Annotated in this window: 43 protein-coding genes (2 of these 43 running past the window's edge); 37 read left to right on the top strand and 6 right to left on the bottom strand. The window is 65.9% G+C overall.

The window, feature by feature from the left end; translation table 11 throughout:
• From HGI30_RS07980 to HGI30_RS08145, 34 genes are all read left to right on the top strand, one after another.
• A protein-coding gene (locus tag HGI30_RS07980; protein WP_168907139.1) for a carbohydrate-binding protein crosses the window boundary here: on the top strand, positions 1 to 1,292 show its 3' portion. It extends 406 nt beyond the left edge of the window; only the last 1,292 of its 1,698 coding nucleotides appear in the window; the start codon falls outside the window, past its left edge; its stop codon occupies positions 1,290 to 1,292.
• 234 nt (positions 1,293 to 1,526) lie between these two features.
• Complete coding sequence (locus HGI30_RS07985) at positions 1,527 to 2,906, top strand: ABC transporter substrate-binding protein (protein ID WP_168907140.1); 1,380 nt, start codon at positions 1,527 to 1,529, stop codon at positions 2,904 to 2,906.
• An 86-nt stretch (positions 2,907 to 2,992) separates the two neighbouring features.
• The gene (locus tag HGI30_RS07990; RefSeq protein ID WP_168907141.1) at positions 2,993 to 3,886 is read left to right on the top strand and encodes a carbohydrate ABC transporter permease; all 894 of its coding nucleotides are present in this window, start codon (positions 2,993 to 2,995) and stop codon (positions 3,884 to 3,886) included.
• A 9-nt stretch (positions 3,887 to 3,895) separates the two neighbouring features.
• The gene (locus HGI30_RS07995) at positions 3,896 to 4,714 is read left to right on the top strand and encodes a carbohydrate ABC transporter permease (RefSeq protein ID WP_168907142.1); all 819 of its coding nucleotides are present in this window, start codon (positions 3,896 to 3,898) and stop codon (positions 4,712 to 4,714) included.
• A 61-nt stretch (positions 4,715 to 4,775) separates the two neighbouring features.
• Positions 4,776 to 5,999 carry an enolase C-terminal domain-like protein gene (locus HGI30_RS08000; RefSeq protein WP_168907143.1) on the top strand — a complete coding sequence of 408 codons (1,224 nt, stop codon included), beginning with the start codon at positions 4,776 to 4,778 and terminating at the stop codon, positions 5,997 to 5,999.
• A gap of 55 nt (positions 6,000 to 6,054) precedes the next feature.
• Positions 6,055 to 6,921, top strand: a complete 867-nt coding sequence (locus HGI30_RS08005) for an NAD-dependent epimerase/dehydratase family protein (RefSeq protein WP_168907144.1) — start codon at positions 6,055 to 6,057, stop codon at positions 6,919 to 6,921.
• Positions 6,922 to 7,155: 234 nt separating this feature from the next.
• Positions 7,156 to 8,049 (top strand): class I SAM-dependent methyltransferase, encoded by an 894-nt coding sequence (locus HGI30_RS08010; RefSeq protein ID WP_168907145.1) that lies wholly within the window; start codon positions 7,156 to 7,158, stop codon positions 8,047 to 8,049.
• A 191-nt stretch (positions 8,050 to 8,240) separates the two neighbouring features.
• Positions 8,241 to 8,777 (top strand): hypothetical protein, encoded by a 537-nt coding sequence (locus tag HGI30_RS08015; protein ID WP_168907146.1) that lies wholly within the window; start codon positions 8,241 to 8,243, stop codon positions 8,775 to 8,777.
• A gap of 176 nt (positions 8,778 to 8,953) precedes the next feature.
• Positions 8,954 to 10,078 (top strand): ABC transporter ATP-binding protein, encoded by a 1,125-nt coding sequence (locus HGI30_RS08020; RefSeq protein ID WP_407945014.1) that lies wholly within the window; start codon positions 8,954 to 8,956, stop codon positions 10,076 to 10,078.
• The gene (locus tag HGI30_RS08025) at positions 10,075 to 13,020 is read left to right on the top strand and encodes an extracellular solute-binding protein (RefSeq protein ID WP_168907147.1); all 2,946 of its coding nucleotides are present in this window, start codon (positions 10,075 to 10,077) and stop codon (positions 13,018 to 13,020) included. Before HGI30_RS08020 ends, HGI30_RS08025 begins: the two co-directional genes overlap by 4 nt.
• Positions 13,017 to 14,006: a carbohydrate ABC transporter permease gene (locus tag HGI30_RS08030; RefSeq protein WP_168907148.1), complete on the top strand. Its 990-nt coding sequence runs from the start codon at positions 13,017 to 13,019 to the stop codon at positions 14,004 to 14,006. The genes HGI30_RS08025 and HGI30_RS08030 overlap by 4 nt, the downstream gene beginning before the upstream one ends.
• On the top strand, positions 14,007 to 14,900 hold the full coding sequence (locus HGI30_RS08035; protein ID WP_235680363.1) for a carbohydrate ABC transporter permease: 894 nt from the start codon (positions 14,007 to 14,009) through the stop codon (positions 14,898 to 14,900).
• 25 nt (positions 14,901 to 14,925) lie between these two features.
• Positions 14,926 to 16,938, top strand: coding sequence for a YIP1 family protein (locus HGI30_RS08040; RefSeq protein WP_168907149.1), 2,013 nt, complete (start codon positions 14,926 to 14,928; stop codon positions 16,936 to 16,938).
• 13 nt (positions 16,939 to 16,951) lie between these two features.
• Entirely contained in the window at positions 16,952 to 19,159 is a 2,208-nt protein-coding gene (locus HGI30_RS08045; RefSeq protein ID WP_168907150.1) for a DUF5696 domain-containing protein, read from the top strand.
• Positions 19,156 to 20,052 carry a carbohydrate ABC transporter permease gene (locus HGI30_RS08050; protein WP_168907151.1) on the top strand — a complete coding sequence of 299 codons (897 nt, stop codon included), beginning with the start codon at positions 19,156 to 19,158 and terminating at the stop codon, positions 20,050 to 20,052. The genes HGI30_RS08045 and HGI30_RS08050 overlap by 4 nt, the downstream gene beginning before the upstream one ends.
• Positions 20,049 to 21,026 carry a carbohydrate ABC transporter permease gene (locus HGI30_RS08055; RefSeq protein ID WP_168907152.1) on the top strand — a complete coding sequence of 326 codons (978 nt, stop codon included), beginning with the start codon at positions 20,049 to 20,051 and terminating at the stop codon, positions 21,024 to 21,026. The genes HGI30_RS08050 and HGI30_RS08055 overlap by 4 nt, the downstream gene beginning before the upstream one ends.
• A gap of 146 nt (positions 21,027 to 21,172) precedes the next feature.
• Positions 21,173 to 22,546, top strand: coding sequence for an ABC transporter substrate-binding protein (locus HGI30_RS08060; protein ID WP_168907153.1), 1,374 nt, complete (start codon positions 21,173 to 21,175; stop codon positions 22,544 to 22,546).
• Between the two features lie 224 nt (positions 22,547 to 22,770).
• Positions 22,771 to 24,303 carry an extracellular solute-binding protein gene (locus HGI30_RS08065; protein WP_168907154.1) on the top strand — a complete coding sequence of 511 codons (1,533 nt, stop codon included), beginning with the start codon at positions 22,771 to 22,773 and terminating at the stop codon, positions 24,301 to 24,303.
• Between the two features lie 6 nt (positions 24,304 to 24,309).
• The gene (locus tag HGI30_RS08070) at positions 24,310 to 25,947 is read left to right on the top strand and encodes a response regulator (RefSeq protein ID WP_168907155.1); all 1,638 of its coding nucleotides are present in this window, start codon (positions 24,310 to 24,312) and stop codon (positions 25,945 to 25,947) included.
• Positions 25,940 to 27,811 (top strand): cache domain-containing sensor histidine kinase, encoded by a 1,872-nt coding sequence (locus HGI30_RS08075; RefSeq protein ID WP_168907156.1) that lies wholly within the window; start codon positions 25,940 to 25,942, stop codon positions 27,809 to 27,811. The genes HGI30_RS08070 and HGI30_RS08075 overlap by 8 nt, the downstream gene beginning before the upstream one ends.
• Positions 27,812 to 27,849: 38 nt before the next feature.
• Positions 27,850 to 29,166, top strand: coding sequence for a family 43 glycosylhydrolase (locus tag HGI30_RS08080; RefSeq protein ID WP_168907157.1), 1,317 nt, complete (start codon positions 27,850 to 27,852; stop codon positions 29,164 to 29,166).
• A 188-nt stretch (positions 29,167 to 29,354) separates the two neighbouring features.
• Positions 29,355 to 31,088 carry a DUF3863 domain-containing protein gene (locus HGI30_RS08085; RefSeq protein WP_168907158.1) on the top strand — a complete coding sequence of 578 codons (1,734 nt, stop codon included), beginning with the start codon at positions 29,355 to 29,357 and terminating at the stop codon, positions 31,086 to 31,088.
• Entirely contained in the window at positions 31,064 to 31,276 is a 213-nt protein-coding gene (locus HGI30_RS08090; RefSeq protein ID WP_168907159.1) for a hypothetical protein, read from the top strand. The genes HGI30_RS08085 and HGI30_RS08090 overlap by 25 nt, the downstream gene beginning before the upstream one ends.
• Positions 31,277 to 31,280: 4 nt before the next feature.
• Positions 31,281 to 32,351 (top strand): GDSL-type esterase/lipase family protein, encoded by a 1,071-nt coding sequence (locus HGI30_RS08095; RefSeq protein WP_168907160.1) that lies wholly within the window; start codon positions 31,281 to 31,283, stop codon positions 32,349 to 32,351.
• A gap of 256 nt (positions 32,352 to 32,607) precedes the next feature.
• Positions 32,608 to 34,347: a cache domain-containing sensor histidine kinase gene (locus tag HGI30_RS08100; RefSeq protein ID WP_168907161.1), complete on the top strand. Its 1,740-nt coding sequence runs from the start codon at positions 32,608 to 32,610 to the stop codon at positions 34,345 to 34,347.
• On the top strand, positions 34,344 to 35,717 hold the full coding sequence (locus tag HGI30_RS08105) for a response regulator transcription factor (RefSeq protein WP_168907162.1): 1,374 nt from the start codon (positions 34,344 to 34,346) through the stop codon (positions 35,715 to 35,717). The genes HGI30_RS08100 and HGI30_RS08105 overlap by 4 nt, the downstream gene beginning before the upstream one ends.
• A gap of 213 nt (positions 35,718 to 35,930) precedes the next feature.
• On the top strand, positions 35,931 to 37,700 hold the full coding sequence (locus HGI30_RS08110; protein WP_168907163.1) for a type 2 periplasmic-binding domain-containing protein: 1,770 nt from the start codon (positions 35,931 to 35,933) through the stop codon (positions 37,698 to 37,700).
• A gap of 25 nt (positions 37,701 to 37,725) precedes the next feature.
• Positions 37,726 to 38,625: an ABC transporter permease gene (locus tag HGI30_RS08115; protein WP_168907164.1), complete on the top strand. Its 900-nt coding sequence runs from the start codon at positions 37,726 to 37,728 to the stop codon at positions 38,623 to 38,625.
• A 19-nt stretch (positions 38,626 to 38,644) separates the two neighbouring features.
• Positions 38,645 to 39,517 carry a carbohydrate ABC transporter permease gene (locus HGI30_RS08120; protein WP_168907165.1) on the top strand — a complete coding sequence of 291 codons (873 nt, stop codon included), beginning with the start codon at positions 38,645 to 38,647 and terminating at the stop codon, positions 39,515 to 39,517.
• A 10-nt stretch (positions 39,518 to 39,527) separates the two neighbouring features.
• Positions 39,528 to 41,231, top strand: coding sequence for an amylo-alpha-1,6-glucosidase (locus HGI30_RS08125; RefSeq protein WP_168907166.1), 1,704 nt, complete (start codon positions 39,528 to 39,530; stop codon positions 41,229 to 41,231).
• A gap of 323 nt (positions 41,232 to 41,554) precedes the next feature.
• Positions 41,555 to 42,847, top strand: a complete 1,293-nt coding sequence (locus tag HGI30_RS08130) for a glycosyl hydrolase family 28 protein (RefSeq protein ID WP_168907167.1) — start codon at positions 41,555 to 41,557, stop codon at positions 42,845 to 42,847.
• Between the two features lie 5 nt (positions 42,848 to 42,852).
• Positions 42,853 to 43,626, top strand: coding sequence for a ChbG/HpnK family deacetylase (locus HGI30_RS08135; RefSeq protein ID WP_168907168.1), 774 nt, complete (start codon positions 42,853 to 42,855; stop codon positions 43,624 to 43,626).
• Positions 43,627 to 43,805: 179 nt separating this feature from the next.
• Positions 43,806 to 46,445 carry a PA14 domain-containing protein gene (locus HGI30_RS08140; protein ID WP_168907169.1) on the top strand — a complete coding sequence of 880 codons (2,640 nt, stop codon included), beginning with the start codon at positions 43,806 to 43,808 and terminating at the stop codon, positions 46,443 to 46,445.
• Positions 46,446 to 46,686: 241 nt separating this feature from the next.
• Complete coding sequence (locus tag HGI30_RS08145; RefSeq protein WP_168907170.1) at positions 46,687 to 46,869, top strand: hypothetical protein; 183 nt, start codon at positions 46,687 to 46,689, stop codon at positions 46,867 to 46,869.
• A 73-nt stretch (positions 46,870 to 46,942) separates the two neighbouring features.
• Here HGI30_RS08145 and HGI30_RS08150 read toward each other — a convergent pair whose 3' ends face one another.
• On the bottom strand, positions 46,943 to 47,980 hold the full coding sequence (locus HGI30_RS08150) for a protein kinase domain-containing protein (protein ID WP_168907171.1): 1,038 nt from the start codon (positions 47,978 to 47,980) through the stop codon (positions 46,943 to 46,945).
• A 109-nt stretch (positions 47,981 to 48,089) separates the two neighbouring features.
• Between HGI30_RS08150 and HGI30_RS08155 the strand changes: the two genes are divergently transcribed.
• Both HGI30_RS08155 and HGI30_RS08160 read left to right on the top strand, forming a co-directional pair.
• Complete coding sequence (locus HGI30_RS08155; RefSeq protein WP_168907172.1) at positions 48,090 to 49,220, top strand: serine hydrolase domain-containing protein; 1,131 nt, start codon at positions 48,090 to 48,092, stop codon at positions 49,218 to 49,220.
• 306 nt (positions 49,221 to 49,526) lie between these two features.
• On the top strand, positions 49,527 to 50,426 hold the full coding sequence (locus HGI30_RS08160) for an AraC family transcriptional regulator (protein ID WP_168907173.1): 900 nt from the start codon (positions 49,527 to 49,529) through the stop codon (positions 50,424 to 50,426).
• 146 nt (positions 50,427 to 50,572) lie between these two features.
• On the opposite strand, the gene HGI30_RS08165 is transcribed toward HGI30_RS08160, so the two are convergent.
• From HGI30_RS08165 to HGI30_RS08185, 5 genes are all read right to left on the bottom strand, one after another.
• Positions 50,573 to 51,964 (bottom strand): aldehyde dehydrogenase, encoded by a 1,392-nt coding sequence (locus tag HGI30_RS08165; protein WP_168907174.1) that lies wholly within the window; start codon positions 51,962 to 51,964, stop codon positions 50,573 to 50,575.
• Positions 51,961 to 52,347 (bottom strand): ArsR/SmtB family transcription factor, encoded by a 387-nt coding sequence (locus HGI30_RS08170; RefSeq protein WP_168907175.1) that lies wholly within the window; start codon positions 52,345 to 52,347, stop codon positions 51,961 to 51,963. The genes HGI30_RS08165 and HGI30_RS08170 overlap by 4 nt, the downstream gene beginning before the upstream one ends.
• A gap of 1,245 nt (positions 52,348 to 53,592) precedes the next feature.
• On the bottom strand, positions 53,593 to 54,612 hold the full coding sequence (locus HGI30_RS08175; RefSeq protein ID WP_168907176.1) for a FecCD family ABC transporter permease: 1,020 nt from the start codon (positions 54,610 to 54,612) through the stop codon (positions 53,593 to 53,595).
• Complete coding sequence (locus tag HGI30_RS08180; protein WP_168907177.1) at positions 54,609 to 55,625, bottom strand: FecCD family ABC transporter permease; 1,017 nt, start codon at positions 55,623 to 55,625, stop codon at positions 54,609 to 54,611. Before HGI30_RS08180 ends, HGI30_RS08175 begins: the two co-directional genes overlap by 4 nt.
• Before the next feature lie 103 nt (positions 55,626 to 55,728).
• Positions 55,729 to 56,685, bottom strand: coding sequence for an iron-hydroxamate ABC transporter substrate-binding protein (locus HGI30_RS08185; RefSeq protein ID WP_168907178.1), 957 nt, complete (start codon positions 56,683 to 56,685; stop codon positions 55,729 to 55,731).
• 206 nt (positions 56,686 to 56,891) lie between these two features.
• Here HGI30_RS08185 and HGI30_RS08190 point away from each other — a divergent pair, with 206 nt between their 5' ends.
• A protein-coding gene (locus HGI30_RS08190; protein WP_235680364.1) for an NAD(P)/FAD-dependent oxidoreductase crosses the window boundary here: on the top strand, positions 56,892 to 57,671 show its 5' portion. The gene runs 294 nt beyond the window's last position; 780 of the gene's 1,074 nt are visible here — the first part of the coding sequence; the start codon lies at positions 56,892 to 56,894; its stop codon lies beyond the right edge, outside the window.

Below are 57,671 nucleotides of genomic sequence, written 5' to 3' on the forward strand. Positions count from 1 at the left end.
CCGGAGCAACGGGCGTCCACACGCTCTACCTGAAGTTCACGGGCGGAGCCGGCAACTTGTTCAACGTGCTCTGGTTCAAGTTCAACGCGGGGGGCGGCAGCGCCGGCGGCGACGTCGTCGGCAAGATCTTCGCGGGCTACCAGGGCTGGTTCAACGCCTCCGGCGACGGCTCTCCGAACAACGGCTGGATCCACTGGTCCAAAACCAGCAGCGCTCCGTCGACAAGCGGCAACACGAACTTCGAGCTGTACCCGGACATGAGGGAGTACGCCAACAAGTACGCGACCGCCCTCGGCAATCTGAACAACGGCCAGCCGGCGACGCTGTTCTCCTCCTACGACCAGCAGACGGTCAGCAAGCACTTCGAATGGATGCAGGCGTACGGCATCGACGGCGCGGCGCTGCAGCGGTTCGGCGCGGACGAGAGCGACGCCCCGAACGGCTGGAAGACGAACCGCGACAGCGTCGCCGTCAAGGTGAAGAACGCCGCCGAGGCGTACGGCCGCAAGTTTTATGTCATGTACGACATCACCGGCATGAACCCGTCCAACTGGGTGAACGCGGTCAAGCATGACTGGACGGCCAACGTCGTCGGCGGCATGGGATTGACCGGGTCCAGCGCCTACGCGCGCCAGAACGGCAAGATCGTCGTCAACATCTGGGGCATGGGCTTCACCGACCGTCCGGGCACGGCGGCCGAAGCGGCCGGCCTCATCAGCTGGTTCAAGCAGCAGGGCGCCTACGTCATCGGCGGCGTGCCCGCTTTCTGGAGGACCGGGGTGGAGGATTCGAAGCCGGGCTTCCTCGACGTCTACAAGTCGCTCGACATGATTTCCCCCTGGTTCGTCGGCCGCTTCGGCACCCTCACGGACGTCGATCACTGGAAGACGAACTTCTGGCAGCCGGACAAGACGTTCACGCAGCAGAACGGCATCGCGTACCAGCCGGTCCTGTGGCCGGGCTTCTCCTGGTCGAACCTGAAGCCGGGCGCGCCGCAGAACCAGATTCCGCGCCTGCACGGCGACTTCATGTGGAAGCAGGCGTACAGCATGAAGTCGGTCGGCATCGATACGGGCTATGTCGCGATGTTCGACGAGTACGACGAGGGCACGGCCATCGCCAAAGCGGCGGAGAACAGCTCCATGATTCCGTCCGCCCCGTATTTCCTGACGCTGAATGCCGACGGAGTCGCCGTCTCGTCCGACTTCTACCTCCGCCTGACGGGAGATATCGGACGCATGTTCAAGGGCCAGATCGCCGCCACGGCAGCGCATCCGACCTCCCATCAGTGACGCGCACGGCCCCGATTCGCCGCCTGGCGGATCGGGGCTTTTTCCATATGGAGTAAGGCTTTCCGGCCGCAGGAAGGACGTCCCGGGACCCGCTGGAGCGACAAGCCAAGAACGGCCTGCAAAAGCCAACACCGCCTCCTACTTCGTCCGCGCGGGCTGCGGTACGATGGCAGGGAAAGGTGGAGCCGACGCAAGAGAAGCGCATTCATCACGACCTGGAAAAGGGGATTGCACATGAGGAGAAAGAGAATCGCACTGACGGCCGCGCTGGCGGCGACGGCGCTGCTCGCGAGCGCCTGCTCGGGAGGCGGCGACGAGGGCTCGGCCGGCGAGTCCGGCAAGCAGCTGACGATGTGGACGTGGAAGGTGGCCTATACGCCGGGCTTCGAGGCCGCCGCCAAGCTCTATGAGGAGAAGACGGGCATCCAGGTGAAGATCGAGACGTTCACGCCGGACGACACGTACCGCCAGAAATTCCAGGCGGCGGCGAACTCCAAGAACCTGCCGGATGTCGTGCACTGGTGGGCGACGGCCGGCGACTCGATCGAGGGCTCGGTGCTGGAGCTGTCGGGCGAAGTGAAGGAAGACGTCATGGGCAAGTTCGTCGGCACGGCGATGGACCCGATCCGCATCACGCAGAGCCAGGTCGACTCCTGGGCGTCGGACAAGAACGCCACGACCGTGCAGAAGTCGCTCCAGGCCGGCCAGTTCTACGGGCTGCCGCTCGACATCGGGGGCTTCTTCACCTTCTACGGCAACAAGAAGCTGCTGGAGGAAGCCGGCGTGAAGGCGGAGGCGCCGAAGACGTGGGAGGAGTTCGTCTCGATGATGGAGGCGGTCAAGGCGAAAGGCTCGGCGTCCGGCCTCGTGTTCGGAGCGAAGCTGCCGGACCTGTGGGAAAACTGGGCCGGCTCCGCGCTGACGATCATGCACGGCGGCCCGCAGGCGTACACCGACCTGCTGGAGCGCAAGACGCGCCTGAGCGATCCCGGCAACCTGCCGGTCGTGCAGGCGATGGAGACGCTCGCGCAGAAGGACCTGCTCCTGCCGGGCATCCTGTCCACCGACATCGACGGCGCCGACCAGGCGTTCGCGGCCGGCAAGGCGGCGTTCGACCTCGGCGGCTCGTTCACGATGTCGACGCTGCTCGCCATGGGCATGAGCCCGGACGACATCATCACGTTCCCGGTGCCGCCGCTGTCCGGCTCCAAAATCTCGTCGTGGACGACCGATCCGTTCACGCTGACCCAGCTGTCGGTCAACAAGGACTCCAAGAGCCGCGACGACGCGCTCGACTTCATCCAGTTCATGACGACCGACCCGGCCGCGGCCGTCGCCTTCGCGAACGGCGCCTACACGGTGCCGGCCGTCGACCTCGGCGCGGACTCCGCCAACCTGGACGCCAACCTGAAGTCCATCTCCGATGCGTTCGCGAAGGAGCCGGGACCTTACTCCGAGGCGGCTCCGGCGATCAACTCGCTGCGCGGCAAGCACAAGGAATGGGAAGTGTACGCCCAGTCGATGCAGTCGGTCATCGAGAAGAAGATGACGGCGGAGCAAGCGGCCAAGAAGTTCGACGAGACGCTGGAGAAGCTCGAGGCGAGCGGCAACTGAGGCCATCCGCAACCTGTCCCACCGGCCGGCCGGCGCGCGATCGCGCCGGCCGGCCGTCATTCCAACAAGCCTGAAGGTGATGACATATGGCAACGTCCAAAAACAAATGGGTGCCCTACCTGTTCCTGCTGCCGGGAGTGCTGCTGTTCCTCGGCGTCGGCGTCTACTCGGTCGGATTCTCGATCCTGCTGAGCTTCTACAACTGGTCGGGCATCGACTTCTCCACGGCCCGCTTCGAAGGGCTGGCGAACTTCCGGCAGTTCCTGCTCGGAGACGACCCGATCGTGACGCAGAACTTCTACAAGGCGCTGCTGCACAACGCGCTGATCGCCGTCTTCCAGGTCGCGATCGTCGTGCCCGTGGCGCTGGTGCTGGCGTTCACGCTGCAGAATACGAAGATGGCGGCGCTGTACCGCACGATCTACTTCCTGCCGATGATCGCCTCCGGCGTGGCGATCTTCTACGTCTGGAAAGGCCTGTTCGAGCCTGCCGGCGCGCTCAACGCGCTGTTCGCCTGGCTCGGCATGGACTTCCTCGTCGTGCCGGGCGGCATGCTCGGCACCTCGTCCACCTCGCTCGCCGGCATCATCCTGACGACGATCTGGGGCGGCCTGCCGGGCACGCTCATCCTGTACTACGCCGGCCTGACGTCGATCGACCCGACGCTGTACGAGGCGGCGAGCGTCGACGGCGCGAGCAAGGCGACGCTCATTTGGAGGATCACCTGGCCGCTGCTCAAGCCGATCACGCTGATCGCCGTCATCCAGATGGTCAACGGCGCGTTCCAGACGTTCGAGAACGTCTTCATCATGACCGGAGGAGGACCGGGCGGCAGCTCCGAGGTCATCGGCACGCTCGTCTACCGCACCGCCTTCCTCGACAACGACTACGGCCTGGCCAGCGCGATCGGATGGGTGAGCTTCCTCGTGACGGGAGTCATCGCCATCTTCAGCATCCGCTCGTTCCAGGCGGACATCTAGGAGGACCGGATGATCAAGTATCTCAAGCATCTGCTGCTCGTCGTCTACGGCGCCACCTGCGTCTATCCGTTCCTGTGGATGATCGGCACGTCGCTCAAGTCGACTGCGGATTCGCTCGCGAATCCGCAGTCGCCGTTTCCCGTAGCGGCGCCGCTCTGGTCGAACTTCGGCATCGTGTGGAACAAGCTGAACTTCTATCAGTTCTTCGTCAACAGCGTCGTCGTCAGCCTGTTCGTCATCGTCGGCGTCGTCCTCATCTATACGATGATGGGCTACGCGTTCGCCAAGTTCCGGTTCGCCGGCAAAAAGACGATCTACTACATGTTCATCGCGCTGCTGCTCGTGCCGGGCGTGACGACGCTCATCCCGCTGTACATCAACATGACGAACCTCGGCCTGCAGAACTCCTACATCGGCATCATCCTGCCGATGATCAACGGCGCCGCTCCGTTCGCGATCTTCCTGTTCACGAGCTATTTCCGCACGATCTCGCACGAGCTGTACGAGAGCGCCGTGCTCGACGGCTGCGGCAGCTTCAAGATCTACTGGCGCATCTACCTGCCGCTGGCGCTGCCGGCGATCGGCACGATCGCCATCCTGAACTTCATCGGCAGCTGGAACAACATCCTCTGGCCGATGATTATCGTCGACAAGCAGAGCCTGTTCACGCTGCCGATGGGCCTCATGTACTTGGACTCCTCTTCGTTCAAGAAGTGGAACGAGCTGATGGCCGGCGCGCTGATTACGGTTATCCCGATCCTGCTTGCCTTCCCGTTCCTGCAGAAGATGTACGTGAAGGGCATGACAGTCGGCTCGGTCAAGATGTAGCGGCGCGACGACGCGCAAGCACAGCCGGACGGCCCCGGCCGATCCGAAGGAGGACGCGAACATGGCGAAAATCAAGGACATCCGCTGCATCCGCACGCGGGCGAACGCCTGCTGGACGATCGTGAAGGTCGTCACCGACCAGGACGGACTCCACGGCATCGGCTCGGCGTCGGATATGTACAATCCCGAGGCGGTCGTGCAGGTCGTCGAGCAGCTGCTGAAGCCGCTGCTGGTCGGCAAGGACGCCTCGAACATCGAGGACCTGTGGAACACGATGACGCTCAGCGCCTATTGGCGCAGCGGCGGCATCCTCCAGACGGCCGTCGCCGGCATCGACATGGCGCTGTGGGACATCAAGGGCAAGGAGGCGGGGCTGCCGGTGTACCAGCTGCTCGGCGGCGCCGCCCGCGCGGCCGTGCCGTGCTACGGCCATGCCGGCGGCCGGGATCGGGCGGAGCTGGCCGAGGACGTCCACCGCTTCCGCGAAGAGGGCTACACGGTCATCCGCGTCCAGATGGGCGGCTACGGCGGAGGCGGCTTCGTCGACGCTTCGCAGGCGCGGCTGCCGGATGGCGCCTGGTCCAAGGACCGCGTGTTCGACGAGCAGGCGTACGTCTCGTCGATCACGGCGATGTTCGACGGGCTGCGGGCCGAGTTCGGGCCGGACGTGAACTTTACCCATGATGTGCACGAGCATCTGTCTCCGGTCCAGGCGATCCAGCTCGCGCGCAACCTCGAGCCGCATCGGCTGTTCTTCCTGGAGGACGCGCTGCCGCCGGAGCAGCTCGGCTGGTACCGCCAGCTGCGGGCGGCCAGCTCCACGCCGCAGGCGGTGGGCGAGCAGTTCACGCACGTGCAGGAATGGCTGCCGCTGCTGTCCGAGCGGCTGATCGACTTCATCCGCATGCGCGTGTCCAAGGCGGGCGGCATCAGCGCCTGCCGCAAGATCGCCGCCGTCGCCGAGGCGTTCGGCGTCCGCACCGCCTGGCAGGAGGGCGGGGAGAACGACCCCGTCAACCAGGCGGCCGCCGTGCACCTGGACATGGCGATCTGGAATTTCGGCATCCAGGAAGTGAACCATTTCCGGCCGGAGGAGCAGGAGGCATTCCCCGGCCTGATCGAGCGCAAGGGCGGCTATCTGTATGCGAGCGGCAAGCCCGGGCTCGGCCTCGACATCGACGAGGCCAAGGCGGCGGCGCTGCTGAGCCGGGACTGGGACCGCTCGTCGTACCACCATCCATACGAGCTCGACCGCAAGGCCGACGGCACGCTGGTGCGGCCGTAACCCATCTCCATCACGAACCGGGCAGCGAGGGCTGCTTGAAAAGGAGCGAACGGACATGAACACCATCGCGGTCACAGGCGGGAGCGGCAAGCTGGGCACGGAGGCCGTACGCCAGCTGCAGGAAGCGGGCTACGAGGTCTTCTCGCTCGACAGCCGTGTCTCGGAGCGGCTGCGCTGCCGCCAGCTGCAGGTGGACCTGGCCGATCTCGGCCAAGTCGCCAGCGCGCTGCGCGGCGCGGACGCCATTCTTCATCTGGCCGCCATACCCGCGCCGGTCGGGCATGCGCATAGCCATATTTTCACCAACAACGTCGTCGGCGGCTTCAATATCCTGGAGGCGGCGTCGCTGCTCGGCATCCGGCGCGTCGTGCTCGGCTCGAGCACGTCCTGCTACGGCTTCGCCTGGGCGGAGCGGCCGCTGGCGCCGTCCTACCTGCCGGTCGACGAGGAGCATCCGCATCTGGCGCAGGAGGGCTACGGCCTGTCCAAGACGCTGAACGAGCTGACGGCGGCGATGTTCAGCCGGCGCAGCGGGCTGGAGACGGTGTCGCTGCGCTTCTCGCTGATCGCCGCTCCGGACGAGTACCTGAAGCTGCGCGAGGCGCTGCGCCGGCCGGAGGCGTTCGCCAAGATTCTGTGGAGCTACGTCGACCTGCGCGACGCCGCTGCCGCCTGCGTGCTGGCGCTGGAGGCCGAGGGCATCGGCGGGGCGGACGTGCTGAACATCACCGGCGACGATACGCTGAGCGAGCGGGAGACGCCGGATTTGGTGAAGGCGTATGTTCCGGAGGTGGACTCGTTCAAGCGGGAGCTGTCCGGGGGCGAGCCGCTGTTCGACAACCGGCGGGCCAAGCAGGTGCTGGGATGGAAGCCTGAATTCAGCTGGAGGGACGGATTCCCGGACCTGCAGCCTCGGGGATGACGGGGAACGGCTGAAGCCGATGGGAGCGTGGAGCTCCCGTCGGCTTCTTTGATTTGGAACGACAAGCAAGGCCTATCATCCGGCAGGCTCGTCCTGCCCGAGCGGCTGACGCCGACGGAGAGGGAGGGGGGAGGCGAGGAGAAGCGGGAAGAGCGGTTGCATGCCGAACGAAAAACGACTATTATAGATATCAGATGTCTATAATAGTCGAATTTAAAGAGGAGATGGAAGAAGATGAATGAGCTCAACGATGCCGGCGTGTGGGAGCAGGCCTGGAGGGAAAGAGGCGAACGCGTCAGGGAGAAGCAGGCGAAGGCGGGCATCCTGCCGTCGCGGGCGTTCGACGACAAGGCGGACACGTTCAACGAGTCCTCCTTCAGCGAGGAGGGGCGAAGAAGGTCGCAGCGCATCCTCGGCTGGCTGGAAGGACAAGGCGTCGACTTCGCCGGGCTGTCCGTTCTCGATGTCGGAGCGGCTTCCGGCGTGTTCACGGTGCCGATGATCGAGCGCGGAGCCGTCGTCACGGCGGTGGAGTCGTCTCCGCCTCAGGTCCGCCTCCTCAAGGAGAACGCGGCGCGCGCCGGAGGCGCGGCGCTGCAGGTCGCCGCCGAGCCGTTCGAGGAGATCGACGTGCGGGAGCGGGGCTGGGAGGGCGCCTTCGACCTCGTCTTCGTCTCGATGTGCCCGGTCCTGCACGATTGGAGCGCGGTGGAGAAGATTCTGTCCTGCGCGAAGGAATACGCCTACATCAGCTTGCCCGCGAGCAACGGCGGGCATAGCTTGGCCGAGGAGATCTGGCCGCTCGTCACGGGCCAGCCTCTGCATGGCGGCCTGCATGCGGAGATGGGCTTCCTCCAGCATCTGCTCTACCTCAAGGGCTACGCCTACCATTCGCTCGTCACGCGGGAATCCAAGCTCGTCGAGATGACGAGGGAAGAAGCGATGACAGAAATGAAGACCTTGCTGAAATGGCGCGGCATCGCGGTGGACGAGGGCATGGAGCGGACGATCGCCGACCACCTGGAGCAGGCCTATCCGTCCGGGCCCGTATCGGTCCGGCAAGGCGGCCGCTTCGGCAAGGTGCTCGTGCAGCTGGGGGACGAGCGCATGCGGGAGCAGGCGCGATAGCCCGGGGCGGACATCGAGGGGGTCCCAAGTCACGCCAAGGCTCGAAAGGCCAAGTCCAGGGCCAGTCTTCCAAGCCGTTCCGCGAGCCTGACTCCGCCTCCTCCATCTGTACGGGGGAGGCGCATCCATGTTAAGCTTGCAGAAATATCCATTATTCTCAATGCCAGACGGCATGCGAGGAGGAATAGGCCTTGTCCCTTTTTCTAACGATCGGCGGCATGCTGCTGCTGCTTGTCGGCGCCATGGGCTTGATTTCCGGCGATTGGCTGCTGATCGCCGCCGGCCTGTTCGGCGGCTTGGTGCTGCTTGCCCTGTCGAGGATCATCGACCTGCTGGAGGACATCAGCCGCCAGCGGAGCGGCGCCCCGTTCGCGGCCGGCCAGCTGGCCAAGCTCATGCGCCGCTCGCCCGCCCGCTCGGTGGAGTCGGAGCTGTTCGACGTGCATCTCAACCCTCGCGGAGGGCGTGAATACCCGCTGCTCCACCTGGGCGGAGAGGCATACCTGAGGGCACGCGTGTTTTTGTCTTACCTCCGTCAGGACGGCGACCAGTATACGTTCGAGCTTCCCGGGCAGGAGCCGGTCACGCTTAGTCGGACTTCCGGCTACGCCGAGGGAGCCGACCTGTTCGAGTTTCAGGAGCAGGTGTTCGTCAAGTTGAGGGCGATCGGCATGAGGGCGGTCGTAGACGGGCAAAAAGTCAAGCTGGAAAGGGAACCGGTCCGTTGACCGGCCCGCTCGTATCTTCACGGCAGAAAGCCGCGATCCGCTCCTGCGGATCGCGGCTTTTTTCGATCGCCAAAATCCCCCTGCAAAAGCCAATCCCGCCTTATTCTTCCTCCCGCCGTCTTGCGTTACGATGACTGCAGAAGATCGACAGACCAGTCAAGCGCGAGGTGAAGCGAGTGGGAAGCATCATGTTCCATCATGTGTACAAGCAGTACAAAGGCGAGCCGCGTCCGGCCGTGGACGACTTTCACCTGACGATCGAGGAGGGCGAGTTCCTCGTCCTCGTCGGGCCGTCCGGCTGCGGCAAGTCGACGACGCTGCGCATGCTGGCCGGTCTCGAGGAGATCAGCCGCGGCGAGCTCTACCTCGACGGCAAGTTCATCAACTACCTCTCCCCCAAGGACCGGGACATCGCGATGGTGTTCCAGAACTACGCCCTCTATCCGAACCTCTCCGTCTTCGACAACATCGCGCTCGGCCTCAAGCTGCGCAAGACCGCCCGGCATGAGATCGACCTGCGCGTGAACCGCGTCGCCAAGATTCTGGAAATCTCCCATCTGCTCGAGCGCAAGCCGAGCCAGCTGTCCGGCGGCCAGAAGCAGCGCGTCGCCCTCGGCCGCGCGATCGCGCGGGAGCCGCAAGTGTTCCTCATGGACGAGCCGCTGTCCAACCTCGACGCCAAGCTGCGGGCGCAGACCCGCGCCGAGCTCATCAAGCTGCAGGCCGAGCTGAAGCGGACGACCGTCTACGTCACCCACGACCAGGTCGAGGCGATGACGATGGGCAGCCGCATCGTCGTCATGAAGGACGGCGTCATCCAGCAGGTCGCGACGCCTCGCCGCCTCTACGACGAGCCGGCCAACCGGTTCGTCGCCGGCTTCATCGGCTCGCCGCAGATGAACTTCATCTCCGGCGGCATCCACAGCGAGGACGGACGGCTGTACTTCGCCAACCGGCGCATGAAGCTGGAGCTGCCGCCGCAGGCGGCGCAGCGCCTCGGCGCCTCCAGCGGCAAGACGCTGCGCAGCGTCACGCTCGGCGTGCGGCCCGAGCATGTCCGGCTGGCCTCCGCCGCGAGCGCCGGGCAAGCAGGCTGGACGGGCGCGTCCGTGCAGATGACGGAGGAGACCGGAGCCGACAGCTACGTCTACCTGGCGGCGGGCGAGACGAGGCTCATTGCCCGGACCGATTCCGAAAGCGCATACATGCCGGAGGAGAACGTGGCGTTCGCCTTCCAGATGGACAAGACGCATCTGTTCGACGAAGCGACGGAGCGCTCGCTGCTGGGGGACGCGCCATGAAGCGGTCCCGCGTCGCCGTCCGGCTGCTGCTCGGTGCGGCCGTGCTCGCCGGAGCGGTCGCCGGCTTCTCCAGCGGCGAGCCGCAGCGCTTCGCGCAGACGGTGGAGGCGTCGGAGCTGCTCGGCCCGATGCCGCAGGGCGACGGGCAGCCGCTCCCTTACGCCCGGCTGATGATGAGCCATCCCGAGGCGGAGCGGGAGGCCGCCGGCTCGCCCTCGATCGCCCTCGATCCGCTCGCGTACACCGGCCAGGCTCCCGAGGCGAAGCTGAGCCGCGAGGACGGGCGCGACGGGCCGGCGCTGCTCTGGAGCAGCGAGGCGGGCTGGGCGGAGTGGACGTTCGAGGCGCCGCGCTCCGGGTGGTACGAGCTGCATCTGGACTACAAGCCGCTGCCCGGCGGCCGCTCCTCGGTCGTGCGCGGGGCGATGATCGACGGGGCCTATCCGTTCGCGGAGTCGCGGGCGCTCGAGCTCGAGCGGCAGTGGAGGGACGCCAAGTATCCGTACGACCGCAACGAGATCGGCATGCAGGTGCGGCCAGCCCAGACGGAGCTGACGGCATGGTCGGTCAAAGCCGCCAGCGATTATGCCGCCTCTCCGCGCCCGCTGCTGTACCGGCTGGAGCAGGGCAGGCATACGCTGCGCCTCGTCGGCGAACGCGAGCCGGTCGCGCTGCGGGGCATCTCCTTCGAGCCGCAGCAGGCGATTCCGTCCTATGCGGACTACGCCGCCGCCCAGCCGGCGTACGCGCCGGGCGACCCCTGGCACGAGGTGAAGGAAGCCGAGGCGTTCCGGCGCAAGTCGAGCCTCTCGATCCAGACCGACCACTGGGCGGAGCCGAACATTTCCCCCGATCCCAAGGGCCGCATCGCCTACAACGTGCTGGGCGGCAACCGCTGGCGGCTGCCGGGCGAATGGGTCGAGTGGCAGCTGGACGCTCCCGCCGACGGCTGGTACGAGCTGGACCTCAAGGCGTTCCAGAACTACCGGGCCGGCTTCAAGGCGTACCGCATGATCGAGCTCGACGGCCAGGTGCCGTTCCGCGAATGGCTGAGCCAGGAGATCGGCTTCCGCAAGGAGTTCGCGGTGACGCCCCTTGCCGGCAGCGACGGCAAGCCCTACCGGATCTACCTCCGCCAAGGCGCGCATACGCTGCGCCTGACCGCCGACTCCTCCCCGCTGCAGCCGGTCGTGCTGGCGCTGCGCGAGACGCTGGCCGAGCTGTCGGAGTTCGACCGCCGCATCCGCCTCCTGACGGGCAACTACAGCAAGAACGCCTCGGACGCCAACATCGACGCGCAGCGCACCTGGGACATGAGCAAGTACGATCCCGGAGCCAAAGGCAGGCTCGACGCCATCGCGCAGCGGCTGACGTCCATCCGCGACTATCTGAACGGAGTGAACGGCCGCGACTCCGACCTGTCGCAGGCGATCCTCTCGTCGCTCGCGATGCTGGACAAGATGCGGGCCGACGTCAACGAGATTCCGAGCCGGGTGAACGACTTCTCGACGATCCAGGCCAACATCGGGGCGTGGATGACGACGCTGACCCAGCAGCCGCTGCTGCTCGACTACCTCGTGCTGCGGACGCCGGACACGGACACCGGACTCAAGGCCGCGACGGCGCTCTCGCGGGTGCCGTACGCGCTCAAGGACTTCGGCCGCTCGTTCACGATGGAGTACGAGGTCGGAGGCAAGACCAAGGAGGGCGCGCTGACGATCTGGGTGCAGCGCGGGCGCGACTACGTCGACCTGCTGCGCGAGATGGTCGAGCAGGACTTCACGCCGCGCACGGGCATCCCGGTCAACATCAACCTCATGACCAGTCCGAACCAGCTCATCCTGGGGAACGCCGCCGGCGAGGTGCCGGACGTCGCGCTCGGGCTCGGCGAGGCGACTCCGGCCGATTATGCGATGAGGGATGCGGTGGAGGACCTGTCCGGCTATCCGGGCTTCGGCGACGTGATGAAGCGGTTCATCCCCGGCGCGGCGCGGGCGCTGAGCTACGAGGGCGGCATCTACGGCCTGCCGGAGGTGCAGAACTTCCAGCTGCTGTTCTACCGCACGGACATCCTGGAGCGGCTCGGCCTCGAGCCGCCGGACACATGGGAGGACGTGTTCGACCTGCTGCCGACGCTGCAGGAGAACGGCATGACGATGAGCGTGCCCAAGGGCGACTTCGCCACCTTCTTCCTGGAGAACGGAGCCGAGCCGTACGCGAGCGACGGCCTGCGGGCCGAGCTCGACAGCGAGCAGGGCCAGCGGGCGTTCCGCCAGTGGACCGAGATGTTCACGAAATACAACCTGCCGATCGACATCCCGGCGTTCTTCCAGCATTTCCGCGACGGCGACATCCCGATCGGGATCGCCGACTTCAATACCTACGTGCAGCTGCTCGTCGCCGCGCCGGACATCACCGGCCACTGGGCGACGGCGCCGCTGCCGGGCATCGCGCAAGAGAGCGGCGAGGTCGTCCGCTGGTCGCCGCAGGGGCTGTCGACCGCCGTCATCCTGCAGAAGAGCGGACGCAAGGACGCCGCCTGGCAGTTCCTGACGTGGTGGACGTCGGATGAGGTGCAGGCGCAATACGCGGCCGACATGGAATCGTTCTACGGCCTGGAGTATCGCTGGAACACGGCCAACGTGAACGCGATGCGGTCGCTGCCGTGGCCGGCCGCCGACCTGCGGTCGATCCGGGAGCAGGCCCGCTGGACCCGCAACCTGCCGAACGTGCCGGGCTATTACTTCCTCGGCCGGGAGATGGAGTTCGCGTGGAACCGGACCGTGTTCGACGGCATGCCGGCCAAGGAGTCGCTCGAGCAGGCGCAGCTGTCGCTGCAGCGCGAGATGGACCGCCGGCAGCGGGACTTCGGGATCGGCGGGCGCAGCCTGGACGTGCCGCAGGTCGATCGGCCATTCGAGTGGGGAGGGGACGGATCATGAGCATCGAGACGGGCCTCGCGCCCGGCCGCCGGGCCGGCGCGGCAAGCGGGAAGCGGCCGTCGCCGGTCCTGCAAAAATGGAAGCGCTTCTGGAGGGACATCCGCCGCGACGCGTTCTGCTATCTGTTCCTTGCCCCATTCCTCATCTGCTTCGCGATCTTCATCGTCATTCCGGTCGTGCTGGCGGCGACGCTCGGCTTCACCTCCTACGACGGGTTCGGCCGGCTGCACTTCATCGGCTTCGCCAATTACCTCGCGCTGTTCACCCAGGACATCGTCTTCCTGACGAAGGCTCTGCCCAATACGTTCCTGTTCGCGCTGCTCGTCGGTCCCGGAGGCTATGCGCTCTCGTTCCTGTTCGCCTGGCTCATCCACCAGCTGCCGCTGCGGGTGCGGGACTACTACACGCTCGTGTTCTACGCGCCGTCGATGGCGGGAGCGGTCGCCCTGTCGGTCGTCTGGATCGCGGCGTTCAGCGGCGACCGGGTCGGCTATGTCAACCACTTCCTGCTGACGATGGGCTGGATCGAGTCGCCGGTCGTCTGGCTGCAGGACCCGGACTCGCTGATGAAGATCATGATCCTCGTCTCGCTCTGGATGAGCTTCAGCGTCGGCTTCCTCGCCATGCTGGCCGGCTTGCAGACGGTCAACCGCGAGCTGTACGAGGCCGGGCGGATCGACGGCATCTCGAGCCGCCTGCAGGAGGTGTTCTACATCACGATCCCGTCGATGAAGCCGCAGATGCTGTTCAGCGCCGTCATGACGATCGTGTCCACGCTCAAGGCGGGCAGCATCTCGACGCAGCTGACCGGCATGGCGGTCACGCCCCAGTACGCCGGGCATCTCCTCATCAACCATGTCGACGACTACGCCTTCATCCGCTTCGAGCTCGGCTACGCCTCGGCGCTGTCCGTCATCCTGCTGCTGCTCAGCTACTTCGTCATGCGGTTCGCCTATCGCCTGTTCCACGAAAAGGAGGAGCTGTAAGTGAATCTCCGTCCGCAGCTTCGCCCGCTTGCGCGGCCGCTTCGCCGGCTCCGGTCCGCATCGCCGTTCCAGGTCGCCTTGATCGCGGCGTTCACCGCCCTGGCGGCGTTCATGTCGCTGCCGATCGTGTTCATCTTCAACCATGCGTTCAAGCCGCAGAACGAGCTGTTCCTGTTTCCGCCGCGCTTTTTCGTCCAGAATCCGACGTGGCGCAACTTCGAGGCGCTGTTCCTGCACGCCTCGAACGCGACGGTGCCGTTCACGCGCTACCTGTTCAACAGCATCGTCGTGCTCGGCCTGACGCTGACCTCCGTCATCGTCATCAGCACGATGGCCGCCTACGCGCTGGCCAAGCATCGGTTCCACTTCAAGGCGCTCATCCTGTCCCTCATCACGCTGTCGCTCATGTTCGCGCCGGAGACGGTGTCGATCCCGCGCTACCTGATCGTCAGCGGCCTCGGCCTGAACAACACCTACTTCGGCCACGTGCTGCCGGCGCTTGCGTCCCCGGTCGCGGTGTTCATGCTCGTCGGCTTCATCTCGCAGATTCCGGGCGACCTGCTCGAGGCGGCGCGGATCGACGGGGCCGGACATCTCGGCATCTTCGCCCGGATCGTGCTGCCGCTGTCCGCGCCGGCCGTGGCGACGATCTCGATCCTCACGTTCCAGGCGGCGTGGGGCGATGTGGAGACGTCGACGCTGTTCATGCAAAAGGAGGCGATGCGGACGCTCGCCTTTTACGTGAACAGCCTGCTCAGCGGGCTGCAGAACAACGTGGCCGGCCAGAACATGGCCGCAGCCGCCGGCCTGCTCCTCTTCCTCCCGAACCTCATCATCTTCCTGCTCTTCCAGCGCAAGGTGCTGGAGAGCATGGTCCACTCCGGGATCAAATGACTCCATCAGCAAAGGAAGTCGGACTATGACGAAATGGATGGCTTGCCTGCTCGCGTCCGTGCTGCTGCTCGCCGCCGCCTCGCCGGCCGCCGCCGCGCTTCCGTACCGGACGTTCTACTACGACGCCAACCAGTCGGACTGGTTCCGCATCCAGCCGGTCTATGAGCCGGCCGGGGCGTACTCGGCGCAGCTCGAGGAGCCGTCCGACCTGATGCCCGGCCCGGACGGCAGCATCTATGTCGCGGACAAAAAAGCCGACCGCGTCGTCGTGCTCGCCCCGGACGGAGCCGTCAGGAGGATCGTCGGCGAGGCGGACGGACCGGGCCGCCTCAGCTCGCCGGAGGGGCTGTTCGCCGCCGCAGACGGACGGCTGTACGTCGCCGACTCCGGCAATCAGCGGATCGCGGTGTTCGGACCGGACGGATCGTTCCAGCGGGAGTACCGCAAGCCGAAGTCGCCGCTGCTCGGCGCCGAGGCGTTCGTCCCCACGAAGCTCGCCGTCGATCGGCGCGGCGTCCTGTACATCGCGCTGAACTCCTCCTACCAAGGCCTCGTGCGGATCGATCCGCAGGGCGAGTTCATGGGGTACTTCGGCGCGAACAAGGCGGACACGTCGATGCTGAACTGGCTCAAGAAGCTTGTCCTGAACAAGGAGCAGCTGGCCAAGGAGAAGGCCGCGCTGCCGAAGCCGATCGCCAACATCGCGATCGACGGGGACGGCTTCCTTTATACGGCTACCGCGGGCGGCGAAGGCAAGGGCGCTCTGCGCAAGCTCAATGCGGGCGGCGTGGACGCCTTCAAGAACAAGACGCTCGTGAACGGCCACGGCATCGTGGACGCCGCGATCGACGGGGACGGCTTCCTGTACGCCGTCGACCTCGACTCGGGCTTCATCAGCGTCTACGACCGCTCCGCCGAAGCGCTCTTCGCCTTCGGCCGCGTGGACAAGGAGACGCAGCAGTACGGCATCGTCGGCTACCCGACGGCGATCGGCGTCGACGCGGACCGCGCGGTGTGGATCGCCGATGCCGCCACCGGCTCGGTGCACAAGTTCGTCCGCACGGCGTTCGGGCGCCAGGCGCTGACGGCGATGGCGCTCTACCAGGACGGCCGCTACGAGGAGAGCAAGCCGTACTGGGAGGACGTCTACGCGCGCAACGACATGTTCGGCGCCACCTTCCAGGGACTGGGCAAGGTTTACCTGCATGAGGGCGACGACGCCAAGGCGCTGTCGTTCATGCGGACGGCGTTCGATACGGACGGCTACTCCAAGGCGTTCTGGCAGCTGCGGCTGGAATGGCTGCAAAGCCGCTTCGTGCCGCTGCTCGGAGGGCTCGCCGCGCTGGCGCTGCTGCTGCGCTTCGGCGGCAGGCTCGTCCGTCGCCGTCTTCGCCGCCGCCCGCTGCCGGAGCGCGGATCGCGCCTCCTGGGCCATCTGCGTACCTACGGCACCGTCATGCTGCATCCGTACGAGGCGTTCTACCGGCTCAAGGAAGCGCGCGTGCCGGCATGGCTCACGGCGGCGCTGCTCGGCGCCGCGATCGCCGCCAAGACGGCGAACGTCTACGGGACCGGATTCCTGTTCGATCCGGTCGACCGCGCGGACATCAACCTCCTCCGGGAGCTCGGCCTGTTCCTCCTCCCGTGGGCGACCTGGGTCGTCGCCAACTATCTCGTCTGCAGCGTGCGGGACGGGGAGGGCCGGTTCCGGGAGGTCGTGCAGGGCAGCGTCTACGCGCTGGCGCCGTATGTGTTCCTGTCGGTCCCGAGGCTCGTCTTCTCCAACGTCGCCACGCTCGACGAGCAGGTGCTCGTCTCGTTTACCTCGGGGCTGATGCTGCTGTGGCTCGGCGTCCTGTTCTTCGTCATGACGCAGGTCATCCACAACTTCGACTTCGTGGAGACGATCCGGGGCTCGGCGGTGACCGTATTCGCGATCGGCACGATCTGGCTGTTCGGCTTCATCGTGTTCGGACTGAGCTACAACCTGCTGGACTTCATCCAGGAGCTGTACAAGGAGGCGAGCTTCCATCGTTAACGTGCTGAAACGAATGTCCCGCCGCACGAAGCTCGCGGCCGCGGCCGTCCTGGCCGCGCTCGCGGCTGCGGCGCTGCTGCTCGCCGGATCGGGCTCCCGCCCGACGGCCGCCGAGACGTACGCGCGTCTCGGCCTTGATCCCGCTCCTGCGGCCCGGGCCGCGCTCGCCAAGGGCGAGGCGTGGCAGCCGGCCGCGGACGGGCGGGGGTACGCGCTGGCCGCCGAGAACGGCTCCTTCCGCCTGCGCATCCGGCCCCGGGACGGCTCGATCGAGGTCGAGGACCGGCGGTCGGGCTACCGCTGGTCGAGCAGCCCGTCCCGGGAGGAGCTGGCGCGGGAGAAGGTCAAGGGCCTGCCGCTCGCCAACCTGCAGTCCCCGTTCGTGCTGACGCTCGTCCGCACCGAGGGCAAGGACCAGACGATCCGGGAGTCGCTGAACAGCCTCAGCAAGGGCATGCGGCTCGAGCTGCTTCGCACCGCCGACGGCGTCGAGGCCCGCTACTTCTTTCCGGACCGGAAGATCGGCTTCGCCGTCCGCTACGCGCTGACCGAAGCCGGCCTGAAGGCGTCCGTTCCGGCGGCCGGCCTCGTCGAGCAAGGCGGCTATGCCGTATTCTCGCTCGACCTGCTGCCCTTCTTCGGCGCGGCGGAGGCGGGCGAGGACGGCTACCTGTTCGTGCCGGACGGCCCGGGCGGCTTGATCCGGTTCGACGCGGAGCGCGCCGGCCGGTCCAAGGGCTACGCCCATCAGGTGTACGGAGCCGAGCTGGCCCGGACGGACTCCTGGACCCGCGACGCCCAGCTGCGCGAGGACATCGCCTATCCGGCGTTCGGGCTGAAGCGGGGCGGGCATGCGTTCCTGGCCGTGCTGTCCGAGGGCGAGGGGGCGGCCGTCATCGCCGCGGTGCCGCCCGGCGTCAAGTCGTCCCGGTACAGCGTGCACGCGAGCCAGCTGTACCGGGAGGAATATCTGTACCGGATGAGCCGGTTGGCCGCGCCGACCAAGGCCGTGCAGAAGCAGCGGCTGGACGTCGACCGGGAGGTGGAGTACCGCTTCCTGAACGGCGGCGATGCCGATTATGCCGGCATGGCGGCGTCCTACCGGGACTGGCTGATCGCGGAGGGCCGGCTCGGAGAGCCGCTGCGGCCGGCGGAGCATGTGCCGCTGCAGCTGCAGATCATGGGCGGCAACTACGAGAAGGCGTTCGGCCGCATCCGCTACGTCGCCGCCACCACGTTCCGCCAGGCCGCCGAGATGGTGCGCTCCTTGCGGGTGAAAGGGGTCGCCTCCGCTCGGATCGTCTACTACGGCTGGCAGAACCGGGGCGACTACGACACGGAGAAGCGGTTTCCGATCGAGTCCGCGCTGGGAGGGGAGGACGCCGCCCGCTCCTTCCTGGCGGAGATGAAGGCGCTCGGCGCGAAGGTGGATTTCTACGAAGACTTCCTTTGGGTGGACGAAGCCTCGGGCGCGAGCGGCAAAACCGACGCCGTACGGGGAATCGACGGCACGGCGTTCACCGACGACGGCTGGTTCCTCGCCAAGCCCGCCTTCTCGGCGGCCGCGGCGGCGGATACGGTCGACCGGCTGCGCGAGCTCGGCGCGAGCGGCATCGTGTACGGCGGCTTGGGCGATACGGTGTTCAACGATTACGAGCCGGACGGCATCCGGCCGCGCGCGTTCACGGCCGAGGTGTACGGCGGCGTGCTCGACTACACGCGCCGCCAGCTCGGCTCGGCGTCCGTCAAGCGTGGCAACGCCTACGTGCTCGGCCATGTCGACGCCATCCTGGAGCTGCCCTCCGACTCGAGCCGCGATTTCATGATCGACGAGACGGTGCCGTTCTACCCGATCGCGCTGCACGGCTACGTCCCGTATGCGTTCGGCCCGGCCAACCTGCGCGACGACGACACCCGGGAGTTCCTGCGGGCGATCGAGTACGGCGCCCTGCCCTCGTTTTTCGTCACGCACGACGACTCCCGCAAGCTGAAGGAGACGCCGTCGGACTTCCTCTACAGCAGCCGCTTCGACAAGTGGGAGGAGCGGATCGCGCAGGAGTACGCGCGGTTCGACGAGCTGGCCGGCGTGCTCGCGCTGCGCATCGTCGGCCATGAGAAGCTCGGTCCGGAGCGGTACGCGACGACCTACGAGGACGGCACGAGAGTCGTCGTCGACTACGCGGCAGGCGATTATGCCATCGAGAAAGGAGGAGGAGCATGAGCGAAGCCGCGCTTCGAAAAAAGCTGGCCCTGAAGCATGCCGCCCGGCGCTACGGCATCGGCCTGCTGTTCCTGCTGCCTTGGGCGGTCGGCTTCTGCGCGTTCGTCGCGGTGCCGGTCGGCTGGTCGATGTTCCTGTCGCTGCACAAGGTCGCGGTCGTGCCGGGCGGGTTCAAGTACGACTGGACCGGCTTCGGCAATTACCGGGACGCCTTCGTCAAGGACAATGTCTTTCCGATCGAGCTCATCACCTACTTCCAGCAGATGCTGCTGATGGTGCCGGTCATCGTCATCTTCGCGCTGCTCATCTCGCTGCTGCTCAACCAGCGCTTTCCGGGCCGCTTCGTCTATCGCGCGCTGTTCTTCCTGCCCGTCATCTTCGCGACCGGACAGGTGCTGTCGGAGCTGTTCGTCCAGGGGGCGGGCGACGTCCCGTTCCTCGACCAGTACAATCTGGAGCCGCTCGTCCGCCGATACGTCGGAGGCGAGCTGGGCCGGACGGTGATGGAGGTGCTCGGGCGCGTCGTGCTCATCCTGTGGTACTCCGGCGTACAGATCCTGATCTTCCTCGCGGGCTTCCAGACCGTGCCGCCCTCCATCTACGAGGCGGTCCGCATCGACGGCGCGTCGCCCTGGGACAGCTTCTGGAAAATCACCTTGCCGGCGAGCATGCCGTTCATCAGCCTCAACGCGCTGTACACGATCATCGACCTGTTCACGTTCCCGCTCAACCCGGTGCTGAAGCATATCCGCGACAACATGTTCAAGGTCGAGACGGGCTACGGCTACGCCAGCGCGCTCGCCTGGATCTATTTCGCCTTCATCTTCGTCCTGATCGCCCTCGTGCTGGGCTTCCTGGGACGAAGCATGAACCAAAGGAGGAAACGCGCATGAGCGCCTATCCACCGCTGCCCGAGAACGGCGCTCCGGCGAGGGGCGGCCTGCGGGGCAGGCGCGTCCAGAAAGCGAAGATGCTCGTGCTCGGGCGCAGCCTCTCCGACGGCCTGCTCGCCAAGGCGGCCATCTACGCGCTGCTGTCGATCGTCGCCTACCTGTACCTGCAGCCGCTGCTGTACATGGTCAGCACGATGCTCAAGGACATGAGCGACCTGCTTGATCCGACCGTCAAATGGATCCCCCGCCGGGTCACCTGGGACAACCTGGCGAAGGCGGTCGAGGGGCTGCGCTACCCGGAGGCGCTGCGCAATACGGCGCTGATCGCGGTCAGCTGCTCGCTCGTGCAGGTCGTCGTCTGCGCCATGACGGGCTACGCGCTCGCGCGGCTCGCCGTGCCGTTCAAGGGGCTGATTACGGCTCTAGTCATCCTCACGTTCCTCATCCCGCCGCAGGTCATCCTGATTCCGCTGTACGTCATCTTCAGCAAGCTCGGGCTGCTGAACACGATCTTCGTCTTCCTCGTGCCGGCGCTGTTCGGACAGGGGCTCAAGGGAGCGCTGTTCATCCTCATCTTCCGCCAGTTCTTCCATGCGCAGCCGGCCAGCCTGGAGGAGGCGGCGAAGCTGGACGGAGCCGGCACGCTGCGGCTGTTCTTCCGCATCATGCTGCCGCTGGCCCGTTCGGCCTGCCTTGTCGTGTTCCTGTTCTCGTTCATCTGGTACTGGAACATGTCCTACGAGCCGTCCATGTTCCTCGCGCAGGGCTTCACGCCGCTGTCGATCCGCCTCGACAACCTCGAGGACGTGCTCAATCCGTCGCTGCTCGGCAATACGCACTTCATCACCAACCCCGTTACCGAGGGGACCAAGATGGCGGCGGCGTTCCTCATCATCCTGCCCCCGCTGCTGATCTTCATGGTGCTCCAGCGCTGGTTCGTCGCCGGCATCGAGCGCACGGGCCTCGTCGAGTAGCGGGCATGCGGGCCGGCCGTGCGCCGAGCCGCCTGGAGAGGGGGAATGCGCGCCGTCCGCCGCGGACGGCTGCCTGGCCCAAGGATCGCCGACGGCGACGCCTGGGAACGTTCCATCATCATCAATTCTATGGGGAGGAAACAATCATGAAGAGAAGTCCCGCGATTCAATCCGCGCTCGGCGCGGCGCTTGCCCTGTCCGTCATCCTGTCCGGCTGCAGCGGAGGGAACGGAGCGGACGCTCCGGCCGCCTCCGGAAGTCCGGCGCCGAGCGCCGCTGCCGCCGAGCCTTCGCCGGGCGGAGGAGGCGGCGCCGGCGAGGAGAAGGAGCCGGTCACCTTGCGCTTCATCTCCTGGAAGGATTCGTACAACGAGCTGTACGAGCTGTTCCATCAGAAGTACCCGTGGATCACGATCGAGCAGATTCCGGTCAATTCGCAGCCGATCCTGGAAATCATCGCGGCCCAGGAGGCGGCCGGCACGCCGGCGGACGTGACGGAGATCGACACCGACCTCATCACGTTCGAGCAGAACGGGCTGATCGAGGACTTGGGACCGTACATCGACCGGAGCGACATCTTCCAGAACGCGACGTTCCCGGACGGCTTTTTCGACACGATGACGTTCAAGGACAAAAAGCTGGCCGTGCCGATGGTGGACGTGCCGATGTGGGTGCTCGTGAACAAGGACCTGCTCGCCAAGCACGGCGTCGACATGCCGGGCAACGACTGGACCTACGACGACTTCCGCGAGATCGCCAAGGCGATCACCGATCCGGACGCCGGCGAGTACGGCGTGACGACCCAGCCGGAGATCCAGATGCGCCTGCTCAGCACGAAGGCGATCGCGGACGGCCATGCCGCCAACCTGCACTACATGAACGAGGATCTGACGCAGAGCCTGCTCAGCACCCCGGACGTCATGAACGACGCGAAGTGGCTGCAGGAGTTCGTCACCAAGGACGGCTCGATGCAGAGCGAGGCCGACGCGAACGCGACCGGCAATGTGACGAAGGAGTTCATCAACGGCAAGACCGGGTTCGCCATCGGCGGCGACTGGGTGCTGCCGACGCTGAAGGAGAAGGCGACGTTCGAGTGGGACGTGCTGCCGTTCCCGAAAGGCAAGGTCAGCCAGCCCGGCTACTCGATCTACGGGCCGCTCGCGCTGCTGTCCGGCTCCAAGCACAAGGAGGAGGCGTTCCTCTGGCTCAGCTTCCAGTTCACGCCGGAGGCGCAGAAGTGGAAGATCGACCAGGGCGCGAACGCGTCGGTCGTCGACCCCGAGCTGACCGCATATTACGACCAGGCGCCGATCTGGGAGGGCAAGAACATCGAGGCGGTCAAGATGGCCCGCGAGAACGCGAAAATCCAGCCCGGATTGACCGTGCCCGCCTGGAACGAGTACAACTACAACAACATTCTGAACGACATCATCTTCGGCGACCGCGACATCAACGACCTCATTCCCGAGACCGAGGCTTGGAACAAGAAGACGGCGGAGCTGCGGGCTTCGCTTCAATAAGCCGGCGGCCCGAACGGAACGGGGCTGGACGGGGGCAGACGCTCCCGTCCAGCCCTTTTTTGGCGCGCCCGATCGGGGGGCGGCCAAGATCGCCCTGCAAGAGCCAATATCCTCCCATTGCCCGATGCGCCGGCGAGGCTTATCATGAGGGGAAACGGCCCCGATCATGTAAGCGCATCCAACTCGAAAGGCGCTTGCACGGCGGCCCGGGGAGGCCAAAGGCGATGTCCGCAATCAAGCGCCGAATCGCGCTGACGATGGCGGGCCTGCTGCTGATGATGGCGGCGGGACTGGCCTGGCAGGGGGTGCACGGCCGCGAGCCGGAAAGCGGCGGTCCCGTTCCGAGCGAGCCGGAGGCGACGCTGAAGTTTTATTTCGGAGGGGATAAAAAAGCGGCGACCGACGAGGTGTGGACGGCCGTCAGCGACTACGTGAAGGCGAAAGGGCTGAACGTGAAGTTCGACATCCAGTTCATCCCGTGGCCGGACATGCCCGGCAAGCTGCTGGTGATGGCGGCGGCGGGAGACCGCTGGGACCTCAACTTCGACTCCGATACCTCCTACCAGCAGATGGCCGCGAGAGGCTCCTACCTGCCGCTGGACGACCTGCTGCCGCGCTATGCTCCGAACCTGTATGCCAAGTACAAGGATCAGGGCACGCTCGGCTCCGCGACGGTGGACGGGGAGATCGTCGCGCTTCCGTGGACGGTCAAGATGAACCAGCGCTTCTATGCCGGCTGGCGCTCCGATCTGGCTCGCAAGGCAGGCATCGCGCGCGAACCGGACTCGGTCCGGACGATCGAGGACGTCGACCGCCTGCTGCACGAGCTGCGCGAAGCCTACCCCGAGGCCAAGCTGACGCGCACCTCGCCGCTGCCGATCTATACGGTGAGGGAGGAGTGGGTCGATCTCGGCTTCCATAACCTCGGCTTCTACCTCGGCGATCCGAAGCTGACGGTGAGGGCGCTCGAGGACCAGCCGTTCTATCTGGAGGCGGCCCGGATGAGCCGGAGCTGGTACGAGAGCAACATCCTGAACCGCGACGCGCTCATCGACAAGGAGAGCGCCGCCGACCAGTGGCGCGGCGGCAAGATGCTGTTCACGATCACGTCCCATGAGTGGGCGTTCGCCGCCGATCCCGGCTTCACCGATCCTTCCTATGCCCAGCAAATGTCGCTGCTGTATCCCGACAAGCGGTATGTCAACCGGTCGCCGACGGCGAACGTCGTCGCCATCAACCGCAATTCGGAGCATCCCGACCGGGTGCTGCGCTTCCTCGACCTGCTCGAGACGGACCGGACGCTGTACGATCTCGTCATCTACGGCATCCAGGGCAAGACCTATCTGCTGGAGAACGGCAAGGCGGTCTACCCGAGCCAGATGCAGTTCGCTACGAGCAACTACATGGATTGGGACGGTCAGTGGGCGTTCTGGAAGCCCGCCTTCATGCGGCCGACGACGACCTACCCGCAAGGCTTCTGGGAGGAAGAGACGCGCTTCGCGGAGCTGCCGATGAACGTCGACTCGCCGGTGGCGGGCCTGTTCATCAGCGACGACCTTATCTTCTCCGAGCTGTCCAAGCGCGACCAGGCGTACGAGGAGCTCGGCAAGCGCATCGAGTACGGCATGGCCGGCGATCCGGAGGCGGCGGTCCGGACGTATCGCGACCGGCAGGAGCGCGCCGGCAAGGCGCGCGTCCTGGCCGACGTGCAGCGGCAGATCGACCGCTATCTCCAAGACCGAACGAACGGAGGGTGATTCCGCGTGCTGAGCGTGCTGATCGTAGACGACGAATTTGAGATCCGGGAAGGGCTGCGGCGGCAGATTCCATGGGAGGAATTCGGCATGTCCGAGGTGCTCACGGCCGGAGACGGCGACGAGGCGCTGGAGCTTGCGCTGGACCGGCGGCCCGATCTGATCGTGACCGACATCAAGATGAACCGCATGTCCGGCCTGGAGCTGCTGGACGCCTTGCGCTCCGTCCCGGATTACGAGTGGAAGGCGATCCTCGTCAGCGGCTACGACGACTTCGAGCTCGTCAAGCAGGGCATGCAGCTGCAGGCGATGGACTACATCCTCAAGCCGATCAGCAAGGACGAGCTCGGACGGATCGCGCGGCGGGCCGCCGATACGATCGCCGCCGAGCGGGCGGAGCGGACGAGCCGCTCGCAGCTGAGCGACCAGATGCGGCTCGCCTTGCCCAAGCTGCGGGACGAGGTGCTGCGGGAGCTGGCGGAGAGCGGGTACGACCCGTACCGGCAGACGCGCGTGCAGCACCGGCTTCAGGCGCTGAAGCTCGAGTGGATGGAGCGGATGCCGCTGCTGATGCTGCTTGCGGAGGCGGACGACCTGAAGGCGGTCGCCGCCTCCAGCCGCTATCCGGGCGAAGCGGAGCTGATCCGGTTCGGCATCGGCAACGTCGTCAGCCAGACGCTTGCCGAGGAGTATCCCGGCCAGGCGGTTCTGTTCCCCGATTCGGACGGACGCTGGGCAGCCGTGCTCGCCTGCCCCGACGAAGGGCTGGCGGAGCGGGCGCTCGCTGTCGCCGAGGAATGCCTGCAGCGCATCCGGCGCTTCGTCAAGGTCGGCGCGAGCCTGTCGCTGTCGTCGGCTCCGCGCGACTGGGCGCATCTGCGTCCGATGTATTCCGAATGCAGGGAATACCTGGAGAAAAAGGCGGCTTACGGCGGCGGCCGCGTGTTCACCGAACGCTCCGAGGAGGAGCTCGAGGCGGAGGAGCCGCTGTCGGTCCGGGAGCCTTCCGATGCGGCCGACCTGCTGCGCTACGGCTCCGACGAGGACATCCATGCGGCGATGGAAGGCTTCTCCGCCATGGTCAAGTCGTGGGAGCGGGACGGGCTCAAGGATATCCAGCAAGCGGTCTTCCACTGGCTGATGGACGTCTATCGCCTGGCGGCGGCGGCCGGCTGGAGCGACCGCTCCTGGGAGAGGGACCCGATCGCGCTCTGGGAGCAGCTGGAGCGCTACGACAACGTGCAGTCGCTGCGCGAGCATGCGGAGGAAGCGCTGCTGCGGGCCGCCCGCGACCTGCGCCGCACGTCGGCGCAGACGAGCCAGATCGTGCAGGAGGCGGAGCGGATCATCCGGGCCCGCTATGCGGACGGGCTGACGCTGCAGGCCGTCGCGGACGAGGTGCATGTGACGCCGGTCTGGCTGAGCAAGCTGTTCAAGAAGGAAAAGGGGCGCACGTTCCTCGAGGAGCTGACCGAGACGAGGCTGGCCCGGGCCAAGGAGCTGCTCGCCGACGTCCGCTTCAAGATTTATCAGGTGTCCTACTCGGTCGGGTACAAGGACCCGGTGCATTTCACCAAGCTGTTCAAGAAGCAGCTCGGAATGACGCCCAAGGAATACCGCAGGCAAAGAGGCATCCTGGATGATTAAGGGCTCGCTGAAGCTCGCCTCCTCGTTCCGCAACAAGATGATCTTCCTTTTTTTCGCGATTACGATCGTGCCGTTCCTGCTGTTCGCCTCCTATGCCTACACGAAGTCGGTGGAGGGCATCCAGAACGCCAACGCGACGTTCTCGATGGATTATCTGGAGCAGACCAAGCGCAACGTGGAGGCCTACCTGAACCAGCTCAACGACCAGGTGAACGACCTGATCGGCGACGGGGCGCTGCAGGCGATGCTGGCCGCGCCGCCCGACGAGGCCGGCGAGGAGGAGGCGGTCGCGGTCGACCTCCTCAACCTCGTCTACCAAAAGAAGAAGCAGATCGACGCGCTGCAGGTCCGGGTGTTCCCGCTGCCGATGGAAGCCTATCCGACCTATATGCGCACGCTCGGCGCGCCGCCCGGCGTGGAGCGGGAGGCGTGGTTCGAGCGCGCCAGGCAGAGCGTCGTGCCGACCTGGAGCCTGGCGCTCGGCAGCGGTCCCGGCTCCGGTCCGTTGCTCGTGTACGTCAAGACGTTCACGGGCCTCCATGACCGGACGCCGCGCGGGCTCGTCGCGACAGACCTGTCCGAGAGCCACCTGAGCCGCTTCTTCTCGCCGACCAAGCGGCTGGAGGGCCAGCGCTTCCTGCTGCTCGGCGAGCAAGGAGAGATCCTGTTCGACTCCTCGCGCAGCGAGTGGACCGGGCAGCCGCTTCCGTCCGCCGAGCTGGAGCAGAGGCGGCAGGTGCAGACCGAGGGCGAGATGACGATCCCGCTGCAAGGAGAGGAGCAGCTGGCGACATTCGTCAATATGGACAGCCTGCCGTGGACGCTCGTCAGCCTGACGCCGATGAAGGCGCTGACGAAGCCGGTGTCGGACCTGAACCGGCTGCTCGTCTTTTTCCTGGCCGCTTATCTCGTCTGCTCGGTCGGCGTCGTCGCCTACATCACGCTGTCGTTCACGCAGCCGATCTTCCAGCTCGTGCGGCTCATGCGCAAGCTCGAGGACGGCGACTTCGCCCTGCACATCCCGCATCAGAGCCGCCAGGACGAGATCGGCTGGCTGTACCGCGGCTTCAACCGCATCCTGCGGCGGATCGAGTCGCTCATCGAGCAGTCCACGCTCGCCGAGCGCAGCAAGAAGGAGCTGGAGTTCCAGGTGCTCAGCCATCAGATCAACCCGCACTTCCTGTACAATACGCTCGATTCGATCCGCTGGAAGGCGGAGAACCACGGCCGGACCGACATCGGCGAGATGGTGTCGGCGCTCGGCAACCTGCTGCGGCTCAGCCTCAACCAGGGCAAGGAGCTGACGACCGTCGGCCGGGAGCTGGAGCAGGTCAAGGCGTATGTGCAGATCGAGCAGGCGCGCATCGGCCGGCCGCTGCGCGTCGCGTACTTCTTCGACGAGCGCATGCTGGAGCGGCCGCTCATCCGGCTGCTGCTGCAGCCGCTCGTCGAAAACGCGATCCAGCACAGCATCCGCGAGAACATCGACCGCGGCAAGGTGGTGCTGACCGGCAGGATGGACGGGGAAGACCTGCGGATCGAGATCGCCGACAACGGCCGGGGCATCCCGGACTCGGTGCTCCGGGCGCTGGACAGCGAGGAGTCCGCCCCGGTCCGCGGCCGCCGCACCGGCGTCGGCCTGCGCAACGTCAACGAGCGGCTGAAGCTGTATTTCGGGCCGGACTACCGGCTGCGCATCGACACCGGCGAGCAGGGCACGCGCATCGTGATCCGCCATCCGGCGCTGCCGCCCGACGATGCGGGAGCGGAGCGGAGGCTGGCGCAGCCGGGCGGGGAGACAAGCCAAGACCGCCCTGCAAACGCCAAGGATGCCTCCTACCGGCCGGACGGGCCGGAAGGGTAAGATGGACCCATCATCCCTTTCGAGGAGGCACTCTGCCCATGAACGACAATCTGCAAGCAGCAGCCGGCCGCAAGACGGCAGGCAACCCGATCGTGACCTCGATCTACACCGCCGACCCTTCCGCCCATGCGTGGGGGGACGGCCGCCTGTATATCTACGCCTCGCATGACATGGACCCGGCCCGGGGTTGCGACCTCATGGACCGCTACCACGTCTTCTCCTCCGCCGATCTGGTCGACTGGACCGACGAAGGCGAGATCCTGCGCTCGGGCGACGTCGCCTGGGGCCGCCCCGAGGGCGGCTTCATGTGGGCGCCCGACGCCGCCTTCAAGGACGGCGTCTATTATTTCTATTATCCGCATCCGAGCGGCACCGACTGGAACGGCACGTGGAAGATCGGCGTGGCGACGAGCTCCGAGCCGGCGCGCGGCTTCCGCGACCAGGGCTATATGGAAGGCCTCGGCGGCTTCGCGATGATCGATCCGTGCGTGTTCGAGGACGAGGACGGCAGGCACTATTTCTACTACGGAGGCGGAGGACGCTGCCAGGGCGGCGAGCTCGGGGAGGACATGATGTCCATCCGGGGCGGGATGGCGGACATGGAAGGGCTGGAGGACTTTCATGAAGCGGCCTGGGTGTTCAAGCGCGGCGGCCTCTACTACCTGACGTACGCCGACAACCTGGAGGACAACAACCGCATGCGCTACGCGACAAGCGCCTCTCCGCTCGGGCCTTGGACGTACCGGGGCATCTTCCTCGAGCCGACGGGCTGCTCCACCACGCACGGCTCGGTCGCCGAGTTCAAGGGCGGATGGTATCTGTTCTACCACAATCAGGCGATCTCGGACCAAGGCAACCTGCGCAGCATGTGCATCGACCGGATGGAGTTCGAGGCGGACGGCTCGATCCGCACCGTCGTTCAGACCGCCGGGGGCGTGGAGCGCGCCGGGGATGCGGCGGAGCCGGAGCGGCCGCGGCGGTTCTATCCGGCGGCGGATGCCCGGCCGGACGGAGGGGCTCGCCTGGAGGCGGCTGGCTCCGCGTCCGCGATCGGAGGCTTGGAAGCGCCGGGCGCGGGAGCGGCCTTCGCCGGCGTCGACGGCGGGAGCGGCGGCCGCGCGGCCGTGCGGGTCCGCTATGCGTCGTCCGAGCGCCTCGCCAAGCTGCGGCTGATCGTGAACGGCGAGGACTGGTCGCTGCTGAACGCCTTGTCCACGGGCGGGGCGGAGCTCTTTGACGGCGATGCCGGCTTGACGGTGCCGCTGCGGCCGGGGGCGTCCAACGAGATCCGGCTGGAGGGCGGCTGCGGCGACGTGCGGATCGCCGGGCTGGCGGTGGAGCTGCTGGACGAATAGCGTGTCATGCGCTTGCGGCGTCCTACGATCCAGGATGCGCAGGCCCTTCCCTTCGGGGGAGGGCTTTTTTTGGCGCTGGCTGCATTCCTCCCGATCCTCCTCCCCATCCCCGCCTATCTTCCCTCCCGGGTTCGGGAGGGCTTCTCTATGATGGGAGATAGCCTTCCAGGGAAAGAGGAGATCAGCGCTTGAACAAGATGTATGTCAATGTCATCCACCGCGCCGACCGCGGGCCCGCCATGCGCGAGGGGCTCCGGTTCCAGCAGGATGCGGCCCATGAGGCCGGCATCCGCACCACGATCCTGATGTCGTACGAAGGGCTGTGCGATCCGGAGATGGTCGCCTACGTCAAGACGCAGCAGCAGCTCGGCGACGAGATCGGCATCCATTTCCACAACTTCATGTGCGAGGAGATGAGGCCGTTCGCCGAGAGCGACGACATGGCCCTCTACCTGCACTCGACCGCGTCCAAGAAAAGCATCGTCGACCGCATCTTCCAGACGTTCGAGGAGGCGTTCGGCTTCGCGCCGGTCTCGATCGGCGGGTACATCCTCGACTCCGAGACGATTCTCTACATCAAGCAGAAGCAGCCTCAGGTGAAGGCGGCGATCACGAACTGCTTCGAGGAAGGCGTCAAGATGTTCGAGGGCAACAACAACTCCTGGTACCTGTTCAGCGACGGCGGTCCATGGGGCGCGTTCTATCCGTCCCGGCATCATCATCTCGCTCCGGCGCGGAGCGCGGAGGAGGCGATCGACATCGTCTCGCTGCCGCATCTCAACCGCGACATGGTGCTGGCGCTGACGAGCCGCGACGACTACTTCTCGTCCCATCCGGCCAACGTCATGAGGGCCAAGGCCAACGACGGCCCGCGCAGCCCGTACATGCGCCGCTTCGTCGACCAGTGGATCCAGCAGAAGGACTACAACGGCTTCTCCTATTACAGCGTGTTCGTCAGCACGCCGTGGGTCATGCCGGGCAACATCTTCGTCGACGACGCGGAGCATGCCAAGGCGCTGTACGTCGACTCCTTGCAGTACCTGCGGCAAAAGGCCGACGAAGGCGAGGCGGAGCTCGCCACGATGAGCGGGTTCGCCGACGCTTACCGCTTGCTGGCCGGGCCGGACAAGCCGGAAGTGAACTTGTGGAAGGACATCCTCGCCGGCACGAAAAGGCAGACGTTCTGGTACGTCGACTCCGCCTTCCGCTGCGCCATCGACCTGAACATCGGCGGCACGATCTGCGATCTGCGGCCGTATGTCGGCGAGCTGTCCGGCGACATGGGGCCGGATACCGAGATCCTGTGGAACGGCAACCATCCGTACCTCATCGCCAAGGAGCATCGCGGCCATTCCGGCCATCGCTGCGTCGTCTCGATCGGCGGCGCCTCCGCCAGCATCGAGAACGTGCGCACGGGGGGGCGCGTCGGCCGCAGCGCCGAGGGCAAGCATCAGCTGATCGTCGACCCGATCGTGCTGGAGGTCGGCGGCCATGAGGTGACGCTGGAGTCGACGTTCACCTTCGAGGGCGCCGGACGCATCCGCATCGAGCGGCGCGTCGCCGCTGTCTCGGACCCGGATGTCGAGGTGGGCGTGGCGGAAGTATTCGACGGCTGCTACGGAACGACCATCTACCCGGAGGACATGCGCGGCATCGGGCTGCATGCCGAGGGCGCGGCCGAGAGCGCGTCGCTGGCGTATGCCTACCGCTCGGGCAAGGCGGCGGTGGAGTCGCCGAAGCGCCTGTCCGCCACCGTGCCCAAGCTGAGGACCCGGGTGTCGCTCGTGCCGGAGCCAGGCTCCGCCGACCGCGGCTCGGTGCAGGAGGGCGTGCTGTTCAAGCCTTATTACAAGCTGTCCTCCGAAAAGACGCTGAAGCAGGGAGGTGCCACCGCGACATGGCTGATTCTGGAGCAAGCCTGAAGCTGCTGCTGTGCCCGTCCTGCTTCGCCCGCGAGATCGACTTCCTGCTCGCCTACGACAAGGCGGACGACGAGTATTACTGCCAGCGCTGCTGCTATGCCGGCAAGGAAGACAACGTGACCGCGTTCTACCGGACGTTCCGCGACGAGAAGTACAAGCTGTACAACGTCGAGACGCAGGGGGGCTGAGCCGGTGATCGACAAGGGCATCTATTTCCACAATGTTGTCGAGATGGTTCCCGTCGCCGAAGGCCTGCAGCTGTGCCGGATCCCGACGGAGCTGCGCCTGTCCCTGAACGGCATCGCGCAGGACTCGGGCCAGAAGACGGGAGCGGTGGAGCTGCGCTTCCACCTGAAGTCGGACCGGATCCGCCTGAAGTTCGCCGTCCTCAATCCGGAGCAGCTGACCGGCGGCCATGCGGTCGCCGAGGTGCTGCACGGCACGTTCCCCGAGACGGCGCCGCGCTTCCTCGGCCGGCACGAGACGGAGATCGTCGTCGAGAGGCCGGCGGAGCTGGCTGCGCTGACGGAGCTGGCGGCGAAGTCCCAGGCGGCGTTCCCGCCCGACCTCGTGCGCATCCTGCTGCCGTACGAGACCCGGATCGCGCTGGTGGAGGTCGACGGGGAGGCGGAGCCGCCGCGCGCGGGCAGCATGCCGTCCCGCACGCTGCTCGCCTACGGCTCGTCGATCACGAGCGGCGCGTCCGCTGTCCGTCCGTCGGGCCAGTATGCCGGCCGGACGGCCGAGCGGCTCGGCGCGGACCTGCGCAGCGTCTCCTGCGCCGGCGGCGCCATGGCCGAGCCCGAGATGGCCGCCTATATCGCGGCCCAGCCTTGGGACGCGGCGTTCATCGAGCTCGGCATCAACCTGATCTGGGACGTGCCGCGCGGCGTGCCCGGCTCGCCGGAGGCGTTCCGCGGCAAGGTGGATGCGTTCCTGTCGATCCTCGCCGAGAAGCGCCCTCACGACTGGATCTTCGTCACGGACCTGTTCGCCTACAAGGGCGACCTGTCCGGCGATCCGCTCGGCGCGGCGTTCCGGGACATCGTCGCGGACAAGGTGCGGCGGCTCGGCCGTCCGAATGTCGTGCATCTGCCGGGCCTGCAGCTGCTGCCGGATCCGGCGCTGCTGGCGTTCGACCTGATCCATCCGTCCGAGGACGGCCACGCCGTGCTGGCCGATCGACTGGCCGGAAGCATTGGGAAGCAGTGGAGCGGCCTCCAGCCGGCCGCCGCGCCTTCCCGCATCGAAGAGGAGCGATGAACCCATGAAGCTTGCATTCATGAGGTGTCCTATACCGCGTCGCTCAACCTCCATCCTCTGGCTGGAGGAGTAGCCGCCGCCTCGTTTCGGACCGGATGCCGGCCTCGCGCCGGCATCCGGTCCGTTTTGCTTCGCGGGAGGCAGCGGACGTTTGTCCACCCCGCAGCATCCGCTTTCCCCTTTTGCGCGGAGCCCGGCAACGCTATACTAGGAAGTCAAAGCCCTATACCATTCCGAAAGAGGAGCGGGGGAGCCTATGCGGGTCCAGACCCATCGTGCCTACAAGCTGCGCAGCATCCTCATCGCCTGCCTCGTCGCCAACATCCTGCTCTCGATGCTGCTCATCGGGGGCTTGTCCTATTACTCCATGCAGAGCGTGCTCCGCAACAAGGTCGAGAAGGGCGTGCAGCTCAACGTGCGCCAGGTCGCGGGCGAGATCGGCAACGCGATCCAGAACCTGGAGTCCGCCGCCAAGCAGATGGCCATCAGCGGCACGGCCGCCGGACGGCTCAAGGACTACATGGCCAGCACGGGCTACGCCAAAGTCCAGAACAAGCAGGATCTGGACGACCTGCTCGGCTCGATCAGCTATTCCAACGCCAGCCTCGGTCTGATCGGCTACTTCGATCCGAAGAACGGGGAGATGCTGCTGTCCACGCAGCTGGCCCGGCCGGATGCGCAGCCGGACAGCTTCACGGCGCTGTCCGCCAAGGGCAGCCTTGAGGTGCAAGGCATCCATCCGTCCTTGTATCTGTACGGCAGCAAGCAGCTCGTGCTGTCGGTCATCCAGCCCGTGCAGCTGCAGGCGGATTCGCCACGGCAAGCCTACGCTTACGCCGAGACGAACTACAACGTCGTCGACCAGCTCCTGAGCGACGGGCGCTACGGCTTCCCAGCCCGGTACATCCTCGCGGACAAGCAGGGCCGCATCGTCTACAGCCAGCTGGATGCCTACCCGGTCGGCAGCCAGGCCGACATCGGCTTCGAGAGCGTGTCCGACGAGCGGACGGGCCTCGTGCTGTTCCACGAAGCGAGTTCGGAGGGCTGGCATCTGCTGCTGGCGGTCGATCCCGGCTTCTACCGGAGCGAGCTGGACCAGTGGCTCGGACGCTTCATCGTCTTCGCCGCGCTGTGCCTCGTCATCAGCCTGGCCGCCGCGCTGTTCGTCTGGCGGCTCATCCAGAGCCGCCTGACGCTGCTGCGGGGCGAGATCGAGTCGATGGCCGACAGCCACTTCGAGCGGGAGCATCACCCGGTCCGGATTCTCGAGTTCGACGTGCTGCTGCTGCGCTTCGCCAAGATGCGGCAGCGGATCGGCGAGCTGCTGCTGCAGGTGGAGGAGAAGGAGCGCCGGAAGCGGCATCTGGAGGTCGAGAAGCTGAAGTACCAGATCAACCCGCATTTCATCCACAACACGCTCAACACGATCCAGTGGATGGCGAGGATGAGCAAGCAGGAGGACATCTTCGACATGGTCGCGGTGTTCAGCCGCATCCTCCAGTACAATCTGAGCAAGGAGGGCGACTGGGTGACCGTCGCCGAGGAGCTGGAGGCGATCGAGGACTACATGAAGCTGCAGCGCATCCGCTACAACTACCAGTTCCGGCTGGAGATCAGTCTCGAGGACAAGCTCAAGGAGCAGCGCATCCCGAGATTCATCGTGCAGCCGCTCGTCGAGAACGCCATGTACCACGGCTTCACGGACCAGAACGGCTGCGTGACCGTGCGCGTCCGCCGCGAGGGAGCGGTCCACTACGCGATCGAGGTGTCCGATGACGGCATCGGCATGGACAGCCAGGCGCTGGAGAGGCTGCTGGAGGAGAGCGACGAGAGCAGCCGCAAGTCCGGGCTCGGCATCGGCCTCAGCTTCGTCGACCGCTCCATCCGCACGCATTTCGGAGAGCCGTACCGCCTGCATGCGGCCAGCTCGCCCGGCGAGGGCACGACGATGAGCATCATCCTGCCGATCCGCAGCCACGAGGAGGAACCGACATGAGAACGATGATCGTAGACGACGAGCATATCGTCCGCAAGGGCCTCATCCACACGACTCCGTGGAGCCGGTACGGCTTCGAGATCGTAGCCGAGGCGGAGAACGGCGCGCGGGCGCTGGAGCGGCTGCGCGAGGGCGGCGTGGACGTGCTCATCACCGACCTGACGATGCCGGTCATGTCCGGCTTCGAGCTGATGCGCGCGGCGCGCGAGGAGATGCCCGAGCTGTACATCGTCGTGCTGACCTGCCATCATGACTTCGCCTTCGCGCAGGAGGCGCTGCAGATCGGCGCCATCGACTATATGGTCAAGACGCAGCTGAGCGAGCGCGTGCTGGAGGAATCGCTGCAGCGGATCGCCGATCGGATCGCGCAGGAGAAGCGGCTCCACCCGGCCAAGGGCAGGCCGGAGGGAGAAGGCAAGGAGTGGGAGGCGGTCCTCGTGCCGGCATCCGGCGACCGGACCCGAGCGCTTCCGGCCGGGCTGCAGGAGCTGTCCTCCGAGCTGCCGGGAGGCGGTCGCATCGTGCGCCGCGTGCCGGAGGACGATCCGCAGCGGCTGCTCGCGCTGCTGGAGGCGGCGGACGGGACCGGCTCGTGGCGGCTCATGACCGTCGAGCCGCTGTCGGCCGGGGAAGCCAAGGGCGACACGAGAGCGTCCGTCGCCCGAGGCTTCTTCTACAAGGCCGACTCCGATCCGCGCATCCTCGCCCATCTCTCCCGCACGGAGCTGCTGGAGCTGCGGGAGCCGCCGCCGGCAGCGGAGCTGGAGCGGCTGGAGAAGGAATGGACCGGATTTCGCTGGATCTACGACGAGCGCCGGCTGGACGACTGGCTGAGCCGCGTCGCCGGACAGAAGCCGGAGCCCGCTTGGATCCGCGGCCTGCTGGAGCGCAGCTGGAGCGTATGGAAGCATCTGAAGCCGCTTCAAGGGCTGTCCGGCGATGTACCGCATACATGGGCCGAATGCCGCAAGCTCGTGCTCGGCTGGCTGCCCGAGCTGCGCAGCCCGGCCGCCACGGCAGAGGCCGGCACGGCCATCTACCAGGCGCTGGAGCATATGCGGACCGAGGCGGCGCACGGCATGCTCATGGAGGATGCGGCCCGCAAGGTCGGGCTCAGCCGGGGCTACTTCGGCCAATGCTTCCGCCCGCTGACCGGGCGCTCCTATCACGAGCTGCTGACGATCCTCCGCATCGAGGCGTCCGCCCGCATGCTGGCCGATACGAACGAGCTGATCTACGCCGTCGCCGAGCAGGCCGGCTTCAAGGACGAGAAGTACTTCCGCACCGTCTTCAAGCAGGTCATGGGCATCAATCCCGGCGAGTACCGGACCCGGATGCAGGCGGGAGCGCAGAGCGGCAAGCCTTCCTGAGCCATCGGCTCGAGAAGGCTTTTTCCTTGCCGCTTCCGTCCGGTCCCGAGGGGGGCGATCGTCAGGCAGGGAGAGGCCTGATTGTTGAAAGCCCTTTTTTTCTGCCTATCCTCCCTCCCCGAGCGCCCGTTTCCCTCTCCGTCCCCCTCGCGGATCGGAGGTATGCTGAATCCATCAAGTCCATCACCCGCACCCAAGAAAAGAGGATGAGCCATGAAGACGAAACAAGCCGCAGCCGCCGCGTTCCTATGCGCGCTGGTCCTTGCATCCGCTTGCAGCAACGGCAACGGAAACGGCGGCAACGCCCCGGCGCCGGGCACGAACGCGGCTGCCGGCAACGGCGGAGCCGCCGAAGCCGCTCCGGACGGTCCGATGTCGCCTTATGCCGAGACGGTGTCGTACACGACGGTGAAAGGAACGACGCAGAACCCGAACTTCCCGAACGGCGATACGTACGAGAAGAACATCTGGCAGGACTACGTCGAGAAGAAGCTGAACGTGAAGGGCAAGATCAGCTGGTCCGCCCCGACCGACGGCGAGCAGTACTCCAAGAAGCTGTCCGTCGACATCGCGAGCAACCAGCTCCCCGACATCTTCATGATCGACGGCTCGACGGCGACGCCGATGCTCAAGCAGCTCGTCGAAGGCGACATGATCGAGGATCTGTCCGAGGTGTTCGACAAGTACGCGAGCGACACGGTCAAGGAGCATTATGCGGTCGACGACAACACGGCGCTGAACGGCGCGAAGTTCGACGGCAAGCTGATGGCGATCCCGGGCGTGCCGGAGCAGGCGCAGCCGATGCTCGTCTGGCTTCGCCAGGACTGGCTGGAGAAGCTCAAGCTGCCGGAGCCGAAGACGCTGGACGACGTGCGTACGATCTCCAAGGCGTTCACGACGCAGGATCCCGACGGCAACGGCAAGAACGACACGCTCGGCCTCGTCGCGCAGAGCAACCCGGACTTCTACAGCAACAGCTTCAACCTGCATACGCTCGATACCGTGTTCTGGACGAGCAAGGCGTTCCCCAAAACCTGGATCAAGGGCGATGACGGCACCGTCAAGTGGGGCGGCATCCAGCCGGAGGTCAAGACGGCGCTCGGCATCATCCGCGACATGTACAAGGAAGGCAGCCTGGACTCCGACTTCGGCCTGAAGGACGGCGGCAAGACGACCGAGGACGTGAGCTCCGGCAAGGCCGGCATGGTGTTCGAGGCCTGGTACGCGCCGTTCTATCCGCTCGGCAACACGCTCCGCAACAACCCGAACGCGGAGTGGAAGCCGTATGCGATCCTGGACAGCGAGGGCAAGCTGCAAGTCGCGTCCAACCCGACTCCGGTCAGCTACATCGTCGTCCGCAAAGGCTACGAGAATCCGGAGCTGGCGATGAAGCTCATCAACCTGTCGACGGAAATCCTGGAGCGCAAGGACCCCGAGATTCAGGCGCTGTACGAGCAGTACAAGGAGATTAAGCTGTCGACGCTTCTGCATCCGACGTACATCGACTTCGGCATCGCCGATCCGGAAGTGCTCGGCAAGCGCTACATCAAGTACAAGGATCTCGTCGAGGGCAAGGCGGACGAGAGCATCCTCGGACCGGACGACACGGACGGCTGGGTGTCGCTGAAGCAGGAGATGGAGACGCCGTTCGCCTCCGTGCGCGACAAGCTCTCCTCCATGAGCGACGAGGACAAGAACGCCGCGTTCAACAACCACATCTCGTGGGTAGCCTGGATGGACGCGCTCAAGCTCAGCTCGACGGACAACCTGAACTACGTCACGAACGTGTTCAACGGCAGCACGAAGACGATGGACCGCAAATGGGAAAGCCTGCTGACGATGCAGAAGCAGGCGTACCTCAAGATCATCACCGGCAACGAGCCGCTCGATTCCTTCGACCGCTTCGTCGAGGACTGGAACAAGCAGGGCGGAGACCAGGTCACCCAGGAAGTCCAGGAAGAAGTCCAGAAAAACAACGGGTAGATCCAGTCAGGAGCAGAGAGAAACCATGCGAAAATCCTTCTGGAAGACGACCACGTTCCATTACCTGCTGATGCTGCTGCCTGCGGTCGCGCTCGCGCTCGTGTTCAGCATCGCGCCCTTGACGGGCATCATCATGGCGTTCCAGGACTTCAATCCCGGCAAGGGCATGTTCCGGTCCGAGTTCATCGGCCTCGACAACTTCCGGGACCTGCTCGTCGATCCGCAGATCTATCAGATCATCAAGAACACCGTCTACATCTCGCTGATGAAGATGGCCGCCGGCATCATCGTGCCGATCGTCTTCGCCCTGCTGCTCAACGAGCTGCGCGTGCGCTTCTTCAAGCGGACGGTGCAGACGATCGTCTATCTGCCCCACTTCCTGTCGTGGGTTATCATCGCCGGCATCATCAAGGACATGTTCGCCAAGGACGGCGTCATCAACATGATGCTCGGCTCCATCGGCATCGAGGCGGTGAGCTTCCTCGGCAGCAACTTCTGGTTCCGGCCGCTGCTGGTGACGACGGACGTTTGGAAGGAATTCGGCTTCGCCGCGGTCGTCTACCTCGCCGCGCTGACGAGCATCAGCCCGAGCCTCTACGAGGCGGCGGACATGGACGGCGCCACGCGCCTGCAGAAGCTGCGCCACGTGACGATTCCCGGCATCACGACGACGATCGTGCTGCTCGGCACGCTCAGCCTGCAGAACGTGCTCAACGCCGGCTTCGACCAGGTGTTCAACCTGTACAACGACCTCGTGTTCGCGAGCGGCGACATCATCGACACCTATGTGTACCGCGTCGGCTTCCAGCAGATCAACTTCGAGATCGGCACCGCCGTCGGCCTGTTCAAGTCGGTCATCAGCATGTTCCTGATCGTCGGCGCCTACAAGCTCGCCGACCGCTTCGCCGGCTACCGGATCTTCTAGAAAGGAGGAACGACCTCTCATGATGAAACGCCATACCTGGGCCGATACGGTCATCATCCTTATTCTCGCGCTCGTCGCGCTCACTTCCCTGGCGCCGCTCCTGCATACGCTCTCGCTGTCGGTGAGCGACCAGTCCAAGGCGAACGCGGGCATGATTACCGTCTATCCGCAGGGCTTCAACCTGGATTCCTACAAGCAGATCTTCAAGGACCACCAGTTCCTCCAATCGTTCTGGGTGTCGGTGAAGCGGGTGTTCCTCACCGCCGTGCTCAGCTTCCTCGTGACGCTGCTGGCGGCCTATCCGCTGTCCCGCACGACGCGGCAGTTCCGCCTGCGGAACATGTTCATGTGGCTGTTCATCGTCGTGCTCGTGTTCAACGGCGGCCTCGTCCCGTTCTACATGGTCGTCAAGGGCATCGGCCTGTACAACTCGATGTGGGCGCTCGTGCTGCCGATGCTGCTGAACGTGTTCAACGTCATCCTCGTCATCAACTTCTTCCGCGGCCTGCCCAAGGAGCTCGACGAATCGGCGGCGCTGGACGGCGCCGGTCCGTGGCGCATCCTGTTCACGATCTACCTGCCGCTGTCGCTGCCCGTCATGGCGACGATCACGCTGTTCATCATCGTCAATACGTGGAACGACTACATGATGGGGCTGCTGTTCGCCCGCGACCAGCATCTGATCCCGCTGCAGACGTACCTACAGAGCCTGTTCATCCAGATCGACCCGACGCGCATGTCCTCGGACCAGATGATCGAGCTGAGCAAGGTGTCCAACCAGACGCTCAACGCCTCCAAGATCATGGTCTCGCTGCTGCCGATCGTGGCCATCTATCCGTTCCTGCAGCGCTACTTCATCACGGGCATCACGCTCGGATCGGTCAAGGAATAGGAGGATGGCGATGAAGCTCGATCTGACCCTGACGCCGTTCAGCTATCCCGGCTCCTCCTACGCCATCCGCTGGATGGGCGAATCTCCGGACGAGCCGGAGGGCCTGTATCTGTGCACCGCACGCAAGGTCGGCTGGCGCAGCCGCATCGCCAAGCTCGACCTGCTGCAGGACGGCGAGGTCCGTCCGCTCAGCGCGGCCGACGCGGAGCCGGCGGTGCTGGAATTCCGCAGCGGCGAGACAGCCGGCCAGGCCTGCTTCGGCAGTCCGACCCAGCTCGTCCTTCGAGCGGAGGGCGCCGGCCTGCGCCTGACCTTCGTCAAGCCCTCGCATCTGCTGGAGCGGGAGCGGGGAGCGGCGGAGATCAACTGCAGCGCCCAGTACGAGATCGCCGGCGTGCTTCCTCTGGAAGGCTCGCTGGAACGGCACGCGGAATGGGACGGCGACAACGCGGTCTGGGGCTATGTGGACTGCCTGCCCGACCCGGAGACCGGAGCGGCGGAAGCGGTGCTGGAGCTCGTCTACGGCGCCTCGGTCTGGCAGCCTGCGGCCGATCCGGTCCGATTCGCGGCCGCGCTCGCGGAGGCCGAGCAGGCCTACGCGGCCTGGCGCGCTCCGTTCGGCGAAGCCGCGCGCCCGGCCGACCGGGACGCGTATGACCTCGCGGCCTACCTGCACTGGTCGTCGGTCGTCCAGCCGTCGGGCTATCTGACGCGCGGCACCGTGTACAGCTCGATGACCGGCATGGCCGGCATCTGGAGCTGGGACCACTGCTTCCACGCGATGGCGCTCATTCACGGCGACCCCGATCTGGCTTGGGACCAGCTCATGCTGATGTTCGATCGGCAGGACCGGTACGGAGCGCTCCCGGACTGCATGACGGAGACGTACGTGCACTGGGGGTCGACCAAGCCGCCGATCCATGGCTTCGCCCTCGGCTGGCTGATGGACCGCGCCCCGGAGCAGATCACCGACGAGCGGCTGACGGAAGCCTACGCCCCGCTCGCCGCCTGGACGGACTGGTGGATGACGTACCGCGACCGCAACGGTAACGGCATCCCGGAATACCACAACGGCAACGACTGCGGCTGGGACAACAGCACGATCTTCCAAAGCGGCGTGCCGCTCGAGAGCCCGGATCTGAGCGCGTACCTCGTGCTGCAGATGGAGACGCTGGCGCGGGTCGCCGAGCGGCTGTCCATGCCGGAGCAGGCGCGGGACTGGGCGGAGCGCGCCGAGGAGCTGCTGCGGCTAATGGTGGAGCGGTTCCGCAGCGGCGATCGGCTGCGTCCGATCCGGCTGGAGGGAGAGGCGAGGATCGCCTCCTCCAGCCTGCTGGAGTTCATCCCGCTGCTGCTCGGCCGCCGCCTGCCGGAGGATGTGGCCTCGGCGATGATCCAGGAGCTGCGGGACCCGCGGTTCTGGACGGAATACGGCTGGGCGAGCGAGGCGCTGGACAGTCCGCTGTATGTCGAGGACGGCTACTGGCGGGGCCCGGTGTGGGCGCCTCCCGCGTTCCTGCTCGTCCATGCGCTGCATGAGCTGGGGGAGAAGGCGTTCGCGCGCGAGGCGGCGGTCCGCTTCCTCGACACCGTGTCGGCCGCCGGCATGGCCGAGAACTTCAGCTCCCGCACGGGAGCGTCGCAGCGCGACCCGGCGATCGTATGGACCGCCTCGGCGTTCATGCTGCTGCAGGCGTACGTGCGGGTCGATTAAGCCGATGCAAGGCAAGCAAGACGATGCAAGGCGAGACGATGCAAGGCGAGGGGACGGAAGGGAGCGAGAGCTCCTCTTTTCGTCCCTATTTTGCTTGTAAAGACTCCGATTCAAAAGAGCAACCGTCGGCAAGAGTGCGATCGCGGTCCGACCGGCGGAAGGAGTCCGCTCACGCCGCCGCGTCCCCTGAGGCGCGGCGGCATCTGCTTGCGCAACCGGGACGGATGCCGAATTTGCCCGGTACGCCTGCCTATCTTCTATCTCTCCGGACCGGCCGCGAGGGCTAAGCTTACGCTAGCCATCTTGAAGGAGGAACCAAACCTATGACATCGCCCGCTTCCGCGCCCGCCCTGCCCCTCGCGGCAGGCCTATCCCTGACGGTGAACGGACGGCCCGCCGACGTGCTCGCCACGAACGTCGCCTACTTCGTGTCCGCGGCCGTCGCCGGACCGTCCGACATCGTCCTCGAAAGCGCGTCTCCGCTCGGGGACGTCGAAATCAGTCCGATCCGCAAAGGCATCCAGCCGTCCGTCGAGGGAGGACGCCTGGCGTTCCGCATCGAGGGACCGGAGTTGCTCCATCTCCAGCTGTCCGGCCTGCCGCTGCCGCTGTTCTTCTTCGGCAACCCGGGAACGCCGTACGACGGCAAGGCGACCTATGCCTTTGCCGGAGGCGGCGTCCACGACGCCGGCGAGATCACGCTGCGCAGCGGAGAGTCGCTGTACATCGAAGCCGGCACGATCGTGCGCGGCAGCGTCCGCGCCGACGAGGCGGACGGCATCCGGATCTATGGCGAGGGCATCCTGGACGGCTCGTACTTCGCCGGCGTGCGCGACTACCGCATGATCCTGCTGTACCGCTGCACGAACGTCGAGATCCGCGACATCGCGATGGTCCATCCGCCGTGCTGGATGATGATGCTGGCGGACTGCGAGGACGTGCGCGTCGACCGCGTCAAGCAGATCGGCGAGGTCGTCAGCTCCGACGGCATCGACATCGTCGGCAGCCGGAACGTCACCGTGGAGAACTGCTTCCTGCGCAACAACGACGACTGCGTCGTCGTCAAGGCGTTCGACTGGCCGGACGAGCAGGCGGGCCGCACGCTGCTGGCCGCCCGAGATGTCTACGGCATCCGCGTGCGCGCCTGCACGTTCGTGAACGGTCCGTCCGGCAACGCCTTCGAGATCGGCCACGAGCTGACCGTCGCCGAGGTGCGGGACATCGTGTTCGAGGACATCGACATCGTCACCGTTCACGGCTACGGCGCGGCGCTCAGCATCCATGTCGGCGACCGCGCGGCCGTGCGCGACGTCGTGTTCCGCGATATCCGCATCCAGCATTACTACGACAAGCTGGTCGACTTCCGCGTTATGAAGTCGATGTACAACCAGGACGCCGAGCGCGGCACAATTCAGGACATCCTGCTGCAGGACATCCAGGTGCGCGTCTCCCCGTACAATCCGGGCTACTCCACCTCGCTCATCGGAGGCTACGACGCCGAGCACCGGGTCGAGCGGATCACGTTCGACAACTTCACGCTGAACCGCGTGCGCGTCCTCAGCGCGGACCAGCTCGACCTGTTCACCAAGCAGGCCGCCGACATCGTCTTCCGATGATCGCCGTGCTGACGCAAGGAGACGACGCCGGCTGCAGCCGCTCCGCCAACGCGGCGATCGCCGACGCCGCCGACCGCGGGCTGCTGCGCAACGTGTCCGTGATGGCCGTCGGTCCGGCGCTGGACGACGCGGCCGCGATGCTGGCGTCAAGGCCCGAGCTGTGCGCCGGGCTGCACGGCACGATCCATGCCGAGTGGGACCGGGTCAAGTGGCAGCCGGCCGCTTCGCGCAGCCGCATCTCCTCGTTGCTGGGGGACGACGGGGAGTTCTACGCGTCTCCGGCGGAGATGAAGAGCGGCGGCTTCGATCCGCTGGACGTGCTGACCGAGCTGCAGGCCCAGCTGGAGCGGCTCCGCGCGGCCGGCATCCAGCCGGATTACTTCGACACGCACATGCGGTTCGAATGGACGGACGCCAGGCTGGGGCCGTTGCTGCGGGCATGGTGCGCGAGCGAGGGTCTCCGCTACTATCGGGATGCCGCGCAAGATTGGCCGGAGCCGCAGGCAGAGGACGAGGCGGCCGATCAGACGCCGGCCGAGCGCGCGCTGCTGGCGCTGCCGCGCCTTCGTCCCGGAGGCGCCTACGTGCTGCTCGGCCACCCGGATCTCGGCGGGGAGGAGCTGCGCCGCTTCGGCAGCGCCGGCTATCCGGCGGAGGCCGTGGCAAGGGACCGGCGGCTCGAGCATGAGCTGTTCCTCGACGCTCGGCTCGCCGCAGCGCTGCGGGAGCGGGACATCCGCGTCCTGCGTTACTCCGATCTGCCGCTTGGCGGCAGCTAAGCGTTTGGAGCAGCGGGGGCGTTCGACAGCATCAGGGGGGACGATCGGGCGCTGGCCCGGACGGCCTCCCTACTGTTTTCTCCCTGCGCCGCCCGTTTGTCTATCCCGGTCCGAGCATGGAACGCGATAGAATGAAAGCGCACCCAATGGTGCGGAACGAATCGAACGGAGGCGAATTGATGAGAACGATGGCAAGGTGGAAGGGCGCGGCTGCGGCAGTGCTGGCGGCGGTGCTGCTGGTGCCGGTTGGCGGAGGCGTCAGTCAAGCGGCGGCGAGCGACATCTCGAGCTCGTACGCATGGCAGACGCTGAAGACCGGAGCGGGAGGCTTCGTGACCGGCATCGACGTGCACAAGGACGGCGGCGTCGTCTACGCCCGGACCGACGTCGGCGGCGGCTATCGGCTGAACGACGCCAAGACCGCCTGGATTCAGGTGGTGACGGCGGCCAGCATGCCGGACGAGTCCCCGGGCGCGATGAAAGGCGTGATCTCGCTCGTCTCGGCGCCGAACGACAGCAATCAGGCCTACATGGCATACAACGGCAGCGTCTACCGCAGCTGGAACAAGGGCGCCGAATGGACTAAGACGAACCTGAGCGGCATCGTCGGCGACGCCAACGGCGACGGCCGCACGACCGGCGAGCGGCTCGCCGTCGATCCGGCCAACAACAACGTCGTCTATTACGGAACGTCCGGCAGCGGCCTGCGCAAGACGCGCGACGGCGGCTCCACGTGGAGCTCCGACACGAGCGTTCCGTCCAGCGGCGAAACGGTGCAGGGCGTGACGAGCGTCGTCTTCGACGCCGGCAGCGGCACGGTCGGCTCCGGCAGCAGCCTGCGCACGAAGACGGTGTACGCGGCCATCTACAACCGCGGCGTGTTCCGCAGCGACAACGGCGGGGACAGCTTCTACAAGATCACCGGCAGCGGGCTGGGCGACTCGGGCTCGTTCAGCAGCCTGAAGTTCCAGTCGGGCACGCTGTACGTCGTGGCGTCGGGCCTGTGGAAATACAACGGCTCCTGGACGAACATCTCGCCTTCGCCGGATACGGCGAGCGTCGCGGTATCGCCGAGCAATCCGTCGCTGCTGATCGCCATCCAGCACGGCGGCAACATCTACCGCTCCACGACCGGCGGCAGCCAGTGGACGCAGCTCAGCCGCGACCGCACGGCGTCCGACGTGCCTTGGCTCGCCTGGACGGACGAGAGCTGGATGAGCGTCGGCAACCTCGTGTTCGATCCGGTCGCGCCGAACCGGCTCTGGTTCGCCGAGGGCATCGGCGTCTGGACGACGACGGACATCCAGGACAGCAACGTCACGTGGACATCGCTGAACGCCGGCATCGAGGAGATGGTCTCCAACGACGTCGTCGCGCCTCCGGGCGGCAAGCCGGTGACGGCCTTCTGGGACCGTCCGCTGTTCTACCATGCCAACCTGGACGCCTACCCGGCCACGCATCAGCCGTCTGCGCGCTTCAGCTCGGCGTGGGATCTCGACTATTCGGCGAACAACCCGAATTTCCTCGTCGCGACGATCTCCGACCACCGCTTCTGCTGCGAGAGCGACGGACAAGCCTACTCCAGCGGCTACTCGACCGATGGCGGCCAGTCGTGGACGCCGTTCGCCAGCCAGCCGGCGGACATGCGCTTCGGCAACATCGCCGTGGCGGCCAGCGACACGCAGAACATCGTGTATCTGCCGACGAGCAACCGCACGCCGTTCTACACCAACAACCGCGGAGCGAGCTGGACGCCGATCATCCTGCCCGGCACGGAAAGCTCCTATGACAGCGACGGCAAGTACAACGGCGGCTCCCACTTCGCCTATTACCTCAACCGCCACGTGCTGGCGGCCGATACGGTGAACGACCGTACCTTCTACCTGTATCATGCGGACAGAGGTTTCTATCGGAGCACCGACGGCGGCCAATCCTGGACGCTCGTCAACACGACCATGCCGAAAGGATGGACGGTCGGCTGGTTCAACGCGAGCCTGAAATCCGTGCCAGGCAAGGCCGGCCATCTGTTCCTCACGTTCGGCAGCCTGGACGAGTCGACCTACTCGCTCTATCGCTCCACGGACGGAGGCGCGAGCTGGAGCGAGATCAGCGCGGTCAAGGACGCGACGGCGATCGGACTCGGCAAGGCGGCCCCGGGCAGCAGCTATCCGACGCTGTACGTCAGCGGCTACGTCGGCGGCGACTACGGCATCTGGCGCTCCACGAACGAAGGCGCGGACTGGCAGAAGGCCGGCACGTATCCGCTCGGCATCTATGACCATGTGTCCGCCATCGACGGCGACAAGGACGTGTTCGGCAAGGTCTATGTCGGCTTCAAGGGCAACAGCTTCGTCTACGGCACCTCCGATGCAGGCGGCAGCGGAGGAGGCGGCAGCGGCACGGGCACGGGACTGGCCGGCACCTACTGGAACGGCCTCAACTTCGAGCAATGGGTGAAGAACGTGACGGAGAACATCGACTTCGACTGGGGCAGCGGCTCCCCTTCGGGAGCGAACGCCGACAACTTCATGGCCCGGTGGACGGGCAAGATCGAGCCGAAGTACAGTGAGACGTATACGTTCTACACGTATGCCGACGACGGCATCCGCGTCTGGGTGAACGGCCAGCTGGTCATCGACAACTGGGTCGACCAGCCGCCGACGGAGAAGAGCGGCACGATCACCCTGCAGGCCGGCGTCAAGGCCGACATCCGCGTCGACTACTATGAAAAGACGGGCTCCGCGATCGCCAAGCTGAGCTGGTCGAGCGCGTCCCAGGCCAAGGAAATCGTGCCGGCCTCGCGCCTGTACGTCTCGTAATAAGGAAGGGCTGATGAAGCGATCCTGTGCCGGTCCGGCGCAGGATCGCCTGGCTGTACCCGGTCGTATAGAGGGCGACGGCGATCTGGGCGCATGGGGACGGCATCAAGCCGGACGGCAGCTTGTGAAGCCCGGACATGATCTCGGTCAACGACTACCCTACGGCGCGAATCGGGCGCGACGGGTTGAAACCAAGCCGGCTTTTCGCCGTACTACGGGGAAAAGCAAGGAGGGATGATTCATGATCCGACGTCTGCTGGAACGGCTGCTCGGTTCCTCGCATCACCGCAAGCCTTACGGCTACAAGCGCCACAGCTCAAGCAGCGGCCGCCGGGGCTACAGCCACAAGCGCTACAGCTCCTCGGACCGCAAGTACGGCCGCGGCCACGGCTACTACAAGGGCCGCAAGCACAGCTCGAGCTAACTCGTTCGCAACACGCCAAGCCGGCCCGGAGCTCCATGAAGATGGAGCTCCGGGCCGGCTTTTATTTTATGCGCTACCTGTGGCGATCGTCCCGCACTTGGACCGCTCTGCGGGCTGCGAGCATCCGATCGAGCTCCGTCAGCAGCTCCGGCACGCCGCCGAGCGGCGGTCCTTTGGAGCCGAGCAGGCGGCGCAGCAGGCGCCTCGTGTCGAAGGCCGGCTCGAGCTCGTCTTCCCAGCCGCGATCGGGAGCGCCCGGCTCGGGCACATAGCTCGAATAGAGCAGGAACAGCAGCAGATGCCCGAGATCAAGCAGGTCGGAGGCCGGCTCGGCCGGCGCGTTGCGGCGGTCGTCCTCCGAAGCGGGAGCCGCCGCGAGCGGAGGCTCGCCGATGCGGCGGGCGAGGCCGAAGTCGATCAGGGAGAGGCGTTCGCCGCTGGCGAATCCGACTTGCGCTGCGCTCGTATGCGCCTCGAATTCGCCGCTGGCGAATCCGACTTGCGCTGCGCTCGTATGCGCCTCGAATTCGCCGCTGGCGAATCCGACTTGCGCTGCGCTCGTATGCGCCTCGGAATCGCCGCTGGCGAATCCGACTTGCGCTGCGCTTGTATGCGCCTCGAATTCGCCGTTGAACATTACATTCGGGATGCGCACGTCGAGATGCACGCAGCCTCGGTCATGGACATGCCCGACGATGTCGGCCAGGCTGCGGACGAGGCGGAGCGCCTCGGTCTCGGTGAACGTGCGGCCGTGCTCGAAAAGGAGATCCTCCAGCGTCTCGCCCGGTGCGAGCTCGCTCGCCAGGTAAAGCTGTCCGCGCTCTTCCAGCAGCGAGAGCGCCCTCGGAATGGCCGGATGGTCCAGCCGCTCCAGCATGGCGGCCTCCCGGCGAAGCAGCTCGCGGGCAGCCTCGCCTTTGCTCGGCTTGGCCTGCTTGAGCGCGGCCGGCCTGCCGCTGAGCAAGTCCGTGGCGCGATAGGTCAGGCCGTAGCTGCCGATGCCGAGCGGCTCGTCGAGCCGATAGCGTCCGCCGACGACCGCGCCGCTGCGCAGGGGCCGGTCGGTCCAGGCGGCGAGCAGCCGTTTTGCATGCAAGATCAGTCTGTTCATCGTTCCTCCCGGCTAGCTGGAATGCGGTTTATACGGTTCACGGCGGCAAAGGGTTCAGCTGTCGACGATGATCCGGTACAATGGAGGCAAAGCGAAGGAGGAATGGAAAATGACGGACAAGCACGATGCCGCCGTCCTGGAGCGGCTGCTGGAGCCGCTGCATGCGGCGGTGGAGCGGAAATGGACGCCGGGCGGGGCGGCAGCGGTGCACATTCGCGGCAGAAGGTGGATCGGCGCGATCGGGTCGACTTCCTCCGAGCCGGAGGCGGCGCGCCCCGTCGAGCCGGATACGGTCTACGACTGCGCTTCGCTGACCAAAGTCGCCGCGACGCTGCCGCTGGTCCTGCGGCTCGCGGCAGAGGGATGCCTGCAGCTGGACGAACCGGCAAGCCGGCTGCTGCCGGAGCTGGCGGCCGGACCTGCGCGCGCCGCGACGGTCCGCCAGCTGCTCGCCCATACGTCCGGCCTGCCGTCCGGCGAGAACCTGCACTCGCCGCCGGTTCCGCTGGCGGAGGCGCTCCGCCGGATCGCGGCGCGCGAGCTGCGCTCGGAGCCGGGGGCTTCGGCCGCCTACAGCGACCTCGGCTTCCTGCTGCTCGGCGAGCTGGCGTCCCGGGCGGCCGGCCTGCCGCTGGACCAGGCGGTCCGGCAGCTTGTGTGGGAACCGCTCGGGATGCGCCGCACGTCCTATGGCCTGCGCGAGGCGGAGCGGGCCGCCTGCGCTCCGACCGAGCGCGACGCGGCCAGCGGCCGCTGCTGGCATGGCATCGTCCACGACGAGAACGCCCGCGCGCTCGGAGGCGTCGCCGGCCATGCGGGCATGTTTTCGACGGCAGGCGATCTGCTGCGCTATGCGGCGATGTGGCTGGACGAGCCGGCTGCCGGCTCCGGCGCCTCCAGCAAAGCGGCGGAGAGCGTCGCTGCCGGAGCGGAGGCGCTGCCGGAGCGCATCCGCCGGGAGGCGGCCCGGCTGCAGACCTCCGGGCAGGACGGGGAACGGCGCGGCCTCGGGTGGGTGCTGCGCGGCGACAAGGCCGACTGCTTCGGCTCGCTGGCGAGCGGCAGCGCGTTCGGCCATACGGGCTTCACCGGGACGAGCGTCCTGATCGACCCGGAGCGCGGCCTCGCTGCCGTGCTGCTGACGAACCGCGTCCATTTCGGGCGGGGCGTCGACCTTGCCCCGCTGCGCCGCGAGTTCCATGACGCCGCCTGCCGGCTCGCCGAGGGGCTGACGGGCTGACCGGCTGAGCGGGGAGCCCGCCTGCGCCGCCCCCGGCTCGACTGCCGGGACCGGGAGTGGCCGATGCCGAGCCGCCCCCGGCTCGACTGCCGGGACCGGGAGTGGCCGATGCCGAGCCGCCCCCGGCTCGACTGCCTAGATAGGGAGTAGCCGATGCCGAGCCGCCCCCGGCTCGGATCGGCCGGAATAGGGAAGGTCCGGCGACGGCCCTTCCGGGCCTCGGATCCGACTTTTTCGGAACCGTGCCGGTCGGTCGGCTTCGTCCCGCGGACGTTATCCTAAAGGCAGGAAAGGAGGTCCGAAGGCATGCTGGAAGCATGGAACCTCGCGCTCGACGATCTGGAGGAGCGGCTGCGCGCCGGCGAAGAGGTCGATCTGGCGCGGACGGCGCGGATCGCGCTCTGCTCGGAGCATCACTTCAAGCGCATGTTCTCCTACTTGTCGGGAGTCCCGCTTGCGGAATACATCCGCCGCAGGCGGCTGACGCTGGCCGGCGAGGAGCTGCTGGAGCGGGACGTGAAGGTCATCGACGTCGCCCTCAAGTACGGCTATACGTCGCCGGATGCGTTCGCCCGCGCCTTCCAAGCGCAGCACGGAGCGACGCCGAGCGGGGCGCGAGCGGCCGGCATTCAGCTGAAGGCATACCCGAGGATGACCTTTCACTTGAGCTTGAGAGGCGGCATGGAGATGAAGGTGCGGATCGTAGAACGAGGAGCGTTTCGGATCGTCGGCCTCGGCCGGCGGGTGCCGATTCAATTCGACGGGGTCAATCCCGCGATCCAATCGATGTGGGAGAGCCTGACCCCGGCCGGCATGGCCGAGCTGAAGGCTCTGGCGGACGGCGAGCCGACCGGACTCGTCAGCGCCTCGACGAATTTTTCCGAGGAGCGCATGGAGGAGAAAGGCGAGCTGGACCATCATATCGGAGCGGCCACGACAAGGCCGGCTCCGGCGGGCTGGGACGCCCTGGAGGTCGCTGCATCGACATGGGCGGTATTCGAGGCGGTCGGGGCGTTCCCGGTCGCGCTGCAAAACGTCTGGGGACGAATCTATGCGGAGTGGTTCCCGTCCTCCGGCTACGAGCTTGTCCCGGGGCCGGAGCTGCTCTGGAACGAGTCCGCGGACACGTCCAAGCCGGACTTCCGCAGCGAGATCTGGATTCCGGTGCGGCGGAGCGCGGGAGCGGAGGGAGGAACGGCTTCTTAACCGAAAGACGCAATCGGCGCGTCGCCTGGACCGTCCACAAGGGACGCCTGGATTGCCCTTGCCGGCCGCCGAGACCGTCCATGCTCAAAAAAAAGACCGGAGCGCGGGCTCCGGTCTTTTTGTCTTTTCGTTTGGAATTCCTGCGTCTAGCCGAGGAATTTTTTAATCATTTTCATCTTGTCGGGCGTATACGGCGGGAATGTCAGGCTGCTCGCGAGCCGGAAGCCGCGGCGGACGACGCTCTTGCGGTGGGAGAACAGCTCGAAGCTGTGCCGCCCGTGATACGCGCCGATGCCGGAAGGGCCGACGCCGCCGAAGGGCAGCTCGGGATTGATGAGATGCATCATCGTATCGTTCACGGTGCCGCCTCCGAACGAGCAGCGCGCGATGACCTTTTCCACGGCTTCGTCGCTCTTCGTGAACAAATATAGCGCCAACGGCTTCGGCTTGCTGTTCACGAGGCGGATCGCCTCGTCGACGCTGTCGATGCCGATGACCGGCAGCACCGGGCCGAACAGCTCCTCCTCCATCGCCGCCGATCGGTGGAAGTCCGCGTTCAGCACGGTCGGCTCGATGTACAGCGTTCCGCGGTCCGTCTTGCCGCCAAAGACAATGCTCTCGCGATCGCGTTCCAGAATATCGGCCAGGCGGTCGAACTGGCGCTCGTTCACGATCCGGCCGAATTCGGCCTGGGACGGATCGTCGCCGTAGAAGTCGCGGACCGACTCGCACAGATGGCGGACCAGCTCCTCCTTGACGTCCTTTTCGACGAGGATGTAATCCGGAGCGACGCAGGTCTGGCCGGCGTTCATGAGCTTGCCCCACATGATGCGGCGGGCGGTAATCTTCAAGTCCGCGGTTCGGTCGATGATGACCGGACTCTTGCCGCCCAGCTCCAGCGTGACCGGCACGAGGTTCTTGGCCGCGGCTGCCATGACGATCCGTCCGACCGGCACGCTGCCGGTGAAGAAGATGTAGTCGAACGGCGACTCGATCAGCGCTGTCGTCGTCTCGCGCTCGCCTTCGACGACCCGGACGAAGCCCGTCTCGAACGTAGCCTCGATCATGTCGCGGATGACGGCGGAGACATGGGGCGTGTTCTCGGACGGCTTGAGCACGGCGCAGTTGCCGGCGGAGATGGCGCCGACGAGCGGCTCGACGAGCAGCTGGATCGGATAGTTGAACGGTCCGATGATGAGCGCGGTGCCGTACGGCTCGCGGTAGATGCGGCTGCGGGCGGGAAGCTGGAACAGCTTGCTGCCGGTCCGCTCCGGCTTCGCCCAGCGGCGCAGCTTCTTCGCGGTTTCCTTGATGCTGCCGAGCGTGAAGCCGATCTCGCTCATGTAGGCTTCGGCGGGGCCTTTGTGCAGGTCCTTGAACACGGCGTCGGTCAGCGGCTGCTCGTACTTGCGGAGCGCGGCGGCGAGACGGTTCAGCTGCTCGATGCGCCAGTCGATGGAGCGGGTCGCCCCGGTATCGAAAAAGCGCTTGTGCTCGGCGAGCATCGACTCGACATCGGCATGGGTAACGGGCTTCATGATGGTTCCTCCTTGTCGGATGGGGTGTCGGTTGAATGGACCTGTCGGGGGGACGGAATGGATGCGCCGCCGGCAGGGGGAGCCAGGCATTCCCGCTCGACGGTCTCGAGCAGCTCGCGCAGCAGGGCGGCCGGCTCTTCGAGCTGCAGCGAGTAGATGCGCTGCGTGCCCTGCTGCTCGCAGGCGAGCAGGCCGGCTTGCAGCAGCAGCTTGAGGTGATGCGACACGGCGGGCCGGCTCAGGCTGAGCCGCGCGGTCAGATCGCTTACGGACAGCGGGCCGTTCTCGTGGAGATGAAGCAGGATGTCCTGCCGATGCGGATCGGACAGCGTCTGGAACACCGGCAGGCACTGCCGGAACAGCTGGATGGCGAGCTTGCCCATGGGATAGCCTCCTTGAAGCGGGAATCGTCGGGCATCTATGTTCATGCGTTTAAACATTTCGACCTTCTTATTATAGCGGATGGCTCGTCGAGTTGCCACTGGCCGCCATAGCGCCGGCTAAATCGCTCGAACAGGCCGTGGACCGACGAGTTGCTCGGAAAAACCGAGCAACTCGGCACGAGCAGGAGGCCGAACGGGGGAGTTGCGCGGAAAAACCGAGCAGCTCGGCATAAGCAGGAGGCCGAACGGGGAGTTGCGCGGAAAAAGCGAGCAACTCGGCTCGAGCAGGATGCTGAACGGGGGAGCTGCGCGGAAAAACCGAGCAACTCGGCATGAGCAGGCGGTCGAACGGGGGAATTGCGCGGAAAAACCGAGCAATTCGGCATGACCAGGAGGCCGAACGGGAGAGCTGCGCGGAAAAACCGAGCAACTCGATACGAGCAGGAGGCCGAAAGAGGGAGTTGCGCGGAAAAAGCGAGCAACTCGGCATGAGCAGATGGTTGAATGGGGAGTTGCGCGGAAAAACCGAGCAATTCGGCATGAGCAGGCGGCCGAACGGGGGAGTAGCGCGGAAAAACCGAGCAATTCGGCACGAGCAGGAGGCCGAAAGAGGGAGTTGCGCGGAAAAACCGAGCAATTCGGCATGAGCAGGAGGCCGAACGGGAGAGCTGCGCGGAAAAACCGAGCAACTCGGCACGAGCAGGAGGCCGAATGGGGCAGTTACGCGGAAAAACCGAGTAACTCGGCATGAGCAGGAGTCCGAACGGGGAGTTGCGCGGAAAAAACGAGCAACTCGGCACGAGCAGGCGGTTGAACGGGAGAGTTGCGCGGAAAACAGAACGTAGTCGGCGCAGCTGAAGTGGTGAGGTGACTTATGCGCGGCTTCACCGCAGGAAGGATGTTATTGCCGAAAGAGAGCGGCCTATGCAGGCCGCTCTCTTTCGAAGGATGGAGAAGTGATGGTGAGGAAGCAGGGAGCGGAGGGGATGGAAACCTCTTGAAGAAGCGGCAGCGGTTCCCTTGAAGCCCGGATTCCTTCCGTTTCGGAAAGAGAGATCAGAGGAATCTGGGCTTCAGCGGAATCGGAAAGAGGTTCCATCCCTGGAGCGGCGTCAACGTACAACCGACCAGAGGTTCCGTCACTGGAGCGGCGTCGCGTACAGCCGACCAGAGGGTTCCATCCCCGGAGCGGCGTCAGTGTACAGCCGACTGGAGGTTCCTCCCTGAGAGAATTCAGTTCCGTCGTTAAGATGCCGTCCGCCGAAGCAGCAGGTAGACGAAGTACGGAGCGCCGATGAATGCGGCGACGACGCCGGCAGGCACGCCGCTCGGGTCCGCCAGGTTGCGGCCGATCGTATCGGCGGCGAGCAGCAGCCAGCCTCCGATCAGCATCGCGATCGGCAGCGACAGCTGGTTGCGAGGTCCGACGAGCGCTTTGGCGATATGCGGCGCCATGAGGCCGATGAAGCTGATGCCTCCCGTCACCGATACGGAAGATGCGGCGAGAGCGACCGCGGCGACGAGCAGCCAGATGCGCTCCTTCTGCACCGGCAGGCCGATGCCGACGGCGACCGGCTCGCTCAGCTCGAGCAGGTTGAGCTGGTTCGCTTTGTACAGCGTGAACGGAATGAGCAGCAGCAGCCACGGGAGCAGCGCCCAGATGAACACCCAGTCGGTGCCCCAGATGCTGCCGGACTGCCACTTGGCGATGAAGTCGACCTTCTCGCGGTCGGCGACCGAGGAGATGATGACGGTCATGATGCCGGATACCGACAGCGAGAAGCCGACGCCGATGAGCACGAGCCGGACCGGATTCAAGCCCTCTCCTTTGCGATAGGAGAACAGGTAGATGAAGACTGCGGTCAGCATCGCGCTCGCGAACGCGACGAGCGTGAGCAGGTAGACGAAGCTGCCCGGCTCGATCGGCGCGTACAGGAAAAAGACCGCGACGCCGAGTCCGGCGCCGGTGTTGATGCCGATGATGCCGGGATCGGCGAGGTCGTTGCGCGTCACCCGCTGCAGGATCGCTCCCGAAAGGGCGAGGCCGACGCCGGCGAGAAAGGTAATGAAGATGCGCGGCAGGCGGATGGAGAACAGCACGAACTCCTCCTTGCGCGAGCCGTCCCCGAACAGGACGGGAAACACCCGCTTGATGCCGAGCGACGAATAGCCCCAGCTGGCGCTGACGAGCATCGTGGCCGCGACGAGCAGCAGCAGGACGATGAGCGCGATGCGCTGCCGGCGGCGCGCGAGCGATTCGATCATCGGAACGCGCCTCCTTTGCGGTTGACGATCCAGAGGAAGAACGGCAGGCCGAGCATGGCGACGATCGCCGTGAGCGACGTCTCGTACGGCGAGTTGACCGTGCGCGCGAACGTATCGGCCAGCAGCAGCAGCGCGGCTCCGCCGATCGCCGACACCGGCAGCACGAAGCGGTAGTCGGGGCCGACGAACGCGCGCGCGACATGCGGCACGAGCAGGCCGACGAACGCCATGTTGCCGACGAGCGCGACGGCGGCTCCGGTCAGCAGCACGACGACGACGAACAGCAGCGTCTTGGCCAGCGCGGTATTCTGGCCGAGGCCGGCCGACACCTCCTCGCTCATGCTGAGCACGGTGAGCTGGCGGGACAGCAGCAGCGCGGCGACGATGCCGGCGCCGATGAACGGCGTCACCAGGGCCAGCTGCGTCCAGGTCGTGCCGATGACGCCGCCGGCGTTCCACAGGTTGACCTGCTGCGTGATCTTGAAGTGCAGGCTGACCGCCTCGGAGGCGGCGAGCAGCAGCGCGGAGATCGCAGCTCCGGCGAGCACGATGCGCAGCGGCGAGAAGCGGTTGCTGCGGGAAGCGCTGATGCCGAAGACGAGCAGGGCCGCGATCGTCGAGCCGATGAAGCAGCCGATCATGATGCCGATGTAGCCGACGCCGGGAAACAAGGCGATCGTCAGCGCGAGCATCAGATTCGCGCCGGCCGTCAGCCCGAGCAGGCCGGGGTCGGCCAGCGGATTGCGCGTCATGCCCTGCATGGCGGCGCCGGCTACGGCGAGCGCGGAGCCGACCGCCATGGCGGCCAGCTCGCGCGGCAGGCGCAGCTCGCGGATGGTGAGGACGGCCTTTTCCGTGGAGGAGGTGAAGAGAGCGTTCCACACATCCTGGACTGTCGTGTCGGCCGCCCCGAAGGTGAGCGCGAAGAAGAAGCAGAAGGCGAGAGCGGCAAGCGAAGCCGCAAGCTTCCAGCCGAAGTAGGCTCCTCTTCGACGGGGGAGTGGGTGCTGCATGGAGGACCTCCTTGATCGATCGTCCGGCGTTCAGCGCCGGTCGGACAAGAACAGCGAAAGGAACTCTTGGCCCATGGCAAGAGTTCCGGGCGGATCAGCCTCGTCAGCTGCCGAGGAAATGGGACTTGAAGAAGTCGAGCTGATAGTCGAGCGTGATCGGATCATTGAAGTAGAATTCCTTGGCATTCGCCTCGAACACCTGGCCGTTCTTCACCGCCGGGATGTTCTTGTACGATTCCGTCTGCTGGAACGCGTTCTCCTGGTCGAGGTACTTGCTGACGATCATATAATCGCCGGCATATTCCGGAAGCACCTCTGCGGAAAGGGCGTAGTAGCCGTCCTTCAACGCCATTTCCTTTACCTTCTCCGGCATGTTCAGCTTCATCGCCTGGTACAGGATCTCCGTGCCGCGGCCCCAGTTGTCGCCGAACACGTACAGCTGCTTGTCGTAGCTCTCGATGACGGATACCGTCTTGTCGCCGATCTTCGCGCGGATCTGCTCGCCTGCCTCGGCGGCGCGAGCCTGGAAGTCGTCGATCCAGGCCTGAGCCTCCTTCTCCTTGTTCAGCAGCTTGCCGATCTCGAGCTGCTGGGTGAGGTAGTCGACCTTGCCGTACGTGTAGGTCACGGTTGGGGCGATTTCCTTGAGCTTGTCGAGGTTCTTGGTCGTGGACAGGCCGATGATGAGGTCGGGATCGAGCTCGATGATCTTCTCGACGTTCTCTTCGCTGATCTCTTCGACGCCGGCCAGATGGTCCTGGTAGCGCGGATTCATCTTGGACCAGCTGTCGACGCCGACGAGCGGCACGCCGAGCGCCATGACGTTGCCCGCATACGAGGCGACGACCACGACCCGCTGCGGATTCGCCGGCACTTTGATCGGACCGTTCTCGGATTCGTATGTAATCGTTCCTTCGGCCGCTGCGGAGGAGCGGTTCGCGTCCGCGGCAGCAGGCTCCGCGCCGGCGGCGTTCCCGCCGCCGCTGGAGGGACTCTTCTGGCCGCATGCGGTCAGGACGAGCAGGATCGACAGGATGAGCGGCAAATAAAGCTTTTTCAATGAAGACCTCTCCCTAAATAAGTGATAATGATTATCAATGACGTTCTTCACTATAGAACCGCCGGTGAAATCTGTCAACCACGAATTGGGATGTCGCGCCCGGACGCATGTCCCGTCAGCGGACGTTTCTCGGCGGACGTTGCCAAGGAAGTCAAAAGGCGTTAAAGTAAATGAGAATGATAATCAATGGAGCGGGGGCAACCGGATTGAGCGAATATCGCGAAGATGGGGCAAACGAAGAGCTGTTCGACGTCACGATTATCGGCGGAGGCCCGGCCGGGCTTTATTCCGCCTTCTATAGCGGGCTTAGAGGACTCAAGACGAAGATCGTGGAATATCAGCCGAGGCTGGGCGGCAAGATCCATATCTATCCGGAGAAGATCATCTGGGACGTCGGCGGGCTTGCGCCCGTGCCGGGAGCCCAGCTGATCGAGCAGCTCGTGCAGCAGGGGCTGACGTTCGATCCGGAGGTCGTGCTCGGCGAGAAGATCGAGCGCATCACGAGGAACGAAGAAGGCCTCTTCCTGCTCGAAGGCTCCTCGGGACGGATCCACCGCTCGCGTACGGTCATCGCGGCCGTCGGCGGCGGCATCCTCAATCCGCAGCGCCTGCAGATCGAAGGAGCCGACCGGTTCGAGGTGACGAACCTCCATTATACGGTCAAATCGCTCAAGACGTTCAAGGACAAGGTCGTGCTCGTCTCCGGCGGAGGCAACTCGGCGGTGGACTGGGCCAACGAGCTGACAGCCGTCGCCCGCCAGGTGTACGTCGTGCACCGCAAGGAGTCGCTGACCGGGCACGAGGCCAAGGTCGCCCAGCTGCTCGCCAGCTCGGCGAAATGCTTGTTCCAGACGTCGATTACCCGCCTGCTCGCGGAGCCGGGAGCGGACCGCATCGGCAAGGTCGAGCTGACCCATCTCGCATCGGGCGAAATCGCGGAGGTCGAGATCGAGGAGGTCGTCATCAACCACGGCTACGAGCGCGAC

Origin of the sequence: Paenibacillus albicereus, assembly GCF_012676905.1 — a bacterium.
GTDB classification, from domain to species: domain Bacteria; phylum Bacillota; class Bacilli; order Paenibacillales; family Paenibacillaceae; genus Paenibacillus_O; species Paenibacillus_O albicereus.

Excerpts from the sequence above, each read along its gene's own strand:
- HGI30_RS07995 (WP_168907142.1), top strand. The coding sequence starts at position 3,896 with ATGATCAAGTATCTCAAGCATCTGCTGCTCGTCGTCTACGGCGCCACC.
- HGI30_RS08030 (WP_168907148.1), top strand. The coding sequence starts at position 13,017 with ATGAGCATCGAGACGGGCCTCGCGCCCGGCCGCCGGGCCGGCGCGGCA.
- HGI30_RS08160 (WP_168907173.1), top strand. The coding sequence starts at position 49,527 with ATGCTGGAAGCATGGAACCTCGCGCTCGACGATCTGGAGGAGCGGCTG.
- HGI30_RS08155 (WP_168907172.1), top strand. The coding sequence starts at position 48,090 with ATGACGGACAAGCACGATGCCGCCGTCCTGGAGCGGCTGCTGGAGCCG.
- HGI30_RS08075 (WP_168907156.1), top strand. The coding sequence starts at position 25,940 with ATGATTAAGGGCTCGCTGAAGCTCGCCTCCTCGTTCCGCAACAAGATG.
- HGI30_RS08110 (WP_168907163.1), top strand. The coding sequence starts at position 35,931 with ATGAAGACGAAACAAGCCGCAGCCGCCGCGTTCCTATGCGCGCTGGTC.
- HGI30_RS08100 (WP_168907161.1), top strand. The coding sequence starts at position 32,608 with ATGCGGGTCCAGACCCATCGTGCCTACAAGCTGCGCAGCATCCTCATC.
- HGI30_RS08120 (WP_168907165.1), top strand. The coding sequence starts at position 38,645 with ATGATGAAACGCCATACCTGGGCCGATACGGTCATCATCCTTATTCTC.
- HGI30_RS08105 (WP_168907162.1), top strand. The coding sequence starts at position 34,344 with ATGAGAACGATGATCGTAGACGACGAGCATATCGTCCGCAAGGGCCTC.
- HGI30_RS08145 (WP_168907170.1), top strand. The coding sequence starts at position 46,687 with ATGATCCGACGTCTGCTGGAACGGCTGCTCGGTTCCTCGCATCACCGC.
- HGI30_RS08065 (WP_168907154.1), top strand. The coding sequence starts at position 22,771 with ATGTCCGCAATCAAGCGCCGAATCGCGCTGACGATGGCGGGCCTGCTG.
- HGI30_RS08050 (WP_168907151.1), top strand. The coding sequence starts at position 19,156 with ATGAGCGAAGCCGCGCTTCGAAAAAAGCTGGCCCTGAAGCATGCCGCC.
- HGI30_RS07990 (WP_168907141.1), top strand. The coding sequence starts at position 2,993 with ATGGCAACGTCCAAAAACAAATGGGTGCCCTACCTGTTCCTGCTGCCG.
- HGI30_RS08000 (WP_168907143.1), top strand. The coding sequence starts at position 4,776 with ATGGCGAAAATCAAGGACATCCGCTGCATCCGCACGCGGGCGAACGCC.
- HGI30_RS08040 (WP_168907149.1), top strand. The coding sequence starts at position 14,926 with ATGACGAAATGGATGGCTTGCCTGCTCGCGTCCGTGCTGCTGCTCGCC.
- HGI30_RS08010 (WP_168907145.1), top strand. The coding sequence starts at position 7,156 with ATGAATGAGCTCAACGATGCCGGCGTGTGGGAGCAGGCCTGGAGGGAA.
- HGI30_RS08045 (WP_168907150.1), top strand. The coding sequence starts at position 16,952 with ATGTCCCGCCGCACGAAGCTCGCGGCCGCGGCCGTCCTGGCCGCGCTC.
- HGI30_RS08025 (WP_168907147.1), top strand. The coding sequence starts at position 10,075 with ATGAAGCGGTCCCGCGTCGCCGTCCGGCTGCTGCTCGGTGCGGCCGTG.
- HGI30_RS08180 (WP_168907177.1), bottom strand. The coding sequence starts at position 55,625 with ATGCAGCACCCACTCCCCCGTCGAAGAGGAGCCTACTTCGGCTGGAAG.
- HGI30_RS08125 (WP_168907166.1), top strand. The coding sequence starts at position 39,528 with ATGAAGCTCGATCTGACCCTGACGCCGTTCAGCTATCCCGGCTCCTCC.
- HGI30_RS08165 (WP_168907174.1), bottom strand. The coding sequence starts at position 51,964 with ATGAAGCCCGTTACCCATGCCGATGTCGAGTCGATGCTCGCCGAGCAC.
- HGI30_RS07985 (WP_168907140.1), top strand. The coding sequence starts at position 1,527 with ATGAGGAGAAAGAGAATCGCACTGACGGCCGCGCTGGCGGCGACGGCG.
- HGI30_RS08060 (WP_168907153.1), top strand. The coding sequence starts at position 21,173 with ATGAAGAGAAGTCCCGCGATTCAATCCGCGCTCGGCGCGGCGCTTGCC.
- HGI30_RS08150 (WP_168907171.1), bottom strand. The coding sequence starts at position 47,980 with ATGAACAGACTGATCTTGCATGCAAAACGGCTGCTCGCCGCCTGGACC.
- HGI30_RS08175 (WP_168907176.1), bottom strand. The coding sequence starts at position 54,612 with ATGATCGAATCGCTCGCGCGCCGCCGGCAGCGCATCGCGCTCATCGTC.
- HGI30_RS08080 (WP_168907157.1), top strand. The coding sequence starts at position 27,850 with ATGAACGACAATCTGCAAGCAGCAGCCGGCCGCAAGACGGCAGGCAAC.
- HGI30_RS08130 (WP_168907167.1), top strand. The coding sequence starts at position 41,555 with ATGACATCGCCCGCTTCCGCGCCCGCCCTGCCCCTCGCGGCAGGCCTA.
- HGI30_RS08115 (WP_168907164.1), top strand. The coding sequence starts at position 37,726 with ATGCGAAAATCCTTCTGGAAGACGACCACGTTCCATTACCTGCTGATG.
- HGI30_RS08055 (WP_168907152.1), top strand. The coding sequence starts at position 20,049 with ATGAGCGCCTATCCACCGCTGCCCGAGAACGGCGCTCCGGCGAGGGGC.
- HGI30_RS08005 (WP_168907144.1), top strand. The coding sequence starts at position 6,055 with ATGAACACCATCGCGGTCACAGGCGGGAGCGGCAAGCTGGGCACGGAG.
- HGI30_RS08090 (WP_168907159.1), top strand. The coding sequence starts at position 31,064 with ATGGCTGATTCTGGAGCAAGCCTGAAGCTGCTGCTGTGCCCGTCCTGC.
- HGI30_RS08140 (WP_168907169.1), top strand. The coding sequence starts at position 43,806 with ATGAGAACGATGGCAAGGTGGAAGGGCGCGGCTGCGGCAGTGCTGGCG.
- HGI30_RS08170 (WP_168907175.1), bottom strand. The coding sequence starts at position 52,347 with ATGGGCAAGCTCGCCATCCAGCTGTTCCGGCAGTGCCTGCCGGTGTTC.